The 56,052-nt window shown below is 62.2% G+C and carries 50 protein-coding genes and 2 pseudogenes (1 of these 52 cut by a window edge); 20 read left to right on the top strand and 32 right to left on the bottom strand.

What is annotated here, in order from left to right:
- Window positions 1–77: 77 nt before the first annotated feature.
- The 4 genes from Thiofri_RS24410 to putP all read right to left on the bottom strand — a co-directional run bounded on the left by Thiofri_RS24410 (window position 78) and on the right by putP (window position 5,798).
- Entirely contained in the window at window positions 78–326 is a 249-nt protein-coding gene (locus Thiofri_RS24410; protein WP_009149360.1) for a zinc-finger domain-containing protein, read from the bottom strand.
- Window positions 327–417: 91 nt separating this feature from the next.
- A complete protein-coding gene (locus Thiofri_RS24405) occupies window positions 418–1,338 on the bottom strand; it encodes a branched-chain amino acid transaminase (protein ID WP_009149358.1) in 921 nt (306 codons plus the stop codon).
- A gap of 19 nt (window positions 1,339–1,357) precedes the next feature.
- Window positions 1,358–4,264 carry a bifunctional [glutamate--ammonia ligase]-adenylyl-L-tyrosine phosphorylase/[glutamate--ammonia-ligase] adenylyltransferase gene (gene glnE, locus Thiofri_RS24400; RefSeq protein ID WP_009149357.1) on the bottom strand — a complete coding sequence of 969 codons (2,907 nt, stop codon included), beginning with the start codon at window positions 4,262–4,264 and terminating at the stop codon, window positions 1,358–1,360.
- A gap of 16 nt (window positions 4,265–4,280) precedes the next feature.
- Window positions 4,281–5,798, bottom strand: a complete 1,518-nt coding sequence (putP, locus tag Thiofri_RS24395) for a sodium/proline symporter PutP (protein ID WP_223296742.1) — start codon at window positions 5,796–5,798, stop codon at window positions 4,281–4,283.
- Between the two features lie 336 nt (window positions 5,799–6,134).
- Between putP and Thiofri_RS24390 the strand changes: the two genes are divergently transcribed.
- Together Thiofri_RS24390 and Thiofri_RS24385 are read left to right on the top strand one after the other, a co-directional pair.
- Entirely contained in the window at window positions 6,135–9,728 is a 3,594-nt protein-coding gene (locus tag Thiofri_RS24390) for a hypothetical protein (protein ID WP_009149353.1), read from the top strand.
- Window positions 9,729–9,822: 94 nt separating this feature from the next.
- Window positions 9,823–10,224 carry a hypothetical protein gene (locus tag Thiofri_RS24385; RefSeq protein ID WP_009149352.1) on the top strand — a complete coding sequence of 134 codons (402 nt, stop codon included), beginning with the start codon at window positions 9,823–9,825 and terminating at the stop codon, window positions 10,222–10,224.
- A gap of 45 nt (window positions 10,225–10,269) precedes the next feature.
- Here Thiofri_RS24385 and Thiofri_RS24380 read toward each other — a convergent pair whose 3' ends face one another.
- The 5 genes from Thiofri_RS24380 to Thiofri_RS24360 form a co-directional block, all read right to left on the bottom strand.
- Entirely contained in the window at window positions 10,270–10,800 is a 531-nt protein-coding gene (locus Thiofri_RS24380; RefSeq protein WP_009149350.1) for a phosphatase PAP2 family protein, read from the bottom strand.
- Window positions 10,772–11,989: a glycosyltransferase family 4 protein gene (locus tag Thiofri_RS24375; RefSeq protein WP_009149349.1), complete on the bottom strand. Its 1,218-nt coding sequence runs from the start codon at window positions 11,987–11,989 to the stop codon at window positions 10,772–10,774. The genes Thiofri_RS24380 and Thiofri_RS24375 overlap by 29 nt, the downstream gene beginning before the upstream one ends.
- Complete coding sequence (locus Thiofri_RS24370; RefSeq protein WP_009149348.1) at window positions 11,989–12,756, bottom strand: lysophospholipid acyltransferase family protein; 768 nt, start codon at window positions 12,754–12,756, stop codon at window positions 11,989–11,991. Before Thiofri_RS24370 ends, Thiofri_RS24375 begins: the two co-directional genes overlap by 1 nt.
- 30 nt (window positions 12,757–12,786) lie before the next feature.
- Complete coding sequence (locus Thiofri_RS24365; protein WP_009149346.1) at window positions 12,787–13,566, bottom strand: GNAT family N-acetyltransferase; 780 nt, start codon at window positions 13,564–13,566, stop codon at window positions 12,787–12,789.
- A 129-nt stretch (window positions 13,567–13,695) separates the two neighbouring features.
- A complete protein-coding gene (locus Thiofri_RS24360; protein ID WP_009149345.1) occupies window positions 13,696–14,367 on the bottom strand; it encodes a histidinol-phosphatase in 672 nt (223 codons plus the stop codon).
- A gap of 130 nt (window positions 14,368–14,497) precedes the next feature.
- Here Thiofri_RS24360 and Thiofri_RS24355 point away from each other — a divergent pair.
- The 5 genes and pseudogenes from Thiofri_RS24355 to Thiofri_RS24335 form a co-directional block, all read left to right on the top strand.
- Window positions 14,498–15,010 (top strand): annotated as a pseudogene (locus tag Thiofri_RS24355) (RNA pyrophosphohydrolase); the annotation flags it as partial.
- 235 nt (window positions 15,011–15,245) lie between these two features.
- Window positions 15,246–17,477: a phosphoenolpyruvate--protein phosphotransferase gene (ptsP, locus tag Thiofri_RS24350; RefSeq protein ID WP_009149342.1), complete on the top strand. Its 2,232-nt coding sequence runs from the start codon at window positions 15,246–15,248 to the stop codon at window positions 17,475–17,477.
- A 122-nt stretch (window positions 17,478–17,599) separates the two neighbouring features.
- Window positions 17,600–18,712 (top strand): AI-2E family transporter, encoded by a 1,113-nt coding sequence (locus Thiofri_RS24345; RefSeq protein ID WP_143741898.1) that lies wholly within the window; start codon window positions 17,600–17,602, stop codon window positions 18,710–18,712.
- Window positions 18,713–18,764: 52 nt separating this feature from the next.
- The gene (locus tag Thiofri_RS24340) at window positions 18,765–20,141 is read left to right on the top strand and encodes a cytochrome c (RefSeq protein ID WP_009149338.1); all 1,377 of its coding nucleotides are present in this window, start codon (window positions 18,765–18,767) and stop codon (window positions 20,139–20,141) included.
- A 47-nt stretch (window positions 20,142–20,188) separates the two neighbouring features.
- Window positions 20,189–20,479 (top strand): hypothetical protein, encoded by a 291-nt coding sequence (locus tag Thiofri_RS24335; protein WP_009149337.1) that lies wholly within the window; start codon window positions 20,189–20,191, stop codon window positions 20,477–20,479.
- Here the strand turns inward: Thiofri_RS24335 and cls are convergent.
- From cls to Thiofri_RS24310, 5 genes are read right to left on the bottom strand one after another with little or no spacing between them, the layout of a single operon-like run.
- A complete protein-coding gene (gene cls, locus Thiofri_RS24330; RefSeq protein ID WP_009149335.1) occupies window positions 20,476–21,963 on the bottom strand; it encodes a cardiolipin synthase in 1,488 nt (495 codons plus the stop codon). The genes Thiofri_RS24335 and cls overlap by 4 nt on opposite strands.
- A 15-nt stretch (window positions 21,964–21,978) precedes the next feature.
- Complete coding sequence (locus Thiofri_RS24325) at window positions 21,979–23,424, bottom strand: FAD-binding oxidoreductase (RefSeq protein ID WP_009149333.1); 1,446 nt, start codon at window positions 23,422–23,424, stop codon at window positions 21,979–21,981.
- Complete coding sequence (locus Thiofri_RS24320; protein ID WP_009149331.1) at window positions 23,390–24,055, bottom strand: BON domain-containing protein; 666 nt, start codon at window positions 24,053–24,055, stop codon at window positions 23,390–23,392. Before Thiofri_RS24320 ends, Thiofri_RS24325 begins: the two co-directional genes overlap by 35 nt.
- On the bottom strand, window positions 24,039–24,458 hold the full coding sequence (locus Thiofri_RS24315) for a YraN family protein (RefSeq protein ID WP_009149330.1): 420 nt from the start codon (window positions 24,456–24,458) through the stop codon (window positions 24,039–24,041). Before Thiofri_RS24315 ends, Thiofri_RS24320 begins: the two co-directional genes overlap by 17 nt.
- On the bottom strand, window positions 24,455–26,344 hold the full coding sequence (locus Thiofri_RS24310; RefSeq protein ID WP_009149328.1) for a penicillin-binding protein activator: 1,890 nt from the start codon (window positions 26,342–26,344) through the stop codon (window positions 24,455–24,457). Before Thiofri_RS24310 ends, Thiofri_RS24315 begins: the two co-directional genes overlap by 4 nt.
- Here Thiofri_RS24310 and rsmI point away from each other — a divergent pair.
- The 6 genes from rsmI to Thiofri_RS24280 all read left to right on the top strand — a co-directional run bounded on the left by rsmI (window position 26,343) and on the right by Thiofri_RS24280 (window position 31,546).
- On the top strand, window positions 26,343–27,236 hold the full coding sequence (gene rsmI / locus Thiofri_RS24305) for a 16S rRNA (cytidine(1402)-2'-O)-methyltransferase (RefSeq protein ID WP_040855947.1): 894 nt from the start codon (window positions 26,343–26,345) through the stop codon (window positions 27,234–27,236). The genes Thiofri_RS24310 and rsmI overlap by 2 nt on opposite strands.
- 44 nt (window positions 27,237–27,280) lie before the next feature.
- Window positions 27,281–28,279 (top strand): DUF3298 domain-containing protein, encoded by a 999-nt coding sequence (locus Thiofri_RS24300; RefSeq protein ID WP_051023874.1) that lies wholly within the window; start codon window positions 27,281–27,283, stop codon window positions 28,277–28,279.
- A gap of 55 nt (window positions 28,280–28,334) precedes the next feature.
- Window positions 28,335–28,805, top strand: a complete 471-nt coding sequence (locus Thiofri_RS24295) for a phosphate-starvation-inducible PsiE family protein (protein ID WP_009149322.1) — start codon at window positions 28,335–28,337, stop codon at window positions 28,803–28,805.
- A gap of 177 nt (window positions 28,806–28,982) precedes the next feature.
- On the top strand, window positions 28,983–30,362 hold the full coding sequence (locus Thiofri_RS24290) for a ribulose-bisphosphate carboxylase (protein ID WP_009149320.1): 1,380 nt from the start codon (window positions 28,983–28,985) through the stop codon (window positions 30,360–30,362).
- A 630-nt stretch (window positions 30,363–30,992) separates the two neighbouring features.
- Window positions 30,993–31,241 (top strand): type II toxin-antitoxin system ParD family antitoxin, encoded by a 249-nt coding sequence (locus Thiofri_RS24285; RefSeq protein WP_009149318.1) that lies wholly within the window; start codon window positions 30,993–30,995, stop codon window positions 31,239–31,241.
- Entirely contained in the window at window positions 31,238–31,546 is a 309-nt protein-coding gene (locus Thiofri_RS24280; protein WP_009149316.1) for a type II toxin-antitoxin system RelE/ParE family toxin, read from the top strand. The genes Thiofri_RS24285 and Thiofri_RS24280 overlap by 4 nt, the downstream gene beginning before the upstream one ends.
- 285 nt (window positions 31,547–31,831) lie before the next feature.
- On the opposite strand, the gene Thiofri_RS24275 is transcribed toward Thiofri_RS24280, so the two are convergent.
- The 8 genes from Thiofri_RS24275 to Thiofri_RS24240 form a co-directional block, all read right to left on the bottom strand.
- Window positions 31,832–32,248 carry a CBS domain-containing protein gene (locus Thiofri_RS24275; RefSeq protein ID WP_009149315.1) on the bottom strand — a complete coding sequence of 139 codons (417 nt, stop codon included), beginning with the start codon at window positions 32,246–32,248 and terminating at the stop codon, window positions 31,832–31,834.
- A 167-nt stretch (window positions 32,249–32,415) separates the two neighbouring features.
- Window positions 32,416–32,652 carry a hypothetical protein gene (locus Thiofri_RS24270; protein WP_009149313.1) on the bottom strand — a complete coding sequence of 79 codons (237 nt, stop codon included), beginning with the start codon at window positions 32,650–32,652 and terminating at the stop codon, window positions 32,416–32,418.
- Between the two features lie 21 nt (window positions 32,653–32,673).
- On the bottom strand, window positions 32,674–33,894 hold the full coding sequence (gene nqrF, locus Thiofri_RS24265) for an NADH:ubiquinone reductase (Na(+)-transporting) subunit F (RefSeq protein WP_009149310.1): 1,221 nt from the start codon (window positions 33,892–33,894) through the stop codon (window positions 32,674–32,676).
- Between the two features lie 9 nt (window positions 33,895–33,903).
- Window positions 33,904–34,515 carry an NADH:ubiquinone reductase (Na(+)-transporting) subunit E gene (gene nqrE, locus Thiofri_RS24260; RefSeq protein WP_009149308.1) on the bottom strand — a complete coding sequence of 204 codons (612 nt, stop codon included), beginning with the start codon at window positions 34,513–34,515 and terminating at the stop codon, window positions 33,904–33,906.
- 3 nt (window positions 34,516–34,518) lie between these two features.
- Window positions 34,519–35,181 carry an NADH:ubiquinone reductase (Na(+)-transporting) subunit D gene (locus Thiofri_RS24255; protein WP_009149306.1) on the bottom strand — a complete coding sequence of 221 codons (663 nt, stop codon included), beginning with the start codon at window positions 35,179–35,181 and terminating at the stop codon, window positions 34,519–34,521.
- 4 nt (window positions 35,182–35,185) lie between these two features.
- Window positions 35,186–36,052 (bottom strand): Na(+)-translocating NADH-quinone reductase subunit C, encoded by an 867-nt coding sequence (locus tag Thiofri_RS24250; RefSeq protein ID WP_009149303.1) that lies wholly within the window; start codon window positions 36,050–36,052, stop codon window positions 35,186–35,188.
- Complete coding sequence (locus Thiofri_RS24245) at window positions 36,042–37,274, bottom strand: NADH:ubiquinone reductase (Na(+)-transporting) subunit B (protein WP_009149301.1); 1,233 nt, start codon at window positions 37,272–37,274, stop codon at window positions 36,042–36,044. The genes Thiofri_RS24250 and Thiofri_RS24245 overlap by 11 nt, the downstream gene beginning before the upstream one ends.
- The gene (locus Thiofri_RS24240) at window positions 37,271–38,650 is read right to left on the bottom strand and encodes a Na(+)-translocating NADH-quinone reductase subunit A (RefSeq protein WP_009149300.1); all 1,380 of its coding nucleotides are present in this window, start codon (window positions 38,648–38,650) and stop codon (window positions 37,271–37,273) included. Before Thiofri_RS24240 ends, Thiofri_RS24245 begins: the two co-directional genes overlap by 4 nt.
- Before the next feature lie 333 nt (window positions 38,651–38,983).
- On the opposite strand from Thiofri_RS24240, the gene Thiofri_RS24235 reads away from it, so the two are divergent.
- A complete protein-coding gene (locus Thiofri_RS24235; protein ID WP_009149295.1) occupies window positions 38,984–40,369 on the top strand; it encodes a DUF3422 family protein in 1,386 nt (461 codons plus the stop codon).
- Between the two features lie 95 nt (window positions 40,370–40,464).
- On the top strand, window positions 40,465–41,910 hold the full coding sequence (locus tag Thiofri_RS24230) for a TrkH family potassium uptake protein (protein WP_009149293.1): 1,446 nt from the start codon (window positions 40,465–40,467) through the stop codon (window positions 41,908–41,910).
- A gap of 19 nt (window positions 41,911–41,929) precedes the next feature.
- On the opposite strand, the gene Thiofri_RS24225 is transcribed toward Thiofri_RS24230, so the two are convergent.
- Genes Thiofri_RS24225 through Thiofri_RS24205 form a run of 5 tightly spaced genes read right to left on the bottom strand, consistent with a single transcriptional unit; the run spans window position 41,930 to window position 47,533 of the window.
- Window positions 41,930–42,709, bottom strand: coding sequence for a hypothetical protein (locus Thiofri_RS24225; RefSeq protein ID WP_009149292.1), 780 nt, complete (start codon window positions 42,707–42,709; stop codon window positions 41,930–41,932).
- A gap of 44 nt (window positions 42,710–42,753) precedes the next feature.
- Window positions 42,754–44,667 (bottom strand): VWA domain-containing protein, encoded by a 1,914-nt coding sequence (locus Thiofri_RS24220; protein WP_009149290.1) that lies wholly within the window; start codon window positions 44,665–44,667, stop codon window positions 42,754–42,756.
- A gap of 31 nt (window positions 44,668–44,698) precedes the next feature.
- A complete protein-coding gene (locus Thiofri_RS24215; RefSeq protein WP_009149288.1) occupies window positions 44,699–45,382 on the bottom strand; it encodes a sensor histidine kinase in 684 nt (227 codons plus the stop codon).
- Window positions 45,383–45,395: 13 nt separating this feature from the next.
- Window positions 45,396–47,006 carry a tetratricopeptide repeat protein gene (locus Thiofri_RS24210; protein ID WP_009149286.1) on the bottom strand — a complete coding sequence of 537 codons (1,611 nt, stop codon included), beginning with the start codon at window positions 47,004–47,006 and terminating at the stop codon, window positions 45,396–45,398.
- Complete coding sequence (locus tag Thiofri_RS24205) at window positions 47,003–47,533, bottom strand: acetate and sugar kinases/Hsc70/actin family protein (protein ID WP_009149284.1); 531 nt, start codon at window positions 47,531–47,533, stop codon at window positions 47,003–47,005. Before Thiofri_RS24205 ends, Thiofri_RS24210 begins: the two co-directional genes overlap by 4 nt.
- Before the next feature lie 261 nt (window positions 47,534–47,794).
- Between Thiofri_RS24205 and Thiofri_RS24200 the strand changes: the two genes are divergently transcribed.
- Window positions 47,795–47,992, top strand: a complete 198-nt coding sequence (locus Thiofri_RS24200) for a CsbD family protein (protein ID WP_009149281.1) — start codon at window positions 47,795–47,797, stop codon at window positions 47,990–47,992.
- A 197-nt stretch (window positions 47,993–48,189) separates the two neighbouring features.
- Window positions 48,190–48,777 (top strand): chemotaxis protein CheB, encoded by a 588-nt coding sequence (locus Thiofri_RS24195; protein WP_009149279.1) that lies wholly within the window; start codon window positions 48,190–48,192, stop codon window positions 48,775–48,777.
- 157 nt (window positions 48,778–48,934) lie between these two features.
- Here Thiofri_RS24195 and Thiofri_RS24190 read toward each other — a convergent pair whose 3' ends face one another.
- Window positions 48,935–49,684 (bottom strand): MBL fold metallo-hydrolase, encoded by a 750-nt coding sequence (locus Thiofri_RS24190; protein ID WP_009149278.1) that lies wholly within the window; start codon window positions 49,682–49,684, stop codon window positions 48,935–48,937.
- 21 nt (window positions 49,685–49,705) lie between these two features.
- On the opposite strand from Thiofri_RS24190, the gene Thiofri_RS24925 reads away from it, so the two are divergent.
- Window positions 49,706–50,074, top strand: coding sequence for a CsbD family protein (locus Thiofri_RS24925; RefSeq protein WP_390166155.1), 369 nt, complete (start codon window positions 49,706–49,708; stop codon window positions 50,072–50,074).
- Window positions 50,075–50,207: 133 nt separating this feature from the next.
- On the top strand, window positions 50,208–50,585 hold the full coding sequence (locus Thiofri_RS24180) for an EF-hand domain-containing protein (protein ID WP_009149274.1): 378 nt from the start codon (window positions 50,208–50,210) through the stop codon (window positions 50,583–50,585).
- Window positions 50,586–50,712: 127 nt separating this feature from the next.
- On the opposite strand, the gene Thiofri_RS24175 is transcribed toward Thiofri_RS24180, so the two are convergent.
- A complete protein-coding gene (locus Thiofri_RS24175) occupies window positions 50,713–50,871 on the bottom strand; it encodes a hypothetical protein (RefSeq protein ID WP_323705755.1) in 159 nt (52 codons plus the stop codon).
- Between the two features lie 38 nt (window positions 50,872–50,909).
- Between Thiofri_RS24175 and Thiofri_RS24170 the strand changes: the two genes are divergently transcribed.
- Entirely contained in the window at window positions 50,910–52,355 is a 1,446-nt protein-coding gene (locus Thiofri_RS24170) for a mechanosensitive ion channel family protein (RefSeq protein ID WP_323705754.1), read from the top strand.
- Between the two features lie 151 nt (window positions 52,356–52,506).
- Here the strand turns inward: Thiofri_RS24170 and Thiofri_RS24165 are convergent, their stop codons facing one another.
- The 3 genes and pseudogenes from Thiofri_RS24165 to Thiofri_RS24975 form a co-directional block, all read right to left on the bottom strand.
- Window positions 52,507–53,631, bottom strand: a complete 1,125-nt coding sequence (locus Thiofri_RS24165) for an ABC transporter permease (RefSeq protein WP_009149270.1) — start codon at window positions 53,629–53,631, stop codon at window positions 52,507–52,509.
- Window positions 53,632–53,633: 2 nt separating this feature from the next.
- Window positions 53,634–54,488, bottom strand: a complete 855-nt coding sequence (locus tag Thiofri_RS24980; protein ID WP_453888770.1) for an ABC transporter permease — start codon at window positions 54,486–54,488, stop codon at window positions 53,634–53,636.
- Window positions 54,489–54,595: 107 nt separating this feature from the next.
- Window positions 54,596–56,052 (bottom strand): annotated as a pseudogene (locus tag Thiofri_RS24975) (ATP-binding cassette domain-containing protein); its annotated part runs 262 nt beyond the window's last position; the annotation flags it as partial.

Below are 56,052 nucleotides of genomic sequence, written 5' to 3'. Positions count from 1 at the left end.
AAGGCGGAACTCCGAGCGCAGGGTTTCGCACGGGCTGAAAGGCAAATGGACGCCCGGACGGGATGGGCGGTCTGGGCTCAGTGCGCTTTGCTGACCTCGCCCTCGAGTTCATAGACAGCGCCGCAATAGGGGCAGGTGGCACGGCGATCAGGTGTCTCGTCGATTGGTAGGTAGACGCGCGGATGCATGTTCCAGAGTTCGTCGCCGGGTCGCGGGCAGCTCAGTGGCAGGTCAGCAGCCTGGACCTTGATGGGCTCTGGAGCCGTCACCGGTTTGGTGGGTGGCGGGGGGTTGTCTGGGCCAATTGGCAGTGCTGGGTGTTCCATAGTTGGTCTTCTTATGCTGCGCTTGGGTGGTTTGCGGTTTTGATGGGGAATTCATTTGCCGCCATGTCTCAACGGGTCTCGGTATTTTCGGTTAAACCAGGCTCAGCCAGTCGCTGCGGCTGGGGTCGCCGCCCTGAACCACTTCGAAATACTTGCTTTGCAGCTTCTCGGTGATGGGGCCGCGACCGCCGTTGCCGATTACGCGACCGTCCACCTCGCGGATGGGGGTGACCTCGGCGGCGGTGCCGGTGAAGAAGGCCTCGTCGGCGATGTAGACCTCGTCTCGGGTGATGCGCTTTTCCTCCACCTCTAGGCCCATTTCCTCGGCGAGTGTGATCACCGTCTTGCGAGTGATGCCGTCGAGCGCGGAGGTCAGGTCCGGGGTGTAGAGGCGTCCGTCGCGCACGAGGAAGATATTCTCCCCGCTGCCCTCCATCACGCAGCCCTGGGCATCGAGCAAAATGGCCTCGTCATAGCCGTCGCGCAGTGCCTCTTGCAGGGCCATCATGGAGTTCATGTAATTGCCGTTGGCTTTGGCGCGGCACATGGTCACATTGACATGATGACGGGTAAAAGAAGACACCCGCACGCGAATGCCATTCTTGATGTTGTCCTCGCCCAAGTAAGAGCCCCAGTGCCAGGCGGCGACGATGACGTGCACCTGTAGATTATCGGCGCGTAGCCCCATGCCCTCGGAGCCGTAAAAGGCCATCGGGCGGATGTAGGCCGAGGCGAGCTTGTTCTCCTGCACCGCGAGGCGCTGGGCCTCGTTTAAGGTGTCGCGGTCGTAGGGGATCTTCATGCCCAGGATATGCGCGGAATTGAACAGCCGCTCGGTATGTTCGGGCAGACGGAAGATGGCCGCACCGCGGTCGGTCTGGTAGGCACGCACGCCTTCAAAGACGCCCATGCCATAGTGCAGCGTGTGGGTCAGCACGTGGGTTTGGGCGTCGCGCCAAGGGACGAGTTCGCCGTTGTACCAAATCACGCCGTCGCGGTCGGCCATGCTCATGTTTCGATGTCTCCAGGTTTCATTTCGCGCCCCCATCTGAGTTAGCGGCGGTCTCGTCCATCAGGCTGCGCCAGAGTTGCTCGACGCGCCCGCGCTCGGTGATGAGTTGGTCGTTGGCCACTCGCCCGGGCGCGTCTCTTAATGCATTGCGATGATAGGCGGCGCGCAGGGACTTGTAGGCTTCCGTCAGCACTTCGGCTGCGTCGCCGGGTAACAGGTTGAGCCGCTTGAGGGTTTCCAGCAGGCGGATGTTATCCGTCCAGTCGGTCAGCTCGGGGTATTGTGCCGCCCAGCGCAGCACGGCGTATTGAACCATAAACTCGATGTCGGCAATACCGCCGCGACCCTGCTTGAGGTCGAATTGCTGTGCATTGCTCTTGTCGAGATTGGCGCGCATTTTCGCGCGCATCTCGCGCACCTCGGCGCGCACCTTGTCGGGGTTGCGTTTAAGGCGCAGGATTTCGCGCCGAACCTCGGCGAAGCGCTCGGCTAGTTGCGGGTCGCCGGCTACCGGGCGGGCGCGCACCAGGGCTTGGTGCTCCCAGGTCCAGGCCTCCTCGCGCTGGTAGTTGGCGAAGGCGTCGAGCGAGCGCGCGATCATGCCTTTCTGGCCGTCCGGGCGCAGGCGCATGTCGATCTCATAGAGCACGCCCGAGTAGGTCGGCGTGGTCATGATATGGATCAGCCGTTGGCCCAGGCGAATATAAAACTGCGCGGCGGTGACCGGGCGCTCGCCCTCGGTGGCCTCTGTGGCGCCCTCGCCATCGTAGAGAAAGACGAGATCCAGGTCGGAGTGGTAGCCAAGCTCGATGCCGCCAAGTTTGCCGTAGCCCAGCACCAGAAAGCCGTTCTGTTGTGCGTCGCGCCCGGCAGGGACGCCATGGCGCTGGCGCAGACCATCCCAGGCCAGACACAGGCTGCGCGTGACTGCGGCCTCGGCGATTTCGCTCAGGTAGTCGCTCACCACCATCAGCGGGATGGCGCCGGTAATGTCGGCGGCGGCGACTCTGAGCTGATTGCCTTGGGCGAACTGGCGCAGACGCTCCATGGGTTGTTCGAGATCGTCGCTTGCAAGCGGGCCGAGCAGGGAGTCGAGCTCAGCATCGAGATCGGCGCGATGCAGGGGGGCGAACAGGCGGCGGGCGTCGAGCAGTTCATCGAGCAGCAGCGGAGCGCGCGCGGTGCGCTCGCTAAACCAGGGGCTCATGGCGCACAGGCGCACCAGCAGGTTCAGGCCATCGGGCCGTTCGACCAGCAACGACAGGTAAGCGGTGCGCCCAAGGATGGCATCAAGCACATGGAGCACCCGCTCGAGGGTCAGATCTGGGGACGCCTCGGCGTCGGTGGCGCTGGCTTGGCAGCTGGCGATCTGCTCAAGCAGGCATGGCATCAGGGATTTCAGCCGCTGCAGCGCGATCTGTCCGAGACCTTTGCGCTGCACGCTGTGGCGGAATTGCTCCAGGCGTTGCCAGGCGCGTTCGGGCTGGTGAAAGCCGGCTTGGCGCAGTTGTGCGGTGGCGGTGGTCTCCTCTGGCGGGTCAGTCCACAGCCGGCTCAGGTCGGTTTCGGCGTTCGGTGCTGCGCTGGCAGGATCAGCAAACACCTCGTCGAAGTGCTGTTGCACCAGCGTGCGGTGATGATTGAGTTGGGCGAGAAAGCTCGGCCAGTCGGCGAAGTCCAACGACTGCGCGAGACGCTCGCAGTCGGCAGCGCGCGTCGGCAGGCTGTGGGTCTGGCGGTCGGCCCAGGCTTGCAGACGATTTTCGGTCAGGCGCAGAAAGTGATAGGCGTCGGTCAGGTCCGCCACCACCTCGGATTCGAGCAGGCCCTTTTCTCTCAGGCATTGGAGCACCTGCAAAATGGGGCGCACTTGCAGTTCAGGCTCGCGTCCGCCGCGAATGAGCTGGAACGACTGGCCGATGAATTCAATCTCGCGAATGCCGCCGGGGCCGAGCTTGATGTTGTCGGCCATGCCTTTGCGGCGCACGTCCTGATCGATCAGGCTTTTGAGATGGCGTAGCGAGTCGATGGCGCCGAAATCCAGATAACGCCGGTAGACGAAGGGCCGCAGCATGTCCATCAGCTCGGCTCCGGCCTGCGTGGGCCCGGCAATGACCCGCGCCTTGATCATGGCGTAGCGCTCCCACTCGCGCGCATGGGACTCGTAATAGGTCTCGAGCGCGTCGAAGTGCATGGCCAGCGGCCCGGCATCGCCGAACGGGCGCAGGCGGGTGTCGACCCGAAACACGTAGCCCTCGGGCGTTTGCGCTTCGAGCAACTTGACCAGGCGCTGGCACAGGCGGGTGAAGAATTGTTCGTTGGTTAGCGACCGGGGGCCTTCTTGCACTTGGCCGCGGCTGGGGTAGGCAAAGATTAGATCGATATCCGAGGATAAGTTGAGCTCCCCGGCGCCGAGCTTGCCCATGGCCAGCACGATCAGCCGCTGCGGGGTGCCATCCTCGCCGATGGGCTTGCCAAGTTCGGCATGCAGCCAGGGCTCGAGCAGGGCCAGGGACTCGCGCACGCAGACATCGCCCAAGGCGCTCAAGTCCGCCAGGGTTTCGTCCAGGCTGGCCCAGTCGGCCAGATCGCGCCAGATGATGCGCAGCATCTGGGCGCGGCGGAACTGGCGCAGGGCGCTGGTCAGAGCGGCTTCATCGTCCACGCCGGCCAGGGCGTCGCGCAGTGCGGTGGCCATGGCCGTGGCCCCATAGACGCGCTTGAGATCGTCGCCAGCGAGAAGGGCCGCAAAAATCTGCGGATGGCGCGCGGCGCTCAGGGCGACATACTCGCTGCTGGCCCAGACCCGTTCTCGCGCGCGGCAGAACTCGGCATCTTCGGGCAACTGGATGCCGGCTTCGGCGGCCCAGGCGAGCCAGTCTTGCCAGTGATTCTCGTTTGGGGTTGTTGGTGCCGGGTGGTTCATCGCGACTCGGTCGACTCTAGCGGCCAGCCGCTGCGGGCGCATCGCTGGCGATGCGGAAGCGCTCGAAGCGCGCGAGAATGTCCGGTGCCGTTGGCGCGCTCAAACGGCTGCCAATGACAACCGCCAGGGTTGCGGCCAGGATGCCCGGGACGATCTCATAGAGTTCGAAAATCCCGCCCTCCAGTGCTTTCCACACCACCACGGTAACACCGCCGGCAATGATGCCAGCCAGCGCACCTGCCCGCGTCATGCCGCGCCAGTAGAGCGAAAGCACCAGCACAGGGCCGAAGGCGGCGCCAAATCCGGCCCAGGCGTAGGCGACTAGCCCGAGCACGCTATTGTCGGGCTCAAGCGCCAGCAGCAGCGCGACCAGCGCGAGCGCCACCACGGCGAGGCGCCCGACCAGCACGATCTCCTTGGTACTAGCCTGCCGGCGAAATAACTGGCGATACAGGTCCTCGGTCAGGGCTGAGGAGGACACGAGCAACTGCGAGTCCGCCGTGCTCATGATGGCTGCGAGAATGGCCGCCAGCAGCACACCGGCGATGATCGGGTGGAAGAGCGCCTCGACCAGCACCATGAAGATGGTCTCGGCATCGGCCAGTTCGCCGCCCAGATGGCTGTCGACCCAGACCAAGCCGGCCAGCCCGACCAGCACGGCACCGGCTAGGCTGAGTGCGGTCCAGGTCACGGCAATGCGCCGCGCAGCCGGCACCGCCTGCTGATCGCGAATGCCGGCGAAGCGCGCCAGAATATGCGGCTGACCGAAATACCCGAGCCCCCAGGCAGCCAGGGAAATGATGGCGATCAGCCCGAGCGGCTCGCCCTTGTCGTTGCTCCAGAGTGACATCAGTGCAGGATGATCGGCATGCAGCCGGGTCTGCATGGCCAGAAAGCCGTCGTCCGCTTGCATGGCGATGACCGGCACCAGCAGCAGTGCGGCCAGCATCAGCAGCCCTTGCACCAGATCGGTCCAGGATACCGCCAGGAAGCCACCGGTCAAGGTATAGGACATAATCACCAAGGCGCCGATGGCGGTGGCGAGACCGGCATCCAGCCCAAAGAGCGTTTCAAACAGCTTGCCGCCAGCCACTAAGCCGGAACTGGTATAAAACAGAAAAAACAGCAAAATAAAGAGTGCTGCGATCGCTTGCAGGGCATGATTCGGGTCGCCGAAGCGATTGGCCAGATACTCAGGAATTGTCAGGGCATCATCGGCCTCGGCGGTAAACTGGCGCAGCGCTCTTGCGACCACCAACCAGTTGAGCCAGGTGCCGAGCAGCAGTCCGCCCGCAAGCCACAGGGATTGCAGCCCGGAGGTGAAGGCAAAGCCCGGCAGCCCGAGCAGGAGCCAGCCGCTCATGTCCGAGGCTCCGGCGGAGAGCGCTGTCGGCCAGGGTCCAAGTTGGCGCCCGCCAAGAAAGTAATCGGCAGAGTCATGCGTCCGGCGCCAGGCCCAGAGGCCGATGCCGAGCATCAGCAGCAGGTAGAGAAAAAAGGTAACGGCGACGGCGAAAGAAATGGAATTCTGCATCAGAAAAGGATTGTGCTTGTTAAGCTTGATCGACAATCGGGCCGCGCACCAGTGCGGCTCGGGTAACCTGATATATCGAAACTCTTTGGAATTTCTTGTTGTTTTGGGCCAGGTGACGGCCACCGGGGACGCCGTGAATCCATCCATGGAGGCTTCCCGGCGGCGTCCTGCCGCCGAGACCCCCGTGTCCGTCACCCGACCCAAAACCGAAAACCATTTGCGGTTGGTATAGGAAGCATGCCCCGTTCGGCGCCGTTCTGGCAAGTCAGCCGATGATGTCAGGCGTGCCAGACTGATCACGATGCACAGCAGTTGGGCCGAGCGCCGGAGAACCCGATGACTGACAACAAGCCCATTGGAATGGGGCATGCCATCGCGAGCGCCAAGGACTTTCGCCAAGAGGTCCTGAACCCGGCAGAGGGTGTGTTTCTGTTCCATGCCCGCGCGATCGAGCGGCTGATCGAGGAGCAGCTTGGCGTCCATCAGCATGGGGTGTCGATTCCCGAGTTGCCCTATTACTTGATGCGACGCGAGGACTTTCTGTTCGGGCTAGAGACCGAAAACCCCGAGGCCCTGTCAGTCATTGAGGGGCTGAAACTGCCGCCCTACGTGGTGTTGCTGCCGTCGCCGCGCGCTCAGGGCGCAGATAGAGCGGCCTTTAGTCGGCTGCGCCACGAATACTGGGCACGCTCCTTCGAGGCCGAGGTTGCCCGCGCCTGGCAGATGGCGCGCGATCAAGCCGGCGCTGACCAGGAATTTGGCGCTGAGGCGCTGCGAGACCTGGTCGGCGAGCATGGCTTTGCTGAGCTGCGTGAGGTGCTTGACCACGACGGCTTGACGCTCCAGATTTGGGATGACGCCCTGATCTGTCGCAGCTTTGTCGCCCGGGTGGTGCGGCTGCGCTATTTCGCACCTGGGTCCCGTGCCTTTTGTTTTCCGGCGGTGCATGACTGGTCGCAGGTCGACGCTTGGCTGCTGGCCAGCGGTCTTGAACTGCCGCCGCCTTTTAGTGCTCCGGCGGGGGCAGTAATTCTGCCTCCGCTGTTGCAAAAAACCCGGCCCGGTCCCGGCGAGCTGCCGCCTGAGCCCTGGCCGCTTTTGCCCGGTGGCCTGACGCGCGGTGATCGCGACCCGGATTACCAGCCAGCCCAGCGGGCGGTGCATGCCCTGGCGGCGCATGCGCCACCGCCGGTGGTTGGGCGCGTCTTTGAGCAGGCGGTACCGGACTCCCTGGGTGCGGAGTTCGAGGCACGCTGTCTCAATGCGCTGACTGAAGCCTCACGGCTGAAGCGCAAACGGGATTTCATCGCCCGCCAGTGGGACAGCCTGAGCGCCCGCTTAAGCCGTTTGTTTGGGCGGGTGTTGTTCGCGCCCAGTTTCGAGCGGTTGCAGAATCGCCCGCGCCGTTCGCCCTCGCGCGTCTGGCTTGGCGCCGGGCTGGGGTTGTTCCGGCATGCCGTGGCAGCTGCCAATCGCAGTGAGATGCGGGGACGCTTCGCCACCGCGCTGGTGCATCTGGCCGATGCGCGTCGGCTGCTACTGCGGCTGATGCAGTTCTGCGGTGGGTCTGCTGGTGATCTGTGCCAGGGGCTGGCGGCGCGCGAGAGTGACTGCGAACAGAGCCTGGCTGCCGAACTGGCCGCCAGAGTCGGCCTGCGGCCGGCGGCGGCGGGGCAGCTTGGCACCCTGGTGGAGCGTCTGGCGGCGGAAGATCGCGGGGCCAGCGCATCGCCAGTCGCGCGCGCGGTGCTAAGCCAGCTGCAGAAAGTCCTGTGTGAAACCCGCGATGACTACTATCGGCTGCGCCTTTGGGGCTGGCTGGCGAGTCGTGGGCATATCCGCCTGCGCGAAATTCTGCCTTTTCAGGCGCCGCTGCACTGTCTGCGTTCGTTGCAAATCGCGCGCGCGCGCCTGGACGACCTCGACTGGCCGCTGCATGAACTCGAGCGCTTTGGTTGCCTGCTTGAGCAGATGCACGAGCGTTTCAGCCAGCGGTTGGAAGAGCAACTGATGCCGCGTTTGACGCAGGCGATGCGTGAGGCCGACTTTGTGCCGCGCAATCACCGCGAGCGCGTTGCCGCGAACAAGATGCGCGGCGAATTGCTGGATGTGATCAAGCAGCGCCGGCACCTGAAGTTTACCGATGTGCGCGATATTGTCGCGCGCAATGTGCTGCGCCTGCCGGACCCGACGCTCGAGGAGTTCTTTCGTGGTGATCGCCTGCACCGCTTCGACCGCACCGCCGCGCACGCCCTGCCCGGGGTCTATCGGCCGGGTGAGCTTTACATTAAAGGTTTGCAGCAGCTCTCCGCGCCCCTGTTCGGCACCCGCCCTGGGCGCGCCATTCTGCGGCATATCCTGGTGCCCTTCGGTGCCACCTACCTGGGGCTCAAGAGCGTCGATCTGCTGCTGCATATGTTGCCGGAGTATGATCGCAGCCTGCATTTCGCGACATTGCTCGCGGTCACCGCCGGTGGCACCCTAACCAATCTGGTGCTGTACACCGATATTGGTCGCCATGTGCTGCTGGCCACCTGGCACGGCAGCCGGACTCTGTTCGACCTGCTGCTGATCCAGGCTCCCCGGCGACTCTTGCATTGGCCACCCCTTGCCGGGCTGCTCGGCACTGGCCTGTTTCGCAGCCTGGCGCGCAATCTGATCCAGCCCATGCTGTTTGGCATCTTGCCACTGACGCCCATCATCGCGCTGGCGGTGCTGGTTGAGGAGGTCCCCATCAAGCCCGGTTTCTGGTTGCTTGGGCTGGCCTTTGCGCTTGGCACCTTGGCGCGCAACACTGCGTCCGGGCGGCGTTTTATCGACAATCTGGTGACTTATCTGGTTCAGATGCAAAGGCGCATCAACCAGACCCTGGTGTTGGGGCTGATCCAGCAACTGCTGTATGCCTTTAAGGAGGCCATGCGGCGTATCGCCCAGGGCCTGCACCGGGTGGAAGAAGGGCTGATGCATCATCTTCACGAGCCCATCGGCGGCTTCTTGGTCAAAGCGCTGGCCGCCCCCCTGTGGGTGCTTGCCGAGTCGCTGCTACAGTTTTACATCACGGTGCTGGTGGAGCCTCAGGTCAACCCGGTCAAGCACTTCCCTGTTGTCACTGTCGGTCACAAACTGATGCTGCCCTTCTTGCCTAGCACTACCGCCTTTATGTTGCAACTGACAGGCTCAGTCTTGCCGGGCGTGATCACCATTCCTCTGGTGACTCTGACCATCTTGCTGCTGCCTGGGCTCTTTGGTTTTATCGTCTGGGAGCTGAAAGAGAACTGGAAGCTCTATCAGGCGAATCATGGCGTTGCCCTGAGCGGAGCCGATGCACGCCAAATTGAACAGGCGCTCGAGCCTGCGGTGATCGGCAGTCATGGCGAGACCATGCGCGGGATTTTGTATCGGGGCTTTCACAGTGGCGCGCTGCCAAAAGCCTACGACCGCCTGCGCCAGGCGATTGAAAAGCAATTGCGCGATCAGGCGCTTTATCCGCGACGGGTGCGCGCCGGAGAGCGACGGCTGCGCAATATCGAGCAGGCCATCGGCGTTTTTGTGGAGCGTGAGTTGTCCTTCGCCATGCGCGAGCGCTGCCGCACGCCTGGCTGTGTGCTGAGCCGGGTCGAATCCCGGACGCCGGCACTTGCGACCAATCTCATTGAACTCAGGCTGGCTATCCACGTCCGCTCAAGTGGCCGACTGGCGCAGGTGCAACCGGCTGCTGAGGAGCCTGGTCCGGTGGAAATTGCCTTGGAAATCTCGCGCCAGCGCGGCGGTATCCTGATGCGCATGCACCTTGAGGGCGACACCGGACTGATCGGCCCGCGCTGCTGGGAGATGATCTTTGAGGATCTGCGCGTCTTTGCCGGACGCGCTGATGCACGTTTGCAGTTGGATCAGAAGGTGGAGGGGATGCCGCTCGGGTCAGATCCTTGAAGGGCGGCAGACTAGGCGGTCATGCGATGGTTTTATGCTGGTAGTATCCGTTAATAATTGCTCAGTCGAGAACAAACCCACGGAGGTCGAACGCATGCAAAATTGTAAAAGGCCGTTGTTTTTGTTGTTTATGCTTGCCTGTTTGGTGTTGAGTCTGCAAGCGCATGCCTATGACGGGCTGGATCTCTACGATTGCGTGATTTCCGATCAGGATCGATTCAACTCCAAAGGCGTGCGGCTGACCACTGTCAGGGCCATTTTGGCCCAGGACCGCGCGAATTATCACAGGTTCAAGCGCCGTGATGCGCTGGATTCGGCTGATCAGACATTTGTCAGCGCGTCGCAGCGGCAGCTGTGGCAAAGCGCGCGGGTGGATGTTGACCCTGCGCTTGAGGAGAAAATTCTGCGCGGCGATGCGGTCGCGATCAGCGTCTTTGTCTTTACCCCAGAATGGATCCAGGTGCGGGAGGGTTTGATCCCGCCGAATGTGAGTTGACCCCTTGAAAATGCGTGTTGGCTTGGGCTGCGCTCGCGGGGTTGCTCAGGCCAGCAGTTTCAGGCTCCCGTAGCCGATGCCGAGGCCGAGGCCGGAGGCGACAATGACATCGCTTGGGTAATGCAGGCCCAGCACCACGCGTGAGGCGGCGATGAGTAATGTCAAGGGCACCAGCAGCCAGGCCAGATGCGGATAGTAGAAGAGCGCGACAGTCGAGAAGGCGACCGCATGCATGGTATGGCCCGAGGGAAAGCTGTAGCGGTCCAGCGGTGCGACCACGGCGTGGATGCCGATGTTGGCATTGCAGGGTCGCTCCCGCCGAGTGCTGTGTTTGAGCGACTTGTACAGAGCCATGACAACGACGCTGGTAGCCAGCATGTGCAGGCCGGCGCGTGTCCCGTCCAGGCCGTCGAAGAGCACGAAAAAGGCGATCAGGCCGTACCAGAAGATCCCGTCACCAAGCCGGCTGATGATGGCGAAACCGCGCTGCATCAGCCGATACTGGCTGGAGCGCCGGTGCCAGTTCTGGCACCAGAAGGCATCGAACTTAGTTAGACGTTGCCACAAGGCACGCATCGGTTTTCTCCGCAGTTGCTTTTTGCTCCACCAGAGCAAGAATATCCTGCTCCAGATCCCTGATCACATGCTCCCAGTCCATGGCGGCTGCGCTCTGGCGGGCGGCCTGCCCAATGTCTCGCAGCCGCGCCGGGTTCCGCGCCAGGTCAACGGCCTCTTTAATAAATGCATCCCGGTCATCCACCGGTACCACGATACCATTCTCGCCCGAGCGTATATGTTGCCTGGCCGCAGCATAGTCAAAAGCGATGACCGGTAGTCCGCTGGCCATGGCCTCGGGCACTACATTGCCAAAGGTCTCGGTCAGACTTGGGAACAGAAACAAATCTGCCGAGGCATACTGGGTGGCTAGTGCCTGACCCACACGGGCGCCAGTAAAGACGTAGTCCGGATGCTGCCGGGCGAGGCGTTCCCGCTCGGGCCCGTCGCCCACTAGGATAAATTTGCAGTCGCTACCGGTCGCGGCTATGGTCGCAAAGGCGGCAAAGGCCAGGGCGATATTTTTCTCCGCCGCCAGGCGCCCGACATAGAGCACCGCGATGCTTTGCTGTTCGCATCCCCAGGCCCTGCGTTGCGCGTTGCAGCGTCGCGTGGGGGAAAATAAGTTGGTATCCACCCCGCGGCTGAACACCCGCAGATTCTCAAACCCGGCCTGAGCGAGTTCTACTTGCAGGGCTTTTGTGGGCACCAGGGTCGCGTTGGCTCGATTATGGAAGCGCCGCAGCGATTTGACAATGGGCCGCATCAGCAGCCCGAGCCCATAGTAGCGGCTGTATTGGTGAAACTGGGTATGAAACCCCGTGAGTGCCGGAATCCCGAGCTGGCGCGCGCAGCTGAGCGCCGCCCGCCCGAGCGGCCCCTGGGTGGCAATATAGACCGCCTGTGGGTTCCACTGCTTCCAGTGCGCGAGCAGTCGTCCGCCCACCGGCAGGCCGAAGCGCAGGCCACTGTAGCCGGGGATGGGCAGGCCAGGCACCAGAAACTGCGCAGTGCCGGAGTTGTTCTGGGACGGGGGCAGGGAGAGTCCGAGGCGCTCGCCCGACTGACGCGGGCGCACCAGGACGATGCGATGGCCGAGCCGCTCGAGCCCGGTGACGAGTTGGTGCATGGTGTTGGCTACGCCGTTGATCTCCGGCGGGTAAGTTTCGGTCACTACCACCAGTCGGCTGGGTTTGGCAGTCGCGACCATCAGCGGTTCACTCCGTGGCCAGCCCGGCCAATGTTGCTGGCCGTTTCGCGCTCTAACGCATTGAGGATTGCTGCGCGCGCCTGATCAGCCAACTGGCGACGCCCCTGACCCCGGGCGTCGATGCTTGGCAGGAAGGTGACGCGCACGGCGATGCCGGGGTGTTTTAGCACCTGCCATAGGTGACAAACCAGGGTATCGTCATCAATATAGGGAGCGATGGTATCTGGCTGCGGACCCGACCCATAGCGCAGCGCCACGGGCTGCAGTCGAATCGGCTCGGCTTCGCCACCACCGGTATCGGCCGCAGGCTGAGCCACGGCAAAGAGTCGGGGCAGAAACCGCCGGACTGCGGTCCCGTCGCTGGTGGTGCCCTCGGGAAAAATTACCACTGCGAAACCGGCTGCGATGCGCGCGCGTAAGGCGGCAATGGCGTCGGCAAAGCGATGTGCGCCACGCTCTATGAAGACTGTGCCGGAAACAGCGGCCATCCAGCCGATGACCGGCCAGCGGCGCACCTCGGCCTTGGACAGAAAGCCAACTGATCCCTGCGCGCCCAGGACCGGGATATCGAGCCAGGAGATGTGGTTGGCAACCACGAGTGCGCGTTCGCTCAGTTGACCGCAGAGGGTTATCTCAAGCGCCAGAATGCGACACAGCCGAGCGTGCCACCAGCGCACAAATTGAGGGTGCCAGGCCGGCGGTTGGCCCAGGAGGTGCAGACCTGTCGCGACCAGGCTGATCAGGGCGCCTGTCAGAAGATGTTCCATCGCGCGCAGTGCTCGCCAGATCATTGGCAGTCAGACGTGCCCGCGATGGCGGTTCGAGCGGTGGATGAAATGGCGCGAGTAGCTGGGATTCAGCTCGCACACATTGAGCAGCATGAGGACATCGGCCACCTGGAAGTCCGGGTCGCGACAGGGCTCGCCACAGGCCTTGGCGCCAGCCCGCACATAGGCCTTGAGCAGAGGTGGCAAAGGGGCATCGAGTTTGGGTTCGTCTTGCCCCTGCACGCGCAGCGGCAAGCGCGGGGTGACGCGCAGGTGCTTAGGTGCCATGGCTTGTCGGCGCAGGCGATTCATGATCCCGGCGGCTTGGGCGTCGCCCTCGCCAAGCGGAATACTGGCGCAGCCGAAGAGGTAGTCGATCTGATGCATTGCGATGTAACTTGCCACGCCAGACCAGAGGACTGCGATCGCCGAGCCCTGGCGATATTCGCGCGCCACGCAGGTGCGGCCGAGTTCGAGCAGGCGCCCGTCAAGCCATGCAATCGGGCCGAGCTCAAATTCTCCCTCGGAGTAGAAACGCCCGAGTTTGCGCGCACCCGGTTGATCGAGCAGTCGGGCGCAGGCGACCACCTGTCCGCTGCTGGTCTCGCGCACCAGCAGGTGTTGGCAGTGATGGTCGCACTCGTCGTAGTCGAGCTGCTCGGCGCTGGTTTTGAGTTTGGCACCAAGCTCCAAGCCAAAGATGCGGTAGCGCAGTGCCAGCGCCTCCCGCGCTGCGGCCTCGCCTTCGGCGAATTCAAACAGCAGGCGCTCGGCGCGCTCTGCTGGCAGGACTGATGCGGTGGCTCCCATGACAGACATACCCGCTGTGTCGGATGCGAAATGGTGGGCGAACCCGAAAATCTAACAGTCCTTTGTTGCAAAACCATGAGCTTGGTATGACAGGCGGATGACTGATGCGCGGGCGCGCAATTGCCTTGGTCAGTTTGGCGGCTGGTTGCCGCGCAGGGAAATGATCGGCCAGCCGTGTTCGCTGGCAATGGCGGCGAGTTGCGGGTCCGGGTCGACAGCGACCGGGTGTCCAACGGCGCTGAGCAGTGGCAGGTCGTTGATGGAGTCGCTGTAGAAGCGGCTGTTCGGCATGGTCAGCCCCTGTTCGCGCAGCCACTGGTGCAGGCGCTCCACCTTGCCCTGCTGAAAGGCGGGCGTTCCGGCGACCCGTCCGGTATAACGACCCTCGAGAAACTCCGGATCGGTCGCGATCAGATCGGCAATGCCCAGGCGCTCGGCGATTGGGGCCGTGACAAAACGGTTGGTGGCGGTGATGATCAACAGCCGATCACCTGCGCCACGGTGTTTTTCGATCAGCGCGCGAGCTTCTGGCAGGATAATGGGGTCGATTTTCTCGCGCACGAAAGCGTCCCGCCAGGCGTGCAGGTGGTCCAGTGAGTGCTGGCTCAAGGGTTGTAGCGAAAAGCCGAGAAAGGCGTCGATATCCAGGCAGCCGTTGCGATAATCAGCGTAAAAGGCGCTGTTTTGACGCTCGTAATCGGCCGCATCAACCACCCCCTGTTCGATGAGATGGCATCCCCAGAGATAATCTGAATCACCCTCGAGCAGGGTGTTGTCGAGGTCAAAAATCGTCAGCTGCAACGTGGTTCCCCTTCAGTCTGAGCAGAATCTTGGACGCCAGAGCGCGAGTATCGCCGATCTCGGCGCCGATTTGCCGCTGTCGCACGAATTATGGAAAAATGCCAGCGAGATTCTCAAGAGGTGGCCTGGCTTGATCGACCGCGACGGCTTCAGACCCAATGTTGGCATAATTCTGTGCAACGGCGAGCGCCGTCTGTTCTGGGGACGGCGTGTCGGGCAGAATGCGTGGCAGTTTCCGCAGGGCGGCATTCAGGCCAACGAGACGCCGCAGGAGGCCATGTTCCGCGAACTCGAGGAAGAGGTCGGCTTGGTTGCGCGGCAGGTGACCCTGCTTGGCGCCACCCGTGGCTGGCTCAGGTATCGCCTGCCCAAACGCTTTATCCGTCGGCATTGTTGCGGGCCGACCTGCATTGGACAAAAGCAGATATGGTTCTTGTTGCGGGTCGATTGTAACGAGGATGCCTTCTGCCTCGATCACTCCTCCAAGCCCGAGTTCGACGCCTGGCGCTGGGTGCGGTACTGGAGTCCGCTGCGCGAGGTAGTGTATTTCAAGCGTCGAGTCTATGAGCAAGCACTGATCGAGTTGCAGCCGTTGCTTTACCCGGAATTGCGCGGCGACCGTCAGTCCCGTTCGCCCAATGGGCTTACGCGCCATTCCCAAAAGGCTTCCCAGCCCGATTTGCACCCCAATTTGCACCCCAATTTGCATTCTGGCCCCCAGTCGGCGCAACCCTTACCGGTCGACTGGGCAGCAGTCGAACCCACCGGGCCAGAACAACCCCCCGCAGCTTGCAGGCGCCGGTAGGTGTCTCCCATGCGAGCCTTGCAACCCCATCGTCCATGTCCAGTCGCGGCCCGACCACGGCGGAGCCCCGGACATGCTTGAATCCCTGCGGCGCATCGTTCAGGAGGTCAATCGTGCCCTGTCGCTCGATGATGCGCTTCGCATTATCGTCAGCCGTGTCAAGGAGGCCATAGGTGCCGATGTCTGCTCGGTTTATCTGACCGACCAAAGCAACCGCGAGCACGTTCTTCTGGCCACCGACGGACTGCGCCCTGAGTCTGTTGGTCGGGTGCGGATTCCACTGAATCGCGGCCTGGTCGGCTGGGTGGCGGAAAAGGCCGACCTGGTCAGCCTGAGCGATGCCTCCACCCATTCGCGCTATTTGAGCATCACCGAGACCGGCGAGAACCGGTATCGCGGGTTCCTTGGTGTGCCCATTGTGCAAAGTCGCCGCGTGCTTGGCGTCCTGGTGCTGCGCCAGCTTGCGCCGCGTCGTTTTGGTGATGATGAAGTCACTTTTGTCATCACCCTGGCCGCGCAACTGGCCGGGGCCATTGAGCTTGGGCGCATGCATCAGCAGGATCTGATGCCAAGCCGGTTTCTCTCCGGCATGGCGGCCTCGCCCGGAATCGGCTTTGGTACCACCCTGGTGGTCTATCCTCCGGCCAATCTTGAGGCGGTACCAGATAAGCTGGTTGAGGACACCGAGGCCGAATCAACCGCCTTTCGCGCCGCGCTCAAGGATGTCGGCGCCGAAATTGACCGCATCGGCGACCGCTTCAGCCAGGAGGATCGCGCGCTTTTTGATGCCTGGCGTCTGATGCTGGAAAGTGATTCCCTGGTCGATGGCGCGCTCAAGCGCATTGGCGATGGGAGCTGGGCGCAGGCGGCTTTGCGCGATACCATTGCCGAGCACACTTCCGTGTTCGATCAGATGGAGGACCCTTATCTGCGCGAACGTGCCTCGGACGTGCGTGATCTTGGCCGGTGGATTCTGACCCGTCTGCAGAACCAAAGCGCGCCGGTGTTTGAGTACCCAGCGCAGACCATTTTGGTCGGCGATGAGATCAGCGTGATGCAGTTGAGCGCGGTGCCGAGCGAATCCCTGGCTGGCATTGTCAGCAGCGGTGGCTCGGCCTCGTCGCACATTGCGATTTTGGCCCGCGGCATGGGCCTGCCGGCGGCCATGGGTGTAAGCGACCTACCGGTCAGTCGCATGAACGGGCTGGAGACCATCGTTGATGGCTATCGCGGGCGCGTTTATATCGACCCCAGCGCCAGCATCCGCAACGAATACGAGCGACTGGCCGATGAGGAACAGGCCTTCACGGCCGAACTCGACGCTCTGCGCGGTTTGCCGTCAGAAACCACCGATGGTTACTCGCTGCCGCTTTACCTGAACACCGGTCTGGTGTCTGAACAACGCCCCGCTGGCAGTGACGAGGCTGCAGGTGTCGGCCTCTATCGTACCGAGCTGCCCTTTCTGGTGCGTGATCGCTTCCCTGGCGAGGGCGCGCAGTACAGCAACTACCGGCGTATTCTTGAGGTTTTCGCACCGCGTACCGTCACCATCCGCACCCTCGACATCGGCGGCGACAAGCCACTGTCTTATTTTCCCATCGAGGAATCCAACCCCTTCCTCGGTTGGCGCGGCATCCGGGTGGCGCTGGATCATCCGCAGATTTTCATGACTCAGGTGCGCGCCATGCTCTCGGCCTCGGTCGGGCTCGACAATCTGCAACTGCTGTTGCCGATGATCACCACCATCGACGAGCTTGAAGAAGCCCAGCACATGATTGCGCGCGCGCACGAGGAACTCATCGACGAGGGCCATGAGGTCTGCATGCCGCCAGTGGGCGCCATGATCGAAGTTCCGGCTGCGGTCTATCAGGCTGAGAACCTTGCCGGCCGGGTGGATTTTCTCTCGGTTGGCACCAACGACCTGACTCAGTATCTGCTCGCGGTGGATCGCAACAACCCGCGCGTCGCGGGCCTCTACGATGACCTGCACCCGGCTGTGCTCTGGGCCCTGACCACGGTTGTGGCCGGTGCCCGCGCGCATGGCAAGGAGGTGAGCGTGTGCGGTGAGCTGGCTGGTGACCCGCTCGGTGCCGCGCTGCTGCTTGGCGCCGGGGTGCATAGTCTGAGTATGAGTGCCGCCAGTCTGCTGCGCGTGAAAGGCGTCATTCGCAGCCTGAGCCGCGGGCGCGCGCGCGAACTGCTTAACGATTCGCTGCGCTGCGACACCGGCGCGGCGGTACGCAAACTCCTAACCGGCGCGCTTGAGGACATCGGCCTCGGCGGACTGGTGCGCCCGGGACGCTGATGCGCGGCCAGTCCCTGATTGGCCGTCTGAGCCTGTTGGCGCAAGCGCCTGCGCTACGTCTTGCTGCCGGCTAGGCCCAATGACAACAGGCAGGCGGTAGAGATTTCAGTATGGATCAAGACATGGACAAAACACCCGATTTCAGCCCAGCCGGGCGTTTTCTCATCATGGCCGGCGCCCTGGTGGTGCTGGTCGCTGGTCTGCGTGCGGCCTCCTACCTGGTCACGCCCTTCCTGCTATCAATCTTCATCGCCGTGCTGGCGGCGAGTCCGCTGCGCGTTCTGCGTCGACTGGGGCTGCCCCGCTGGGCTGCCATGCTGGTCATTGCCGGGGTGCTGACTGGGGTCGGCCTAGTCGTCGGCACCCTGTTCAGCGATTCGCTCAATACCTTCAACCAGCGTCTGCCGAGCTATCAGACGCGCCTGTTGAGCACCGCGAGCGATCTGCAAGACTGGGTGGAAAGCCATGGCTTGGAACTGCCAGATAATGCAATGAGTTCGCTGATCGATCCGCCGCGCGTCATGGGACTGATGCGGGCCATGGTGAGCGGCTTCAGCACCATTTTGGCCAACGCCCTGCTGGTGATGGTGACGGTGATCTTTATCCTGCTCGAAGCTGACGGGCTGCCCAACAAGGTGCGCTTGGCCCTGCGAACGCCCGAAGAATCCATCGATCAGGCACAACAGGTGATGCGGGCCATCAACCGCTACATGGCACTCAAAGCCAGCACCAGCTTGCTCACCGGCGTGCTGGTGTGGATTCTGCTGACCATCATCGGGGTGGATTTCGCGCCCATGTGGGGCACGATCGCGTTTCTGCTCAATTTCGTGCCCACCATTGGCTCTTTCATTGCCACCGTTCCGGCGGTGCTGCTGGCGCTGGTGCAGATCGATCTTGGTGCCGCGTTCATGACCTCAATCGGCTTTGCGGCCATCAATCTCACCATCGGCAACTTCGTGGAGCCCAAGATCATGGGCCGCGGTGTGGGGCTGTCCACCCTGGTGGTCTTCCTTTCTCTGGTATTCTGGGGCTATGTCCTGGGTGTTGGCGGCATGTTCTTGTCGGTCCCCCTAACCATGGCGCTGAAAATCGCCCTGAGTGCCAATCCGCAGACTCGCCCCATCGCTATTTTGCTTGGGCCCGAGAATCAGGCCGCAGCGGCAGGAGACGCCCATGGGTCAGCAGAGGATAGCCTGTGGGTCGAACCGGCACAGAGCCTGGATTCCGGGCGCTGAGTCTGCGAGCGCTGCGCTCCCTATGCTGTTTCAATTGTTTTAGGAGACGAACATGCGTGATCTGACTTTTCGCTTTGGCGCTCTGGCGCTGGCCTGCCTGCTGCCGATGACCCCGACGCTGGCCGATGCCGAAGGCGCCGCCCCGCCGGCTCCCGCTGCAAAGGCCACAGGCGCCAGCGGCCAGGTCAGCCAGTTGCCGTCCGCCAAGGCCTATGGCGATTTCTCCCAGGCGCGCATTGAATATGGCCGCTATCTGACCCTGGCCGGGGACTGTCTGGGCTGCCATGTGCGCCCGGGCGGCAAGGCGTTTGAGGGTGGTCTGGCGCTCGACACGCCCTTTGGCACCATTTACTCGCCCAACATCACCCCGCACAAGGGCTGGGGCATTGGCTCTTTTTCCGATGAAGACTTCCTGCGCGCGCTGCAGCACGGTATCCGTCCGGATGGTAAGCCCTATTATCCGGCTTTGCCCTACCCCTCTTTCACCAAGGTCAAGGACGATGACCTGCTCGCCATCAAAGATTATCTGTTCTCACTCGAGCCCTCGGACTATCGCCCGCCCGAGACCCAACTGCGCTGGCCTTTTGACAAGCGCGACCTGCTGTTGGGTTGGCAGGAGCTCTATCTGAGCGATAAGCGCTTCGAGCCTGACCTGAAGAAAAGCGACGAATGGAATCGCGGTGCCTACCTGGTCGAAGGGCTGGGTCACTGCGGTTCCTGCCATACGCCGCGCAATCTTGCTGGCGCCACTAAGGCGCGGGAGGCCCTGACCGGCGCCGTGATCGACGGTTGGTATGCGCCCAATCTGACTTCTGAGCTTGGCAGCGGGCTGGGCGACTGGAGCATTGATGATTTGGTCACTTATCTGCGTACCGGCGAGGCCACCCCGGCCAGCGATCCAGCAGGCACCTCGGATGGCACCAGCGCAAAGGATGGCCCGCAAACCGCAGCGCTTGGCCCCATGGCCGAGGTGGTGCATCTGAGCCTGTCACAATTGGCTGACTCGGACGTGCGCGCCATGGCGGTTTATCTTAAAGACCAGCCGCCGAAAGAGGCCCCGCGCGATACTCCGAAGGTGCCGCATCAGCTCAGCGAGCAGGACTACATCGAAGGCCGGCGCCTGTACCAGCATTACTGCTCCGGTTGCCACCAAAGCCATGGGCAGGGGCTTGCGCCTTACTTCCCTTCCCTGCGCGGCAACGAAGTGGTACTCCTGCCCGAGCCCAATGATGTTATCCAGACAGTGCTGCTCGGCGCCCCCTCCGACCCGACTCAGGCGTTTTCCCCGCATGTGGTGATGCCGTCCTTTGGCAGCTTGCTCAACGATCACCAGATTGCCATTCTGGCCAGCTACATTCGCGCCAACTGGGGCAACGATGCCGCGCCCGTCACGCCCAAGCAGGTCAGCCATCTGCGCCAGGGCGATTAGCCCGGCGGCTGCCGCGATTCACAAGAGGCAAGATAAGGAACTCGCCCATGACTGACAGCCAAGAGCAGGAAGGCGTGACCATCGCCTTTCTGGAGCGTTTTGAGAAGTTTCGCCTGCCGCGTGCGCTGGAAATCAAAGAGCGGGTTGATCAGGGGGCGACCCTGGAGACCTTCGATATGGATTTTCTTGCCCGGGTGTTTGAGGACGCGCAGCGCATCAAGCCCATGGTGGATCAACGCCCGGATTTGCAAGCACTCTACAGCCGCGCGGTGGATCTCTACCACCAGATCACCGAACAAGCCTTGGCGAACGAGGAACGCGCGAGCGGACCGGGTTAAAGCACCGGCCCCAGCATGGCGACTGTGTTGTTCCACAGTCGCCAGCGCCAGCTCCAGGAGCTAACCTGCTCGGGCGTGACGGGCACTGAGTCGGCCAGATAGTGCTGCTGGCGCTCGCGCAGACTGGCTGTCAGGGCCGGGTCATGGAGGAGAATGTTGTTTTCGTAGTTTAGCTCGAAGCTGCGCCTGTCCATGTTGGCCGAGCCGATCAGGCTGATGGCGCCATCCATGGTCAGCGACTTGGCATGCAGCAGCCCCTTGGGATACTCAAAGATGCGTACGCCGGCCGCCAGCAGCTCGGCATAGTAGCTGCGACTGGCGGCGGCGACGATGCGGCTGTCATTGCGCGCTGGAAAGACAATCGTGGTGCGCACGCCACGGCGCGCACTGGCGCAGAGCGCCGCTTGAATGGACTCATCGGGCACATAGTAGGGGGTGGTAATGGTCAGCTCATGGCGCGCGCTGTAAATCAGCGCCTCAAACACCTCCGGCATGGCGGACCAGCGCACCGTCGGGCCAGTGCCTATCACCTGTGCCGGCAGGTCACTGCGAGAGGCTGAGACTGATCCCGGCTCTGGCGCAGTTTGTGGCAGCGGACGCCGCAGCAGGGCGTCTATGTCATCGTCGACATGGGGCACCCAGTCGCTGGCGAACAGATACTGGTTCTGGCGCGCGATGGGGCCCTCGAAGCGCACCATCAGATCGACCCAGGGCGCGTATTTGGCCTTGATCAGAAATTCCGCATCGGCGCAGTTCTGGCTGCCGCAGTAGGTGATCCAGTCATCAATCACCACGATTTTGCGGTGATTGCGCAAATCGATGCGTCCGGTTAGCACCCGCAGCAGCGGGTTGCCGATGGGCAGCGCGCGTGCCAGGCGCACCCCTGAAGCCTGCATCTGCTGCCAGTGCTCGGAGCGGATCATGCGCCTCGAGCCGAGATCATCGGCCAGCGCACGGCAGACGACACCGCGCTGCGCCGCGCGCATCAGCGCCTCGGCCACGCGCTGGCCGTTATTGTCCGGCAGCCAGATGTAAAACAGCAGATGCACATGATCGCGCGCGGCATCGATGTCTGCCACCAGGGCATCGATGGTGGCTGAGGAGTCAGCGAGCAGGTGCGCCTGGTTGCCACTGATCGGAGCAAAGCCGCTAATGGACTCGCCTAAGCGGAATAGATGGCGGTGCTGTTCAGGAATGCTGTCTGATCCGCTGGTCCCGGCGTCAGGATTGGCCATCTGTTGCGGCGCTGGCAGGCGCGCGAGCGATTGGCGCAGGCGCTTCACCCGGCGCCGACCGATATTGGTCTCGCCCACCAGCAGGTAGGCGACAAAGCCCGCCACCGGCACGGCGAAGATCAAGACAACCCAGGTCATGCGCGCAGCGGGTTCACGATGCGGACGTAGCAGCGCGCGCATGGCGACGCCGACTTGGAACGCGAAGTGCGTTAACAGCATTAGGCTGGCAATCAGGCTGGATTCGCTCATGGTGATGGTTTCAGGTTACTCGGATTGGGATTGGGATTTGGGTTCGGATTCTGGCCCGGGCGCGGGCAGTCCCTTGCCAGGGTTGAGAATGCCAGCGGGGTCGAACTGACGCTTAATGGCATGCATCAGCCGCAAGGCAGCCGGATCGAGTTCGCGGTCGACGAAGTCACGTTTCTCTAGCCCCACGCCATGCTCGCCGGACAGGGTGCCGCCGAAGTGCACCACCAGGTCAAAAACCGCGTTCAGGCACTCCTGGGCGCGGCGCAGTTCGTCGCTGTCATCGGGGTCGACCAGCAAGTTGACATGGATGTTGCCATTGCCGGCGTGGCCAAAGTTGACGATGCGAATGCCGGTGCGGCGCGAGAGCTGATCAAGTCCATCAATGAAGCTTGCCATGTGAGAGACGGGCACCACCACGTCTTCGTTGATTTTTTTCGGCGCCACATGGCGCAACGCCGGCGATAGTGCCTTGCGCGTTTTCCACAGGGCCGCCACATCAGCCGGATCGGCGGCGGTGCGCAGTTCCAGCAGGCCCGGCACGCGCGCGGCGGCGCTGACAGCGGCTGCGGAAATCTCAACACAACCAGCAGGTCCGTCGACCTCGATCATCAGCATGGCGCCGGTCTCGGGAGCGAGGCCAAGATCAGAGAACTCGCGCACCATCTCGATGGCTGCGGCATCCATGAACTCGAGCGCGCAGGGCGTGACCGGTTGCGCCATGATGGCGGCGACAGCGGTGGCGGCGGCATGGATGTCTTTGTAGGTTGCGGCCAGGGTGCGGCGGGCCTCGGGCAGAGGGCTGAGCTTGAGGGTGGCACCGACAATCAACCCCAGAGTGCCCTCTGAGCCGATCAGCAGCCGGGTCAGGTCATAACCGACCACGCCCTTGGTGGTATTCACACCGGTGCGAATCAGCTCGCCGGTGCCAGTCACCGCCGTCAGGCCCAGGGTGTTTTCGCGTGGGGTGCCGTATTTGACGGCGCGGGGCCCGGCGGAGTTATACGCCAGATTGCCGCCGATGGTGCAGACCGCCGCGCTGGTTGGGTCCGGCGGCCAGAAAAAGCCATGTTTTTCCAGCGCCTGCTGCAACGCCTGATTGGTCAGTCCGGGCTCGACGCGGGCAAGCCGATTGGCGCCGTCGATCTGGAGCAGGCGGTTCATGCGCTCGAAGGCAATGACCAGCCCGCCGCGTTCGGGCACTGTCGCACCCGTGGTGCCGGTTCCTAAGCCGCGCCCGGTGACCGGTAAGTGCGCGTCCGCGCAGAGTTGCACCAGTTGCCGCACCTGCTCGGCAGCGCGCACAAAGACCACGGCCCCCGGCTGCCCTTGTCGGCGGCTGTTGTCATATCCATAGGCCCAGCAGTCTGCTGGATCGGTGAGCAGCGCATCGGCGCCGACGATATCCGCCAGCGCGCGCGCGAGCCGATCAGGAAGCCTGAGGGGGTGCTGTGGCGGCTGCATTGATGACGTTAAAAATACGCACCACGCGCACGACGCCCGGAATGCGCCTTACCTTCTCTACCGCAGCATCGGCTTCCTCCGGGGTGACCAGGCCCATCAGGTAGATCACGCCGTTTTCGGCCACCACTTTGACCCGCAGCGGGTCGAAGTCCGGGATCTGAATGTCGGCCAGCGCCAGCTTGGCGCGCGAGCCGAGATAGGTATCCTGACTCTTGCGCGTCAGGCTGATGTTCGGGCCGATTTCGACCTCGTTGTAAACCTTGGTGACATTGGGCAGACGGGCGATGATCTCGGCATATCGTCGCGACACATCGGCAGTCTCGGCCTGGCCGGTCAGCAGTGCTTCGTAGTTGTAGCTGGTGACCGAAATACTGCTGTGCTCGCTGATATCCGGGTTTTGGTGATAGTAATGAATGGCCTGCAATTCGATGCCCTCGTCACCCAGCACTGTTTGCGCGGATCGACGTTCATGCAGTACCGCGCCACCTAAGGCGACACCGCCGACTACTATGGGCGCGCAGCTGGTCAGCAGCGGCAGGGTCGCGACCAGCGCCAGCGGGATTGCCAGGGACCAGCGGTGCAAGCGCCAGGTCGGGATTGCGGCAGCGGTGGTTTTATTGCTCGGATGCATCAAAAGCTCCCTTGATCCACTGAAATTGTTCCTCGCCGTTGATCGCCACCACATCGAAGCGGCAGGCGCTGTCAGTCGGGTGGCGGCTCAGATAATGGCGCGCGGCCATGATCAGTCGGCGCTGCTTGCGTGCATCGACGCTCGCGCCAGCGCCGCCGAAGCGCTGTGAGCGCCGAAAGCGCACCTCGATGAACGCCAGTACCTGGCCCTCGCGCATGATGAGATCGATCTCCCCGAAGCGGCAGCGGTGGTTGGAAGCAATCCACTCGAGCCCGCGTGCCTCAAGATAGCGCCTGGCCTCGGCCTCGTAGCTCTGGCCGCGCGCCACTGCCGTCGTGCACTGGGCAGGGGCGCGCCTGCCATCTGTGCCCATGGCGGCGCGAGGCTCGCGCACTGCGGTCATTGGCCGGCTAGCAAGGGCGTGGCGGGCGTCGCACTGGCGTTCTTGCGCTCAGATGGGCGCGCCGGCTCGATGCGGTCGACAGCAACCGGGCCGCTGGCCTCGAAGCGCGCCAATGCCAGGGTGCGCAGCACGCGACCGGTGCCATCGATGCTGAGCCCGCCGCTGACGCCAGGCAAGAAGTGCCCCGGGTGCTGGCGCATGGCGCCGCTGCGCGGGGCCAGACGGTAGCTGTCAACGCCCATGGCGGACAGGCGGGTGAGTGTTGCGCTGGAGGCTCCGGCGCCTTGTGATAGCTGCGGCATTGACCCGCCCGGACCGCTGGCATTGATCAGCCAAGGCATATCGACAAAATAGAGCCCGGTCAGGGCCAGGGAATCCGTGGCGCTGCCGCTGTAAACATGCGAGGTGGCGAGCACCGGAAGCTTGCGCGAATTAGCAAGCTTCAGCGGATTCCACAATTCTTGTGCGTTGGCGCTGGTAGAAACCAGGAAAATCAAATCGCCTTTGGCGGGCGCGAGCAGGGTTTCGACTGCCGTGCCCATACTCGCTGGAGTGGTTCCATAAACAGTCTCGCCCACAAGCTTACCGCCAAGGGCCCCCCAGTGCTCGCGGAAGGCGCCGGCCATGCGATTCCCCCAGGGGCCCTGCGGATACAGCAGCAGGGCCGAGCGTAAACCGGATGCCCAGGCATGATTCGCTGCGCTGATGGCTTCGTCCTCGGGTGCCAGGGCAAATTGATCCAGCGTTTCGGGAAGGGCGCGACCCTCGCTGTCACGATTCAGCGCCAGCGTGGGAACGGGTAACTGGCGACGGCGACTGACCGAATTGACGCCCGATTTTTGCAGCGGACCAATGATGAGATCGGCACCGCTTGACACGGCGCGTTCGTAGGCGGCTTCCACCCCATTGGCGCTGTCGGCTGTTTTGATGCTTGGGCGACTACCACCGGCGTTGAGGGTGTCGGCATGGCGCACGCCCCGATCAACAGCCATGCCGGCGCCGGCGAAGTGACCGCTCCGGGGTAGCAGCACCCAGGCATCGGTGCCAGGTGCATAGTCGCCGGCCAGGGCGGCATAGTAGGCGCGTGGCAGTTGTTCGCCGACTGGCAGGCTGCCGTGGCGCGAGCGCCATGTGCGATAACGACCGAGCAGGGAGGCATCGGCCCGGTCGGTATTGGAGAACAGCTCCGCGAGACCAGCCCAGGCGCGCAGGCGTCCGCTGCCCTTTTGGCTGAGCTCGCGCAAGCGCGATGGTTCCAGCACCGAGAGTGTCAGCAGCAGTGAGACCTGGTTGTCGAGACGTTGCTGTTGCGAGCCGCTGAGCAGGCGGTCGATTTCATCAAGCTTCTCGGCGGCCTGGACGGGATCGCCGCTCTGGCGGTAAGCTGCCGCCATCAGGCCGAGGCGCTCGATGCGATACTCCGGTGGCAGGCCGAAGGCACTGAGTCGGTTAAGCTCAGAGAGCGTGCGCTCTGGTAGGGCGGTTTGTAGGGCAGCGCGTGCGGCAATCAGGTGCTCCTGGTTGCGCAGCCCGGCATTGAGGCGGCCGCTGTCGATGGCACCCAGAGTGCGCAGCGCGCGCTGGGATTGACCAGCCAGGTAAAAGGACTCGGCCGCGCGCAGCTCGAGTGCCTGGCGTGCTGGTGCCGGGGATTGTTTGGCCAACGCCAGATAGGCCTCGGCCGCGCCGAGCGCATCGCCTGCGGCCGCCGTTGAGGTAATCTCCGCCAGTGCCGGCGCAGACACGCCAGTCAGGAGTTGCCGGTCATCCCCGCCCGGCGCCGTGGCGCAGCCGGCAAGCAGGATCACAAGGGCGCCGATGGCGAGTCCTGACAGGCCAGCGCCTGGGTTGCAAACGGAACGGGGAACGAACAGGATTGGGTTCATGGTGTCTCCGCCAAATCAGTTGGATGCGGCCCTCGGGTCCGGCGTACTATACGTGGTGGCCACGCCCATCGGCAATCTTGAGGATTTAACCGCGCGTGCCGCCGCGATCCTGGCCGGGGTGGATTTGATTGCCTGTGAGGACACCCGCCACAGCCGCCGCCTGCTCGACCACCTGGGCATCCGCAAGCCGTTGTGCGCCTACCATGACCATAACGAGGCACGCACCCATCCGCGCCTGCTCAGCCGGCTCCAGGCTGGCGACAGCATCGCACTCATCAGCGATGCCGGCACCCCACTCATCAACGATACGGGCTTCACTCTGGTGCGCGAGGCCCGCGCCCAAGGCATTAGGGTGATCCCGGTCCCCGGACCCAGCGCCCTGATCTGTGCGCTGTCGGCGGCTGGTTTGCCGAGCGACCGTTTTCTGTTTCTCGGCTTCCCGCCCCGCAGCAGCGCCGCGCGGCGGGCTTTTTTCGACCAGGTCGCCAAGGAACCGGGCACCCTGCTTCTCTACGAGAGCGGCAAACGCATGATGGCGACCCTGGAAGACAGCGCTGCCGTGCTCGGCGAGACAAGACAGGCCGTCATCGCACGCGAATTGACTAAGCGCTTCGAGACCTTTTTGACCGGCACCCTCGGTGACCTGCACGCGCGCCTCAGCGCGGACACTGACCAGCAACTCGGAGAGTTTGTGCTTTTGGTCACGGGGGCCAGTGGCGATGAGGGCGCCGAGCAGGAGCGCGAAGAAGCACGCATTCTCGCAATTCTGTGTGCCGAGTTGCCGACTCGCCAGGCAGCCGCCCTGACCGCGCGCATTACCGGCGGACAACGCAACCGGCTTTATCGCGCGGCCTTGACGTGCCAACAGGCCGAGGCGCAAACCAGCAACTAACCTGACTGTTGGGGTTGATTATGTTCAAAGACGTTACGATTGCCATGAAATCCACGCGGAGTCCCATTCTGCCTCTGGCGCTCTGTTCTCTGCTCGCGCTGCCTGCTTCCGCGCAGGCTGCGAGCTTTGATTGCGGCAAGGCAAGCAGCCAGGTTGAGCACCTGATCTGCACCGACGCCGAGCTTGGGTCGCTTGATGAGACCCTGGGCGAGCTTTACCGGCGGGCGCTGGGCGATGCAGGCGGTGCTGCCGAGGCGCTGCGCGCCCATCAGCGCGATTGGTTGGCCGAGCGCAATGGCTGCGACACCACAGAGTGCCTGGCAGATGCCTATCGCGAGCGGGTCGCGGCACTGCGCATTCGCGTCGATGGTCCGCTGGGACCGATCAAGGAGCGGGAACTGCCAGGCGGCGAGGTGGAGATCCTCCAGCAGGGGCCCTTGGTTGAGCTGAAGGCCAAGTATCCGCGATTGGAGGGTGAGGATGTTGCCACCACAAAGGCGAACCGCCAGATCGCAACCTGGGTGCGCCAGCAATTGCAGGATTTCCGCCAGGACTACCTGTCCTTTCTCGACGGCAACCAGGGCGACCACCTCGGCCCGCCCTGGGCCATTGAAATCGACGCGGCACACAGCTATGCCGGGGAGCGCTTCTGGACCCTGGATTTCACCACCTACAGCTACACCGGCGGCGCTCACGGCGCCTTCATCCATCAGGCGCAGGTGTTCAGTCGCGATCAGGGCGAGCCCATTTCGCCGGCAGGGCTCTTTCGTCCGGGCAGTGCCTGGCTGGCGCGGCTAGCCGAGCTGAGCTATGCGCGTTTGTCCCAGCGTGAGCCCTTTGACTCCGACGCCGACCATGACTGGCTGCGCACCGGAACCGCCCCCGAGCCCGACAATTACCAGGTATTGCTGCCGCTGGCCGATGGTCTCATGGTGATCTTTGGTCAGTATCAGATCGGACCCTATGCCATCGGGATTTTCGATGTGCTGCTTGGCTATGATGAGCTGGCAGGGGTGCTGAACCCAAAATGGTTCGGCGATTAATACGGGCCGGCGGGGCCAATGGCGTTTGGGATGGACGTTTGAACAGGAGAGGATGATGGCAACGAAACAACAGGGCCATGAAGAATTGCCGATCGAATCATCAGATCCCGTGCTGCGGGTGCTGCACTGGATTATGCGCGGTGCGGCCTATGTGCTGGCCATTGCCATGGTCGGGGTGATTATCGAGGGCGTGATCAGTGTCATTTATCAACTCTATCAGGCCCTGACCTCGGCGCCTTTTTTCATGGTGCCGGATATCGTCAAGACCTTCAGTGGTTTCTTGGCGGTGCTGATCGCCTTCGAGATCTTCGCCAATATCACGCTCTATATTCGCTCCGATGTGTTTCCGGTGAAGCTGGTCATCGCCACCGCGCTCATGGCCATCGCGCGGAAGATCATTGTGCTCGATATGAGTCAGTACAGCGCGCTCGATCTGATCGGGATGGCGGCGGTGGTCATTGCTCTGGGCGCGACCTACTGGCTGGTCTCGCGCATCGACCAAGGGCCTGGGATCAAGGCCGGGTAATCTGATTGTTCGGGTTAACGCGGGATCAGGCGATAATTGTCATTTGTCAAGGGTTCGGTGCTGGGTTAGGGTATGGCCCTTTTTTGACCATGGTCTTTTGGATAACCGCCTGATGTGAGAGCAACTTTTCACAAAGACCAGAAGATGACCACGATAACCTACTGAGGAACTATCCGAATGGCACTTGACCAATCCAAACGCTACGCCGATCTCAGCCTGAACGAAGACGAGCTGATCGCCGGCGGCAATCATATCCTGTGCGCCTACAAAATGAAGCCGATGGCCGGCCATGGCTATCTCGAGGCCGCTGCGCACTTTGCCGCTGAGTCCTCCACCGGCACCAATGTGGAAGTCTGCACCACCGACGACTTTACCAAGCACGTCGATGCGCTGGTCTATCACATCGACGAGGCCACCGAGGAGATGCGCATCGCCTACCCGCTCGAGTTGTTCGATCGCAACATGATCGACGGGCGCATGATGATGGTGTCCTTTCTGACGCTCACCATCGGCAACAATCAGGGCATGGGCGACATTGAACATGCCAAGATGTACGACTTCCACGTCCCGCCGCGCGCGTTGCAGCTTTTCGACGGCCCGGCGACCGACATCAGCAATCTGTGGCGCATTCTCGGCCGTCCGGTCAAGGATGGCGGCTACATTGCCGGCACCATCATCAAGCCCAAGCTTGGCCTGCGCCCGGAACCCTTTGCCGAGGCGGCCTATTCCTTCTGGCTTGGCGGCGACTTCATCAAGAACGACGAACCCCAGGGCAACCAGGTGTTCTGCCCGACTAAAAAGGTCATTCCACTGGTGGCCGATGCCATGAAGCGCGCCCAGGACGAGACCGGTCAGGCCAAGTTGTTCTCGATGAACGTGACCGCCGATGACCATTACGAGATGTGCGCGCGCGCGGATTTCGTGCTCGAGACTTTCGGCTCCGATGCCGATAAGGTGGCACTGCTGGTCGATGGCTATGTCGGCGGGCCGGGCATGGTCACCACCATTCGCCGCCAGTACCCGGATCAGTACCTGCATTACCACCGTGCCGGCCATGGTGCCATCACCTCGCCGAGTTCCAAGCGCGGCTACACAGCCTTTGTACTGGCCAAAATGGCGCGCCTGCAAGGTGCTTCAGGTATTCACGTCGGTACCATGGGCTACGGCAAGATGGAGGGTGACGCCAAGGACAAGATTATCGCCTACATGATCGAGCGCGATAGCTGTCAGGGGCCGGCCTACCATCAGGAATGGCTGGGAATGAAGCCGACCACGCCGATCATCTCCGGTGGGATGAACGCGCTGCGCCTGGTGGGCTTCTTCGAGAACCTGGGCCACGCCAACCTGATCAACACCGCCGGTGGCGGTTCTTACGGCCATGTCGATGGCCCGGCGGCCGGTGCGCGTTCCCTGCTGCAAGCCTTCGAGTGCTGGAAAGCCGGCGCCAATCCGCTCGACTGGGCGAAGGATCACAAAGAATTCGCCCGCGCCTTCGAGTCCTTCCCGCACGATGCCGATGCCATCTTCCCCAGCTGGCGCGAGAAGTTGGGCGTTTGATGCGCTAACCTCGGCTTGTCCACCCGCGCCTGGCTTCCCTTCCTCCGCGAAGGGAAGCGGGCTCTTGCAGGCTATCCGGAATTGACTGTGGGGAAACCGTTACGGGGAGTCCAGTCGGACGTGGAACGCTCGGTCGAACTCGCCTGCCCCGAGCTTGCGCAACAATGTTGGAAATTTGCGCGCCGTTCCGCGCACCCTGAACTCATTGGATGAGCTTGCGGTGGAGGGACTGACTCCCCCGTCTGTCCGTGGCGAGCCCAACACCCCCACTCTCGGACAACTTGCCGCCATATCGAAGGTTCAACCGCAGCACCTGCGCCGGGTCAGGACGAGCTCCTAAAGCGACTGCTCGGGTTGGACCAGCAGGGGGCAGACCGAACGCTGTCGACATCAACCGGTATTTGCACCTTGCGCTTGCCCGCTTTCAACCCGAAGCGGTCATTCAGCCCTATGGTAACGCCTATCCTTCGTTTCCCTGCTACCCCGCACGTTTCTCAGCGGTAGTCACCGAGTGCGGATAGCACATGCCAGGTTGGCTCGCTGGTTTCTGGTACGTCACTTGAATCGAGAATGATGAAGCGATATTGTCTATATTCATACTGGCTGAAATCGAATAGTTAGATCTACATTATGGCAACCACCAGTCTGAGCCTAGGTAGGCACGTAGAGGCATTTATTAGGCGTGAGGTCGCAAGTGGCCGCTACGGGTCCCCGAGTGAAGTAGTCCGTGATGCACTGCTGCACTTGGAAGAGCGCAACAGCAAGCTTGCGGGCCTGCGCGCACATCTTGTCGAGGGCGAAGCGCAGGCCCTGCGCGGCGAGTTTGTTGCCGACTATTCAATTGATGCGTTGCTAGCCGAATCTGATCGGGAGGCATGAACAGCTCATTTCGGATCACACCACGGGCGGCTAGCGACTTACGGGACATCGCCGGGTATACCTTGATGACCTGGGGCCGAAAACAACGCGATGATTACCTGCGAGAACTGGACAAGCGCTTTAATTGGCTGGCTGAGAATCCCACACGCGGCAAGCCTCGCGAGGACATCAGGGAAGGGTATCGCAGCTATTCGCAGGGCTCGCATGTGATCTTCTACCTCGTTCGAGATACCTGTATAGACATCATTGGCGTTCTACATCAGCGTATGGATGTATTAAGCTACTTCGACGAGTCGGATCAATAGTTTTGTTACCGATATTTTGGTCATTTTCAATAGGCAATGGGTGCCGCGATACGCTAAACGCTTTTTTTTTTGGACGACAGCACTAAGTGCAAATTGATCAACTCCTAACAGCCGAAGCGGCCACGCGCTGCTGACATCGCCAGAACCGCATGCCTTAACCAACAGTAGATTCCGAATACCCCTTTTTCATGCCGAGACCTCCGGGGTATTGCGTCCAGCGACTAGACCCCGGATTACCCGGGGCTGGCAGGGCAATCGCGTGCGGTCGGGAGCAGCGAGCGAAGGCTAGGCGCGACTGGCGTCGAGTTCCCAGCCTGATTCAAGTTGGCGCAGCACGTCGCGGCGGCTGACGATGCCGATCAGGCGGCCGTTTTCCAGCACTGGCAGGCGGCGCAGGTGGCTGGTGGCGAAGCGCTCGGCAATCTCGACGGCGGGGGTGTCGGCAGAGACGTTGATGACTGCCGGTGTCATGAAGCTCTCCACCTTGCCGCCGCTCTCGCGGTAATAGCTCGCATCCAGCGCGACCTTCAGGCAATCGCGCTCGGTCAGCATGCCGACCAGATTGCCGAGTTGGTCGAGCACGGGTGCGCCTGAGATGCGCTTGTCGATTAGTACGCGCACGGCCTCCAGAATATCCATGTCGGGACGAAAGGTCACCAGGCGCTGCGACATGATCTGCTTGGCGGTCTTGGTTTCGGGCATCTTCCTGTCCTCCTCGGGTCGGGCCAAGGCTTGCCGGAATTCGGCCTGAGCCTGGGTCCGGGCCTGAGCCTTAGGGTTGTCGTCGCTGTTGTTCGAGTCGGAAAGCGGTCTTTTGGGTCTGATCTGGCGGCCTGATTCCCCGATCTGATTCCCTGATCTGACCTGGGTCAGCCAGCGTCGACGGCTGCCGAGTTGCGGTTGTCAGACCCGCCCTCGGCAGCGCTCTCGCGCTGGCAGCGTCGTCCTTGGGCGCGGCAGGCGCCACCGCAGTCGGAGCTGATGCCGGGCAGATGCGCGAGACCGCCGCAACTGCCGGCGATACCCCGACCTCCGCGCAGCACGCCGATCGCCATGCCGAGAAAAGCGAGCAGGAAAATCAGCAGTGCGAACCCAAGCTCGAGCATGGCTTTGCGAGTCCCGCTTTCTCAGCCACCGAAATTGTCGAGCAGGATGTTGTCGTCCTCGACGCCCAGATTTTTCAGCATGCCGATCACGGCGGCGGTCATCATCGGTGGGCCGCACATGTAGTATTCGCAGTCCTCGGGCGCCGGGTGCTCGCTGAGGTACTCATCGAAAAGCACCTTGTGGATAAAGCCGGTTGATCCCTGCCAGTTGTCCTCGGGTTGGGGGTCGGATAGGGCGATGTGCCAGCTGAAATTCTCATGCGCGGCAGCCAGACCGTCGAAGTCTTGTTGATAGAAAATCTCACGCTTGCTGCGCGCGCCATACCAGAAGCTGATCTTGCGCTGTGAATCCAACCGTTTGAGCTGATCAAAAATGTGGCTGCGCATCGGCGCCATGCCGGCCCCGCCACCGACGAAAATCATCTCCGCCTGAGTGTCCTTGGCAAAGAACTCGCCGAAGGGGCCTGAGACGGTCACGCGGTCACCCGGTTTCAAGCCAAAGATGTAGCTCGACATGATGCCCGGTGGCGCGTTTGGCTTGTTCGGCGGTGGGGTGGCGATGCGCACATTGAGCATGACGATGCCCTGCTCGCCGGGGTAATTGGCCATGGAGTAGGCGCGCATGGTCGGTTCTTTGGTTTCGGCCACATAGCGCCACAGATCGAATCTGTCCCAGTCGGCGCGGAAAAGGTCGGGGATGTCGAAATCGCGGAAGGGCAACCGGTAGGGTGGGCATTCAATCTGGATATAGCCGCCGGCGCGAAAGTCCATCTGTTCGCCTTCGGGCAGCTCCAGCACCAGTTCTGTGATGAAGGTCGAGACACTGCGGTTGGAGCGCACGCGGCAGTTCCATTTCTTGACGCCGAACACCTCGCGCGGCAGCTCGATGCGCAGATTCTGCTTCACGCCAAGCTGGCAGCACAGGCGATAGCCCTCGCTCGCCTCGCGTTTGCTGATCAGGCTGGCTTCGGTCGGGAGCAGTTGGCCGCCGCCCTCGAGCACCCTTACCCGACACTGGCCGCAGGTGCCGCCGCCACCGCAGGCCGAGGAGACGAACAGTCCGGCCTCGGCCAGGGTGCCGAGCAGCTTGCCACCGGGGCGGGTGCGCAGTTCGCGTTCGGCGTTGATGTCGATGACCACATCGCCGTTTGGTACCAGATGCCTGCGCGCGCTCAGAATGACGGCAACCAGCAGCAGGATGACAGCGGTGAAAACGAAAATACCGAGAGCGATATCAAGCATGACGCGCGCTCAGAGCTGAATGCCGGAGAAGGACATGAAGGCCATGGCCATGAGTCCGGTGGTGATGAAGGTAATGCCTAGCCCCTGCAGGCCAGCAGGCACATCGCTGTATTTCAGTTTTTCCCGGATTCCAGCCAGCAGCACAATGGCCAGCGCCCAACCGACGCCACTGCCGAAGCCATAGACCAGGCTTTCGCCGAAGTCATAGCCGCGTTCCACCATAAAGAGCGAGCCGCCAAGAATGGCGCAGTTGACAGTGATCAGTGGCAGAAAAATGCCCAGGGTGGCGTGCAGCGCGGGAAAGTAGCGATCCAGAATCATTTCCAGGATTTGCACCATGGCGGCGATGACGCCGATGTAGGTGATCAGGCCAAGAAAACTCAGATCCACCTCGGCCAAACCCAACCAGGCCAGCGCGCCGTCGCGCAACAGGTATTCGTTGATCAGGTAATTGGCCGGCACCGTGATGGTTTGCACGACGACCACCGCGATGCCAAGCCCCAGCGCGATGGAAATGCGCTTGGAGACCGCCAAGAAAGTGCACATGCCGAGAAAAAACGACAGCGCCAGGTTCTCGATGAAGACCGCCTTGAAGAGCAGGGAGAGGTAATGCTCGAGCATGGCTTACAACACCTCCGTGCGATGGACGATGTGAATCTGGTAATCAGCCTTTTCCGACTGCTCTGGCTTCCAGGTGCGCAGGCCCCAGATCATCAGGCCGATGATGAAAAAGGCGCCGGGGGCGAGCAGCATCAGGCCGTTGGGTTCGTACCAGCCGCCGGCGCTGGTTAGCGGCAGGATTTGCAGGCCGAGCAGGCTGCCGGAGCCGAACAGCTCGCGGATAGCACCGACCGAAATCAGAATGACGCTGTAGCCGATACTGTGACCGACAGCGTCCAGCACACTGGGCCAGGGTGGGTTCTTGGAGGCAAAAGCCTCGGCGCGCCCAAGCACAATGCAGTTGGTGATAATTAGCCCGACAAAGACCGACAGCTGCTTGGACAGCTCATAAGCAAAGGCCTTGAGCACCTGATCGACCAGAATCACCAGGGAGGCGATGATGGTCATCATCACAATAATGCGAATGCTCGCCGGCAGGTGGCGGCGGATCAGGCTGACAATCAGGTTGGAGCCGACCAGCACGAAGGTCAGCGCCAGACTCATGGTGATGGCCGGCGCCAGCTTGGTGGTGACCGCCAGCGCCGAGCAGATGCCGAGAATCTGGAGGGTGATGGGGTTGTTATCGACAATGGGCGCGATTAGCAGTTTGCGCTGGGTGGCATCCATGGACTTAGCCCTCCGTTGGCTGGCCGGATCTGGCCAGGGTGTCGGTCAGGTCGCCGCTGCGTAGTCGCTCAAGAAAGGGCCCGAAGCCCTGCTGTCCGAGCCAAAATTGCATCAGGTTGGTGACGCCATTGGTCGTTAAGGTGGCGCCCGAGAGACCATCGACGCGTTGATCGGCATTGGGTGCGTTGGGATCCACTGGCCCCTTGGCGACCCGGATGACCGGTTCGCCCTTGGCATTGATCAGCGTCTTGCCTGCCCATTTGGCCTGCCACTGAGGGTTGGCCACCTCGCCGCCGAGTCCGGCGGTTTCGCGCTGCTCATAAAAGCTGAGTGCCCGCGCGCGCCGACCATCAGCTTGCACGGCGATCAGCCCATGCATGGTGGACCAGAGCCCATAGCCATAGACCGGCAGAATGATGGTCGCGAGCGTTCCGTCATCGGCACGCACCAGGAAAACCGGCATCTGGTGCGGGCGGCGCTGAATGCCGGCGATGTCCTGCTCGCCAAGCGCCAGACTTGCCAGGGGATCGCGGCCGGCGTCGCGGTAAGAGTAGCTCATGGGGTCGGGGTGATCGACATAGCTCCCGCTGTCGAGATCGACCAGACGCACCTCAATGGCCTTGAAGGCGCGCTCAACGTCCTGACCGGCGGCGTCCAGACCAGCCACGCGCAGAATTTCGCGTTTGAGCGCAAGGCTGGCATTACGCTCCTGTAGCGGTCGCAGGCCCACGGCAGCCGCCGAGACCACCACCGAGCAGGCCAGGCACAGCACCAGGGCTACGGCGACCGTCTTGAGCGGATCATCGTTCGGGCGGGCAAACAGCCTGGCCAGCGGATTCATTGCGGCAGGCTTGGCAGTCTCAGACGACATGGCGTTTTGCCCTCCGGCGCACATTGGCCTGCACTACGAACCAGTCAATCAGGGGTGCGAACAGGTTGCCGAACAGAATCGCCAGCATGATGCCCTCGGGATAGGCCGGATTCAGCACCCGGATCATGGCGGTCATCACGCCGATCAGAGCGCCATAGATCCATTTGCCGGTTTCGGTCATGGAGGCTGAGACTGGGTCGGTCGCCATATACACCAGCCCGAAGGCATAGCCACCGAGCACCAGGTGCCAGTACCAGGGCATCGCCATGGCCGGGTTGCTGTCGCTTGGAAACAGATTGAACATCAGCGTGGCGCCGATCAGTCCCAGCAGCACTCCGGCCATGATGCGCCAGGAGGCCACCCGGGTCAGGATCAGAAAGACTGCGCCGAACAGAATCATCAGGGTCGAGGTGCTGCCGATGGCGCCCTGGATGGTGCCGAAAAAGGCATCCCACCAACTGATGCCGGCGGTGGTGATGGCGGCGACGCCACCACTCGCGGCCAGCATCAGGGGGGTAGCACCACTGAAGCCATCGACCGCCGTCCAGACCGCATCGCCGGAGATCTGCGCCGGATAGGCGAAGAACAAAAACGCCCGCCCGACCAGGGCCGGATTGAGGAAATTCTTGCCGGTGCCACCGAAGACTTCCTTGCCGATGACAGTGCCGAAGGAGATGCCAAGCGCCACCTGCCACAGCGGAATGGTCGGCGGCAGGGTGAGCGCGAACAGAATGGAGCTGACGAAGAAGCCCTCGTTCACCTCATGGTTGCGCACCATGGCGAAGAGCACTTCCCAGAAGCCGCCGGCGGCCATGGTGACAATGTAAATGGGCAGGAAATAGGCCGCGCCATACCAGAAGTTGTCCCAGACACTCGCGGGATCATGGCCGCCGGCGCCGAGCCAGCCGATCAGCATGCCGCGCCAGCCCTCGACCTCGCTAACACCCATGGCTGCCATGGCGGTGTTTGCCTGCAAGCCGACGTTATACATGCCAAAGAGCACACAGGGCAGCACCGCGAGCCAGACGAAAATCATCACCCGTTTCAGATCAATGGAATCGCGTATGTGGGGCGCGTGGGCGGTGACGGTTGCGGGGGTGAACAAGAAAGTGTCCACCATCTCGTAGAGGGCGCCGAACTTCTCGAAGCGTCCGCCGCGCAGAAAATGCCGCTCGTGGCGGTCGAGGAAGCGTCGCCCTCTTTGAACGAGTCCCTTGCTCATTGATGCTCCCGCCAGATAGCGTTCAGGTTGCGCCTCAGCATGGGGCCAAAATCATGCTTGCCGACATCCACATAGCTGCACAGGGCGAGGTCCTCCTCGTCGAGCTCCAGCGCGCCAAGGGCCTGGGCGGTTTCTGTATCATCCACCACCAGGGCGCGCAGCAGCAGGGTTGGCAGAATGTCCAGCGGCATCACCCGTTCATAGGCGCCGATGGGCACCAGGGCACGCGGGCTGCCGTTTAAGTTGGTGTTGAAGGCCAGATTCTCAGGTGCGCCCAGACTGCCGGCATAGACCTTTTGCGCCGAATACTTGCTGAAACCCAGCCCCAGCCAGCCCAGCCACTCGCGCGTGCGATACTCCGGCAGCACACTAACCTGGTTGTGAAACCGCCCGAGATACGCGCTGTGGCCCACCGCCTGGCGCCCGTCGAGCGGGGAGCCGCTAATCACCCGCGCCTCGTGCTCGCCAGCCAGCGACCCGGCGACCAGCTCGTTGGTCGATGCGCCCATGCGGGTGCGCAGCAGCCTTGGGCGCGCGACCATGGAGCCGGCCAGGCTGATCACTCGCTCCGGGTCGATGCGCCCGGTCTTGAACAGTCGCCCGATACCAATGCAGTCTTGATAGCCGATGTGCCACACCGGTCGCTCTAGGCTGGCGCCGTGCAGAAAATGCATATGGGTGCCAACCAGGCCGGCCGGATGCGGCCCGGCAAACTCGATTTGTTGAATACGCGGCTCGACGGGCAGCTCCAGCGCCGTCTCAGGCGCCGTGCAGACATAGACTGGCCCGGCGGTGAGCTTGGAAAGCACTAGCAGGCCATCGGCAAAATCCGCCGCCGCCTCGGCGAGGAATAGCCGTGGATCAGGCGCTAGTGGCCGGGTATCCATGGCGGTGACGAAGACCGCCGCCGGCTCGCTGTCTGGCGGCGGCACCCGACCGAAAGGGCGCGTGCGCAGCGCGAGCCAAAAGCCGGATGCGAGCAGATTCTCGCGCACCTGCGCGGCATTCAAGCTGGCCAGCTCCGCGCGCGGGTAGTGATTAAAGGTCTCGCAGGCCTCGCCTTCGAGCCGAATCACGACGGATTCCAGCAGCCGGCGTGGGCCGCGATGGATGGCCTCGACCACCCCGGCACCGGGAGACGCGCACAGCACCTGCGAATAGGCCTTGCCACAGGAGAGCGGCTGGCCGAGCTTGACCCGGTCGCCCGGTTGCACCAGCACCTGCGGCATGCGCCGCGGGCGCAGTACGTCAAAGCCGCTGACCGCAACCCGGGAAATCGCAGCAGCCGGTTCAATCTGGCGCTGATCCGGAGCGCCAGCGAGCGGCAGGTTGAGTCCGCGCTTGATGCGAATCCGTTTAATGTCGCCGTTCGCCATGATGTCAGGGATACTCCGACTCGCGATGCTGCGCCTTTGCGTGAATCACATGAATTCTCTCCGGGCTGGCGGGAATCTTGAGTCTTAGTATCGCGGAATCGTGCCCCAGGTCGCAAATCATCGCGAACCCTTGAACAGGATTTTCGTCATTCGTCACGGCATTTTAGTGCGGTGCTCCGTGACTCAGGCTTCTTGCAACCCGGCGACTGATGGGGCATTCGGGCCTGGCGAAACCCGCATCGGCGCCGAACCGGGCCTGACAGCTGCGGCGGATTCACGCGATAATGCCGTCTTGCCTGTCTTTAAACCTAGCGCCTTGCTGAGTCTGATCCTATGTCCCTGCCCTTTCGCGGCCATCCGCTGCGCCATGCGCTGACCGATGAACTGCACGCGCGTACCTTCGAGCCGCTGCGCGCTCCTGCGCGGGTGGCGCATCTGGCGGTACTGTGCGGGGAGCGCGGTAGCGGACGCAACGACCAGCATCTCAAGCGCCTGTTGGCGCATTTCGGCGCGGCCGTGCCGCAGGAGCCTGGTCAATATCACTACGCCCGGCTTGGCGGCCTGCATCTGCGCTGGGAGCGGCATACGGAGTTCGTCACTTACAGCTTTGCCAGCGAGGAAGACGTCAGCCAGCCATTCGCGCGCAGTCCGCTCGATGATCTGCCGGCCGACTGGCTGCGGGAGATGCCGGGCGAGGTGATCAGCTCGGTGTTGCTGGTGCTCGAGCCACGCGATGCGCCGGAGCGCGATACCCAGGCGCTGACGGCGCTGTTTGGCGGCAACTCGGTGCTCGGCTCGCTGGTGGTCGGGGGTGCCGGGCTGGCCTACTCAGACATGCGCATCCATGACGATGACCATGGCCATCTTCTGTTGCGCGACATTGGCCTGTCGGAGGCCCAGGCCGGGCGCCTGGTCAAGCGCGTGCTGGAGATCAACGCCTATCGCACCATGGCACTGCTGGGTCTGCCACTGGCGCGGCGGGCCAACGCCCTGTTGAGCGATGCGGACCAGCGTCTGACCCAGGTCGCTAAGGCAATTGCCCGCTCCAGTGCCAGTCGTGATGCCGGCGGCGATGCCAGTTCCGATAGTGGCCGCCGCGCCGCTGACCTGAGGGTTGAGAAAATCCCGCAGGAGCGTGAGTTACTGGGCGAGCTGACCGCGCTTGCCACCGAGATCGAATCGGTCGCCGCCCAGACAACCTATCGCTTCGAGGCTTCCAGCGCTTACTATCGTATTGTCGAGCAGCGCCTGACGCAGTTGCGCCAGCAGCGCATCGAGGGCCTGCAGACCTTCAATGAATTCCTCGAGGCGCGCCTGGCCCCGGCGGTGGCGACTTGCGTGTCTACTGGTGAGCGTCAGCAGCGGCTGGCCGAACGCGCTGGACGGCTGATCGCCCTTTTGCGCGCGCGCGTAGAGCTGAGCCTGCAAGAGCAGAATCGCGGTCTGCTCGACTCCATGGACAGGCGCGCGCATCTCCAGTTGCGGTTGCAGGAGACAGTCGAAGGCTTGTCCGTGATCGCCATCAGCTACTATGGCGCCGGACTGGTCGGCTATCTGCTCAAGGGTCTGGAGGCCTCCGGTTATCCCGTCAACCCGACCCTGGGTCTTGCTGTTGCTGTGCCGGTCATCGCTGGTCTGACCTGGTTCCTGCTGCATCGCACCAAGCGGCATTTGCGCCGCGAGGCCAAGCCGGATTCGCCGGTGGAGCCCGGCGGGTGAGACTGACTAACGAGAATGACCGGCTAAGATTGACCGGCCAGGACTGGCCGACACCCGCGACCGGGCAAGCAGCCTAAACGAACACGGAGCCGCGGATGCACTGGCGCGCTATTTTCCGGCTGTTCGGCATTTTGCTCATGCTCTACAGCCTGAGTTTTCTGCCCTCCCTTGGCGTCTCCCTGTTTTACGGTGACGGCCAGTGGGAGGTGTTCGGCCTGTCGGTGCTGGTGAGCACCCTGGTCGGCGGGGTGCTCTGGCTGCCCAATATGCGTGCCAAGAGCAGCCTGACGGTGCGTGAGGGCTTCTTGATTGTCACCCTGTTCTGGGTGGTGTTGGGCCTGGTGGGGGCGCTGCCCTTTCTTCTTGGCCTGGAGCTTAGCTTGACCGATGCCGTGTTCGAGTCCATCTCCGGGTTTACCACCACGGGCGCGACCGTGATCATCGGGCTTGATGAACTGCCCAAGTCGATTCTCTACCATCGCCAGCAAATTCAATGGCTCGGCGGCATGGGCATCATCGTGCTGGCTGTCGCCATTCTGCCGCTGATGGGGGTCGGCGGTATGCAGCTCTATCGCGCCGAGGCATCGGGCGTGGCCAAGTACGAAAAGCCCACCCCGCGCATGGCCGAGACCGCGCGCGCCCTATGGCTGCTCTATTTCGGGCTGACACTGACCTGCGCGCTGTTTTATTGGTTTGCCGGCATGACCGGCTTCGACGCCATTGGTCATGCCTTTAGCACTGTGGCCACCGGCGGTTTCTCCACCCATGACGCCAGCTTTAGCTACTTCAACAGTCTGACCATTGAGACCATCGCGACCGTGTTTATGCTCATCGGTGGGGTCAACTTTGTCGTCCACTTCATTGCATGGCGCAAACATGATCTGAAAATTTATATCACTGATCCGGAGGTGCGCACCTACGGTCTGATTTTCCTCGGGGGTGCCTCCGTGGTGGCGCTGAGTCTGTGGTGGGCGGGTGTCTATGGCGATGGTTGGGAGGCATGGCGCTATGCGGCTTTCCAGTCGGCCTCGGTCCTGACTGGCACTGGCTACAGCACCGCGACCTTTGCCGCCTGGCCGCTGCATGTGCCCATGAGTTTGGTGATTCTGGCCTTTGTCGGCGGCTGCGGAGGTTCCACCGCCGGCGGTCTTAAGGTGCTGCGGGTGATGCTGCTGGCCAAGCTCGGGGTGCGCCAGTTGTTCCAGCTTGCGCACCCACAGGCCATGGCAACGATCAAAATCGGCAAACGTCCAGTGCGCGATGATGTGCTTTTTTCAGTCTGGGGCTTCTATGTGCTCTATATCGTCACGGCGCTGTTGCTGACCCTCGCCATGATGGCCACGGGGCTGGAGCTGGAAACGGCCTTCGGCGCTGTGGTCGCCACCATTAATCTGCTCGGCCCCGGACTGGGCGAGGTTGCCACGAGCTTTACCACCATGGACCCGGTGGTGAAATGGCTGGGGGTGTTCGGCATGCTCGCCGGGCGGCTGGAGATCTTTACCCTGCTGATTTTGTTCTTGCCGGCTTACTGGCGGCATTGATGGCGGTCTTGGCAGTCGCTCAGCTGTCCTTGGGTTTGTCGTCATCACTCTGCACGGAGTCAAACAGGTCGGCGAGTTCCTCGGTTTCGTCCTCGTCGTTGTTGGAGAAAATCAGAGGCTCCTCTTCGTCGCCCTCGGTCTCGTCCCGCGCTGCGTCGATGTCGTCAAAATTCTGTTCTGCCTCCGGTGGCTCAGAGGACAGAATATCGTTGATCTGGTCTTCGAGGCTTTCCTCTTCTTCGGGCTCCTCGGTCGGGCGCTCTCCAGTGTCTTCAGGGGGTGGCTCCTCGGCGTGCTGGAACTTGTTGAAGGTGGCGTCGTACTCCTCGAGCAGGCGCTCGATAATTTCCTTGTTGTGCTCGAGTTGCTGGCTGAGTTCAGTGTTCTCGGCCTGCAAATCGCCCGCAACGGCGCTGTCCTCGTTGGCGCTCTCTTGCAGCTCCGCCCAGGGGGTGAGCACCTTGCGCAATTCATCGGGGATGTCAGCAAGGGATTTGCCGTCTTTGTTGAGGTAGATGTTGAGCATGGCGTCATAAAAGGCCTGCTCCCGCGAGAGAAACTGATTCACCGTGGTGGTGAGTTGGCGGCCCTTGAGCTGCGCATTGGCCTGAAACAGCTTGGTCAGACTTTCCCGGCGTGACGGTATTTCGCTCTCTACCGACTGGTGCAACTCGGCGGTCTGAGTCTCCTGGGTTCTGGCGGCACTGCGCTGGCGCCGGCGCACAATAAACAGAATGACCGCCGAGGCCAGAGCAAACTCGGCGGACATGATCAAGCTGGCAAGCTCGAGCGTCGTCATTCCTTGGCATCCTCGTTTTTGTTGGCGGGTGGGTGTGTGCCGGCTCAGTCGGCTAGTTCCGTGCCCTTTTTATTCTTGGCGGCCTTTTTGGATGCCTTGGCTTCCTTGGTCTTTTTGGTGGCGGGCTTATCGGAAGGTGTGCGCGTGATGAACAGCACCAAGGTCATGAGTAGCGCGAAGGCTGCCGTTCCGCCGCCGACCACGGCCGCGAGCAGGGTCCAGGAAATGCTTGCTTCGCCTGTCGCGGCCGGTGGCTCCTGTTCTTGTCCGTCGTCGAAATCGAAAACGAAAGTTTCTTCCGGCGGCTCGAGCAGAAGGGGCTCGCCAGCGACGGTTTCAGCCTTCAGGCGCGCGCTGGCGCGGTAAGTGCCAGCCCGGGTGATTGGGATGTCGTAGGTTGCGGAGCCGTTGGTCAGGGCGTTGAACTCCAGCACCGCCTCCGAGCCTTCGGGACCTTTGAGACGCAGATAGCCAAACAGGCTGCCGGGACGAATGAGGTTGGACTCGAACTTCAGGCGGATATCAAGGCGCGCCTCGCCAGTTTGGCCCTCCGCAGGCATTTGGGGTTCGTATTCGAGTGTCAGCGGTGTGCCTGTAACGCGCAGGCCGCGGGTGAGTTGTCGCTGAAAGGTTGCGCTTTCCAGCAGGACTCGCAGTTCGTAGGTGCCGGGCTCGAGGGTGCCGGCCTCGACTTCCATCCGGTAGGTCAGGGATGCTGGATCAAGCGGCAGAATCAGCGATAGCGCAGGGATGGCTGCGGCGGATTCGGGGGCGGGCGCGGTCAGATCGGTCGTGCTCATGGGCGCGGACTCGACCGGCGGTTCGCCATCCTCGGGGCTGAGATCAAAGACTGCTTTGGCGGTGGCAAGCTCAAGAAAGTCCTGGATTTTAATCGGGGCGCCTTTTTCCGTTGGCCAGACGTCGAGGAGAAAGCTCGCCTGGTTGGGGATGGCGTTTGGTAGTGGCTCCATGGCCAGGTTGAGGTCGGTCAATACCGCGACCCGGTTGTCCGGGTCCAGGCTGCCCTGCAACTCCCAGTCGCCCGTTGACGGACTGGTGATAGTGACCAGATCGTAATCCCGCGCGTTGTTCCAGGTGACCTGGGTCTTGCCGTCCAGTGGAATACGCCCGGCGGTGATGGTCTTGCCAGCAGGGGTGATCAAGGAGACCGGTGAGTCTGGGGCATGAAAGGCCAGCAGAGTAAACTCGCGCACAGCCGAGTCGATGGTGAATCGGTTGCCTTCGATTGGGACAGTAGTGGGTGGGGCGGACTGTTCGAGCATGCGCAGGAAGGCGCGCTGCAGGGCTGCCGCATTGTTGGCAACCTCGAGCCAGCCTCCGGTTTGTACGGTGAGCGCCTCGACCAATGCCGCGTCGACTTGGTCGGACAGGGCCACCACATGGGTTTTCACCTTGAGACTTTGCAGCCGGGGGATGATGGTTTCCAGGATGCGCCGGCGCGAGGCGGCATCGCTGTCTTCACCAGAGGCATCTTGGGCGGCGTCGGGTACATCAACCAGGCCATCGGTGAGCAGAATTAGATGGCGCTGTTCATCGGCTGCGGGCGGCTCGGACCAGCCCGCGAGCGCGGCATCAATGGCCGCTTCGATATCGGTGAAATTGCCGTTGGAGTGAATGCGACGCAGGCGCTCGCGGGTTTGCGCCCTCCAGGCATCATCAACCGCGCCAGGGGCAACCAAGGGCTCGGGGCGATCAGCGAACAACCACACGCCGGACTGGTTGCCACTCGGCAGCAGCTCGCTCACCAGTCGCAGCGCGGGCACGCGCAGATTTTGCGGGTCGTTTTCGCGCATGCTGCCAGAGACATCAATCAGCATCCGCAAATCGCTGCTGGCTTGAGTCAGTAGAGGGCTTGCCAGCAGCGCGAGGCTGGCAACAACTTGAGCAGCGGTGAGCAGAGCAGAGGCAAGACCTCTGGAGCGAAACTGTCGAGGCATGGCGGGATCTGTGCGCGGTGTTTGACCTGCTTTATGGTAACCAGAGCTCAAAACAACCGCCAGGCAGGCTACAGCCATTTTTGACTTCGATATGGCCTTTGCGTTCGCCAGAGCGATGCAGGGCGCTGATTTTTTCAGCAAACAGCAGGCCGAGTCTGGTGCGACCCGACGCGCGCGGGTTGACCGCGTGGAGCTGGTCGTTGGTATCGCTACGGTGGAGCAGTTCAGGCGGGAAGCCCCGGCCGTCGTCCTCGATGCGGATGACCAGAAACCCGGAGTCTTCACGCGCGGAGACTTGAATGCGCTCCTTGGCATAACGCCGCGCATTGCCAATGGTGCTGTCGATGACGCTGCGAACCATCTCGAGGTCAAAGAAACCGTTGAGCATTGGGTCGCAGTCATAGCTGAGTTCGACGCCAAGCGCAAGGCAAACAGTGCGATTGTTCGCCATGCACTCGATGAACATCTCTTCGATGTTGTGTTCGTCGATATCGACCGTCAAGGCACCATCGCCAAGTTTATACAGAGACAGCAATTGCACCAGATTATGATTGACACGCTGGACTTCATGTTGAAGCAGACTGGGCTGACGCGAATCGGCAAAGCTGTTTTCGTCGTTGCCAATCATCTCGGCCAGGGTGGTCGATATTAGACTCAAGGAATTCTTGATGTCGTGAATCGACGACGCCAGCATGTCGGAAAAATCCATCGCCATGATCAGGTCTCTCTTACTTTGACATCAGCCGTTGCAGGTGCGCAGAGATGTCGGCCAGTCGCCAGTCATCGGGGGCCGCGGCGCGCACATGCTCGACGTAGCTTCGCACCAAGCGAATATCCTCGGCCTGCGCGCCCTGTTGTTCCATTTTCATGATAATCGCTTTGGCGACATTGAGGTTCACAGTTTTATTGCCAGGCATTTCATCGGCGGCCCTGCGCAGCAGTTTGATCGCGGCGTCATACTCGCCCTGTTTGATCAGGCGCACACCAGCGTTGTTGACCTTGATGATATCCTGTTGGACTTTGTGAATTTTCTTGTCGCCCTCATCGCCCATGCCGGCGCTCTTGCACACCTGCTTGACCTGAGCAATGAAGGCGTCGTCATCGTGATTATTGGCGATAGAGCTTTGCAGCATGGCTTCTGCTTTGTCCTTCTGACCGATTTTCGCATAGGCTTTCACCATTTCCAGCCCGAGCTCTGATGCCTCGGCGCCGCTGGCATCTCCCATGGCCTTTTCGGCGATGGCTAGGGCGGCTGCGGCCTCCTTGAGGTTGCCCTGGTTGGCCTTGATCATGGCGTCCGCCGTAGCTTGATAGAACTCGGCATCCTCGTGACCGGAGAAATTGCGTTCGATCTCGTTGACCACCTTGGTGGCCTCGGTATGCCGGCCATTGGCCGTGAGCGATTTGGCCAATCCGCTGTGGATTAACGGGTGATTGTACCTTGAGTACTTGGCCAGGTTCACGGCGCGGCTGAAGGCCTTTTCCGCCGTCTGGGTGTTACCGCTATTTAAAGCGACGTTGCCGAGTTGAATCTGGCGTTTCAGCCCGCGCGGCGAGATCTGCACGGCCTGTTCCAGCAGCTTTTCGGCCTCCTCGACGCGGCCCTGTGCCATCAGGGTCTGCACAAGAAGGTCGTAGGCCTGCATCATGAAGCGATCATCGCTAATGATGGCGCGCAGGGTGGATTCGGCCTGGGTGTAGTCTTTCTTTAAGAACTGCACCTTGCCAGCGCCGAGTCGCGCCCAGCGGATATCCCGGTCGTTGAGAATTTCTTGATAGACCTTCTGTGCCTGGTCAAGCTGATTACTGCTAATCAGGGCCTGGGCCTTGACCTTGAGCAATTCCAGGCGGTTCCTGGGCTCATTGACCAGCAAGGTATTGATTTCGCGCAGGGCTTTCGCGTAATCCTTGGCGACTAGCGCCTCATTCACACCTGATAGCTGCGCCTTTTGTTGGATCAGCTTTTCGAGCCGGGTTTTCAGCAGTTCGGAGGTAAATGGCTTGGTTAGATAGCTGTCTGGCACATACTCCACTGCGGCCAGGACCATCTCGCGGGTGTTTTCTGCGGTCAGCATTAAATAAATGGTATCGACGCCGATGAGTCCCTGCTCGCGAGCTTCTTCAAGAACCTGCTGCCCGTCCTTGCCTTCGCCGAGGTTGTAATCGCACAGAATGATGTCGGGGCGGCGCTTGCGCATCAGCGCCAGCGCCTCGTTGCCCGTGGCGGCTAGGTCGAAGTCAGTCACCGCCAGAGAACGCAGAATGCCGCGCAGCACCGAGCGCATGTCAGCGAAATCGTCGACGACCAGAAATTTTTTTTGACCGAGAGTTGGTGTCATTCTGATTCACGCTCAATGAGCTTGCCAGGGATTCCTTCAGGGTTTCCGGGTAGGGTATCGTATTGCGCCGGCCGGATAATACTCTTAATAGAGTAGACCCTAAGCCACCGCAGCGCGAGCCGGGATCTCGAGCCGACATCTCGAGCCGGAATCTGGCGGCTCCTTGCCTCGTCCTGCGTGATCGGTTGCGGCTCTCGACAGCCTTGGCCATGAGTCGGGCCATTCGGTCCGGGCAGGCTGACCAGTTCCGGTTTGAACTGGGCGCGGATGCGGTAGTCGTCGTGCTCGGCACCCGCCTCGCCAAACTCCTCCAGCGCCACATGGCCGATCAGCGCCTCCTTGCCATCGCGGTAGAGGATCGCGGTGGCGATGCCGTCGCGGCCGTTGCCGAAATCCACGCCCACCGGATCTTCTTTATCGCCTGGACACTTGGTGACGTAGGTGTTTGAGGTGCCGAAATCGATGGCCAGGACTGGCTGGGCCTCTGCCGATGGCCGGGTAGTGCTAAGAATGCTGTTTTCGGACACGGCCTTTCTCCAAGACGCGGCCATTCTGGATCACCGGCTGGTGCTCGATCAGGACGGTGTCGCCGTGTCGGAATTTTTTGCGGGTTCCGTTCCGTGGCGTACAGAGCGGCACGAAAAACTGGCGCGGATTTTATTGTGCTGGAAGTTCTTATGTGCGTTACCGAACCGACAGCCATCCATCGCAAGCGTATTGTTCTTCTCAGCGCTGGGAATCCCATTCCGCGCTCCAGTGATGGCTCAATTCATTGACAGGACAGACAGATGAACAAACAACAGGTCAAGGGCCGCTACGAAGAAGCCAAAGGCAAAGTGAAGGAAGTCGCCGGTCATGTCACAGGCAACGAAGATCTGGAACTCGAGGGAAGGCTCCAAAAAAACGCCGGCAAGGTCCAGGCTGGCATTGGTGATGCCAAGGAGGAGATCGAGGATGTCGCGGAGGAGATCAAGAAAGATATCTAGGAACGACGACGCATTGCCTTGCATCGCAACAGCTCCTGGCGAACCCATCGAGGAATGCTGGTTGCCAAGGGGTTGGACTTCTCCGGACGGCACTCAAGGGTGCCAGCGGGGGATATCGAAACTGGGCAGGGACGCCCTCAGGCTCAGGCACCGACCGAAACGCAAGAACAAGTATGACGCGAAACAGAGGGCTGCCGATGAACGCCAAGCCGACTGCGACCGATTTCCCGATCGTTTGTGTGGGCGGCTCGGCCGGTGGCCTCGATGCCTATCTCCGGTTACTCGAGCATTTACCACCTCACATGGGGGTGGCGATTGTGATCGTGAATCACCTGCGAACCGTCGCGACTCATCTCCACGAGATTCTTCCCGCCTACACCAAGATGCCGGTGGAACTGATCACGGAACGCTTGCTTATCCGGCCTAACCAGGTGTTTATCATCCCGGCGCAACGGGATTTGCATGTGCTCGACGGGGTTTTCCGTCTCCAGCCGATCTCGAAACCGCGCGGATGGCCCGATGTGATCACGGTCTTTCTGCGTTCCCTCACCGAGCACTGGAATGGCCAACTCATCGCGGTCATCGTCTCCGGCTTGGATGGCGATGGCGCTGAGGCGCTGTGCGAGATCAAAGCGGTCGGGGGGATCACCATCGCGCAAGCGCCCGACACCGCTGGGGAGTCAGCGATGCCGGAGAGCGCTATCGCGAGTGGGTGTATCGATTTAATCCTGTCGCCTGAAGACATCGCGCGGGAAATCATCCGTATTGCCAAGGCATCCGCATAGTCAAAACACCGATTTGCGGGCTAAACGATGCGGATGAGAGTACTCGATTACACTCGTCGGGGCCTTTTCGCCTTTGCGGTTTTAAGTGCCGAATTTAGGATGATGACCCAGAGATCGCGTGATCGACGAGGATCCGCGCGCTTCCTCAAGGCGTGCCTCAACCCTGTCGACTGTCACTCATCTGCTTGCAATACCGCTGGAGATCCTCCGGTACGTCGGCGGGACAGACGCCGCATTCCCGGTTTCCTGGCACCGCATAGTCAATGAAGGTCGGATAGGACAGATCCAGCTCACCCATGAGCGCGACGAAGTCCGCGAGCGAGCGCTCACCACCGAGGCGCGGGTTGCGGGCCTTCTCCTGTGCGATGCTCGACACCCGCCGCCCCTCGTAATCATGGGCCGGATACACCAGTGTTTCATCGGGCTGTGAAAACAGTGTTTCGCGCACGCTTCGATACAGCGCGGGCGCGTCGCCATTCTGGAAGTCGGTGCGACCACAGCCGTCGATCAGGAGCGCATCGCCGGTCAAGACGCGGTCGCCGACGCGATAGGCGTGATGGCCGTCGGTGTGTCCGGGGGTGAAGAGCGGGTCGATCCGGAGGCTGCCAACCGCCAGCGGTGTGCCTTCCTGCACCGGCTCGTCGGTACAGGGCAGCGCGTCGATGGCGGGATGTGCGATCCGGCTCCCGGACTCGCGCTTGAGGGTGCTTGCCGCCGTGATGTGATCGGCGTGGATGTGGGTGTCGAGCGTGTAGACCAGCTTCAGCCCAAGCTCGGCGATGGCCGCGAGATCGCGCGACCAGGTGGGCAGCACCGGATCGATCAGGATCGCCTGACCGGTCTCCTCGCAGCCGAGCAGATAGGTATAGGTGCTGGAAATCGGCTCGAACAATTGTTTGAACAGCATGTCATTCTCCGGTGGGCGTCGTTGAAAGATCACTCCATTGAGAGCTTGACCGAAGTGTCCAGGGGATGTCAGTTCGGTAGCGCACAAAAAAAGCTTTTGTCTATGTGTGCTGCCGAACCGACGGCGAGCCCTCGCGCGCGTATTTTTTCCTTCAGCGCAGGAAATCCCATTCCGCGCTGGGGTGATCACTCAATTCATTCACAGGATAGACAGATGAACAAGCAACAGGTCAAAGGTCGCTACGAAGAAGCCAAAGGCAAAGCGAAGGATGTCGCCGGTCATGCCGTCGGCAACGAAAAGCTGGAAGTGGAGGGAAAGATCCAAAAGAAGGCAGGCAAAGCCCAGGCAGGTATTGGTGATGCCAAGGCAAAGATCAAGAAAGGCAGCTAAGACGACTGTCGTTGTGGTGAGGCGGCGTGTCCAGAAAGACTGGGACGGCACAGTTGCAACGAACGACTCACAAAGACCTTCATTACAATTGAGCGCACCGCGCCAATCCTGACCAGCCCTAGGAGATAGAACGATGAGACACCAAAACCGAACCTTATCTATGAGCTTTGCCCTGACCCTTGCTGGCGTGGGGCTGTCCGGAGCCTTGCTGGCCCAGTCCCCGCCCGGCCCCATGACGTTCGCTAGCTGTGACAAGAACGGCGACGGGGCCATCACCGAGCAGGAGTTCACAACAGCCCATGAGGAGCGCATGGCGGAGCGTTCCGCGCAGGGCATGCCTATGCGGAATGCCGCCAATCCGCCGACCTTTGCGGACTTCGATCAAAACGCTGATGGCGAGTTGACCCCCGAGGAGTTTGAGGCCGGACAACAGGCTCAGAGGCAGAGCCGTCCGGGGATGGGAATGGGAACCGGGATGGGGTCAGAGGCTGCATCAGGCGCGGGCAAGTAAGTCGATTAAGGCCGTGCCATCAGGGGCAGGTCATGCCCTTTTGGAATGGCCCTCGGTCGACTGATTTTCTCAACCATCTCTGCAAATACATGGAGAGAGTGACAACCAGGCAGGGACGCCAATCGGGTCAGGTGTCTACTGAGCCAAGATCAAAAACACCATCAAAGGGGCGCACCTGATGCAGTTGGTCCAGGACAAGCTGATCGAGCAGCGGCACTTCATCGCCAAACATGGCAGGGATCTGCTGGAGATCCGCAACTGGATGTGGCGGCGATGACGTCGCCATGGCCCTGCTGCGCGATGAGGTTATGCCTGCGGGCGGCATTGCTCGGAGCCATGTTTTGCTGGGGCATCGCTTCGGTCATGGCGCAGGAGTCGGTCGGCACGGGAAACGAGCCGCACAAACCCATCAGCTCCGCAACAGAAGAGCTTTCGCTCGCACCCGCGAAGGTGGATGTCAAACCCGTCGCGCAAGATGAAGAGATCCGCAAGCGACTCCAAACCGTGCTGGATGCTACCGACTGGTTCACCGACCCGCAGGTCCGGGTCCAGGAAGGTGTCGTCTTTCTCAGCGGTCAGGTGGAGTCCGATGAGCTGAGAACCTGGGCTGGGGATCTTTCGCGCAATACGCAGGACGTCGTCGCCGTCGCCAACCGGATTGAGGTGCCCCAACCGTCGGCTTGGGATTTCCGCCAGACATCGAGCGGTATCTCCGCGCTCTGGCGCGACTTCATCCGCGCGATGCCGTTCTTTCTTTTCGGACTGCTCATCCTGGTACTGTCGGTGGTGACCGCGCTGTTGGCGACACGAGGCGTCCGCGCATTACTCCGCCAAAGGGTTCGGACGAAACTCCTGCAGACGGTGATTGCGCGTGCGGCAGGCGGGTTCGTTGTCCTCTGTGGCGTCTATCTCATTCTCAGGGTCTCAGGCCTGACGCAACTGGCCTTGACGCTGGTCGGAGGCACCGGTCTGATCGGCCTGGTCCTGGGTATCGCCTTCCGCGATATCACCGAGAACTTTCTGTCCAGCATCTTCCTGAGCATTCAGCGGCCATTCGAGACCGGCGACCTGGTCGAGATCGCCGGCGTGACCGGTTATGTGCAGCAGTTGAACATGCGCACCACCATCTTGATGACCCTCGACGGCAACCTCGCGCAGATCCCCAATGCGACCGTTTACAAGAGCATTCTCAGCAACTTCACGACCAACGCCAACCGGCGCGAGGACTTTGTCGTCGGCATCGGCTACGACGATGCGATCAACGAGGCCCAGGAGATTGCGCGCAAGGTGCTGGCCGACCACCCAGCCGTGCTGAACGACCCGGAGCCCTCGGTCCTGGCGGACAGCCTCGGCAGCGCAACGGTGAATCTGCGTGTCTACTTTTGGCTCAACGGGCGCGAGCACAGCTGGCTGAAGGTGCGCTCTTCGGTCATCCGACTGGTGAAGCTCGCCTTTCAGAATCACGGCATCGAGATGCCGGACGAGGCCCGAGAAGTCGTCTTCCCTCAAGGCGTTCCCGTGAGCATGCTCGCCGAGAAACCAGCAGCGAACGCGCAAAGTGCGGTACCGGCAAAGCCGTTCCCCGCCGCATCGAGGCACCAAGACCTCGAAGTCGTGTCGACGAAGGCGGAAGCAGGTTTGTACAGCGAGTCGAGCGTCATCGAGGAGCAGGCACGGGAGGCAAGACCCTTGAAGGAAGGCGAGAATCTCTTGCCTGCGGCGTCCGCCACTGCTGCCTTCGAGGAACACACGAAAGAAACAAGGCCATAGCGCAGGGGGCTGCCGAGTCTTGCGGTAGTCACGCGACCATGCCAAAGGGCTGTTGAAGCACCTGCGCTAACGTCGATTCCAGTTCGTCTTCTTCCGCCGCATCATCGTCGATGATGTTGCCGGTGATGCGGATCTTACGCGCCCCTCCACATCATGCCATCTGACTAATGGTCCTGCGAAAGCGATTGAGCGCAATGGTGAAGAGCACCGCGCCGATCAGGCCTAGTGTGAGGAACTGCGGCCAGACGACGGCAAGGCCGGCGCCGCGGAACAGGATGGCCTGGCTGGCTGCGACGAAGTGGGTAGTGGGGGCGGCGAGCATCAGGTTTTGCACCAGCTCCGGCATGCTCTCGCGCGGGGTCGAGTTACCCGAGAGCAATTGCAGCGGCAGCAGGACCAGCACCGCGAGCATGCCGAACTGCGGCATCGAGCGCGCCAGCGTGGCCATGAAGATGGCCATCGACGTCGTGGCGAAGAGATGCAGCCCGGCGGCGACCAGGAACAGCGCCAGCGAGCCCGCGATCGGCACCCGAAGGATGCCCTGCACGACGAACACCAGCGCAATGGTCGCGGCCAGCAGCACCACCAGGCCCATCGACCAAACCTTCGACAGCATGATCTCGGCGGGCGTCACCGGCATGGCCAGCAGGTGATCGATGGTGCCGTGCTCGCGCTCGCGGATGAGTGCCGCGCCGGTCAGGATGACCGACAGCATGGTGACGTTGTTGATGATCTCCATCAGGGCACCGAACCAGGACTGCTCCAGGTTGGGATTGAAGCGTGCGCGCAGGGCCAGCTCCACCGGCCATTCGGGGCTGGCGCGGTAACGCTGGACGAATTCGCTGACCTCGCCCAACACCATCTGCTGAACATAGCTGCTGCCGGTGAAGGCCTGGCTCATGCGCGTGGCATCGACGTTGAGCTGGATCGCTGGCGAGCGACCGGCCAGCACATCGCGCTGGAAGTCGGGTGGAATGTCCAGCACAAAGGTGTAGTCCCCGGCATCCATGCCGGCATCGATGCGGTTCAGCGGGATCATCGCAGGGGGATTGAAGCGCGGCGGGTAGAAGGCGGTGGCGATGCGGATCGAGAGCGGCGAGGCATCCTCATCGACAATCGCAATCGGCGCCTTGTGCAGGGTCTCCGGCATCGCTGTGGCCGCAACATAGATCGACACGGTGAAGGTGTAGGCAATCAGCACCAGCATCATCGGGTCGCGCGCCAGGCTCCACAGCTCCTTGATCCCCAGGCGGTAAATCGTCGCGGCATGCGACATGTTCAGGTCTCCTGCTTCTTCAACAGGAGGATCGACAGCCCCAGGATCACCGGCACGGCCAGTACCAGCGGCCAGAACGCGGGTTCGAGGCCGACGAAATCCAACCCCTTGTTGAAGACGCCGCGGCTGATGGTCAGAAAGTAGGTGGCCGGGTAGACCTGACCGATGAGATAGCCCACCCCTTCGAGCGAGGACACCGGGTTGAGCATCCCGGCGAACTGCACGGCTGGGATGATGGTCCCGATCATGGCCACGAACATCGCCGCGATCTGGCTGCGGGTAAAGGTAGATGCGAACAGGCCGAAGCCGGTCGAGAAGATCACGAAGAGCAGCGCCCCCGCCGTCAGTGCCAGCAGGCTGCCCTTGACCGGCACACCGAAGACCGTAACTGCCAACAGCGTCATCAGGGCGAAGTTCAGCATCGCCAGCACCACATAGGGCAACTGCTTGCCGAGCAGGAACTCGCTGCGGGTGACCGGGGTGACGTAGAGATTGATGATCGAGCCGAGTTCTTTCTCGCGCACCACCGACAGCGCGGTCAGCATCGCCGGGATCATCAGCAAGAGCATCGGGATGACCGCTGGCACCATCGCCGGCAGGCTCCTAACGTCTGGGTTGTAGCGAAAGCGCGTTGCGATCGTTGCCGGGCCGGCTGCTGCGTCCTGACCGAGCCGGTGCGTCGCCTGGTCTTGCAGCCAGCCCTGGTGCATGCCCAGCACATAGCCGCGCACGGTCTCGGCGCGCACCGGCATGGCGCCGTCCACCCAGGCGCCGATCTGCACCTGATGCCCGCGCGCCAGGTCGCGGGCGAAGCCCTGTGGGATCTCGATCGCCAGCGCGAGCTCGCCAGCGCGCATGCGCCGGTCCAGGTCCGCGTCATCTGTGATCGGCGCATGTTCGATAAAGTAGCGCGAGCCGCCAGGTTCAGCGCGTAGTTGCGGCTCAACCCGGTCTGGTCCCGGTCGAGCACCGCGTAGCTGAGGTCCTCCACATCTAGGCTGATCCCGTAGCCGAAGACAAACATCAGGATGGCCGTGCCCAGCAGCGCCATGGTGGCGCGCATTGGGTCGCGTTGCAGTTCGAGGGTCTCGCGCAGGCTGTAGCTCCACGCGCGGCCCAGACTGAAGGGGAACCCCTGCTTGGGCGGGGCGCTCGGCACGACGGGGGGCGGCGCCTGCGCCGTGTCCTCGGAAGGTGCCGCGCCGGACGCGCCGGCATCTTCCAGATAGCCGATAAAGGCCTGTTCGAGTGTGTCAGCGCCGCGTTGGTCCACCAGTTCAGCGGGGACACCGGTGACGAGCACGCGCCCGGCGTGCATCAGCGCGATGCGGTCGCAACGCCCGGCCTCGTTCATGAAGTGGGTGGAGATAAAGATGGTGACCTGATCGTTGCGGGCCAGATCGATCATCAATTGCCACAGGCTATCGCGCGCTATCGGGTCCACGCCCGAGGTCGGCTCGTCCAGGATCAGCAGTTCCGGTCGATGCACCATGGCAACCGCCAGCGACAGGCGCTGGCGGATACCCAGCGGCAGCCGGTCGGGCATTGCGTCCACCGACGCCTCCAGGCCGAAGCGGCGAATCATATCCGCCACCCGCGCCGGGATAGTGCCCGGCGGCAGTTGGAACAGACGCGCGTGCAGCACCAGATTCTGGCGCACCGTCAGCTCGGAGTAGAGCGAGAAGCTCTGCGACATATAGCCCACGCGCCGGCGAGTGGCGATGTCCTTGGGGTCGACCGGGGCGCCGAACAGGGACGCACTGCCCTCGCTGGCCGGCAGCAGGCCGGTCAGCATCTTCATGGTGGTGGACTTGCCGCAGCCGTTGGAGCCGATGAAGCCGAAGATCTCGCCCTGGCGGATGGCAAGATTGACATGATCGACCGCGGTGAAATCACCGAAGCGCTTGGTCAGATCCTTGGCCGCGATGGCGATCTCGGTCTGATCGCAAGCGACCAGCGGCGGGATGGTGACCGCCTGGTGGCCCTTTTGCAGGGCTTCCGGCAGCAGTGCGATGAAGGCGGCATCGAGCGAGTCGGTCCCGGTGCGCTCAAGCAGCTCGGCCGGCGTGCCAGTGGCCAGCACGCGGCCGGCGTTCATCGCCACCAGCCAGTCGAAGCCTTGTGCCTCGTCCATGTAGGCGGTGGCAACGATCACGCTCATGCCGGGCCGCCCGGTGCGGATGCGCGCGATCAGGTCCCAGAACTGGGCGCGGGCGAGCGGGTCCACGCCGGTGGTCGGCTCATCCAGGATCAACAGGTCCGGGTCGTGGATCAGCGCGCAACAGAGGGCGAGCTTCTGTTTCATGCCGCCGGAGAGCTTGCCGGCCGGGCGCGCCAGAAAGGGGGTCAGGCCGGTGTCGCGGGTGAGTTCGTCGATGCGGCGACGGCGCTCGGCGGCCTGGTGGCCGAACAGCCGGCCGA

Source organism: Thiorhodovibrio frisius (assembly GCF_033954835.1).
GTDB classification, from domain to species: Bacteria; Pseudomonadota; Gammaproteobacteria; order Chromatiales; family Chromatiaceae; genus Thiorhodovibrio; species Thiorhodovibrio frisius.
This window is presented reverse-complemented; position numbering and strand designations above follow the sequence as displayed.

Excerpts from the sequence above, each read along its gene's own strand:
- Thiofri_RS24345 (WP_143741898.1), top strand. The coding sequence starts at position 17,600 with ATGGACAAAACACCCGATTTCAGCCCAGCCGGGCGTTTTCTCATCATG.
- Thiofri_RS24405 (WP_009149358.1), bottom strand. The coding sequence starts at position 1,338 with ATGAGCATGGCCGACCGCGACGGCGTGATTTGGTACAACGGCGAACTC.
- Thiofri_RS24195 (WP_009149279.1), top strand. The coding sequence starts at position 48,190 with ATGAACGCCAAGCCGACTGCGACCGATTTCCCGATCGTTTGTGTGGGC.
- Thiofri_RS24255 (WP_009149306.1), bottom strand. The coding sequence starts at position 35,181 with ATGGATGCCACCCAGCGCAAACTGCTAATCGCGCCCATTGTCGATAAC.
- ptsP (WP_009149342.1), top strand. The coding sequence starts at position 15,246 with ATGCTTGAATCCCTGCGGCGCATCGTTCAGGAGGTCAATCGTGCCCTG.
- Thiofri_RS24180 (WP_009149274.1), top strand. The coding sequence starts at position 50,208 with ATGAGACACCAAAACCGAACCTTATCTATGAGCTTTGCCCTGACCCTT.
- Thiofri_RS24275 (WP_009149315.1), bottom strand. The coding sequence starts at position 32,248 with ATGCCCGAAACCAAGACCGCCAAGCAGATCATGTCGCAGCGCCTGGTG.
- Thiofri_RS24370 (WP_009149348.1), bottom strand. The coding sequence starts at position 12,756 with ATGGAACATCTTCTGACAGGCGCCCTGATCAGCCTGGTCGCGACAGGT.
- Thiofri_RS24295 (WP_009149322.1), top strand. The coding sequence starts at position 28,335 with ATGGCAACGAAACAACAGGGCCATGAAGAATTGCCGATCGAATCATCA.
- Thiofri_RS24340 (WP_009149338.1), top strand. The coding sequence starts at position 18,765 with ATGCGTGATCTGACTTTTCGCTTTGGCGCTCTGGCGCTGGCCTGCCTG.
- Thiofri_RS24175 (WP_323705755.1), bottom strand. The coding sequence starts at position 50,871 with ATGGCGACGTCATCGCCGCCACATCCAGTTGCGGATCTCCAGCAGATC.
- Thiofri_RS24390 (WP_009149353.1), top strand. The coding sequence starts at position 6,135 with ATGACTGACAACAAGCCCATTGGAATGGGGCATGCCATCGCGAGCGCC.
- Thiofri_RS24245 (WP_009149301.1), bottom strand. The coding sequence starts at position 37,274 with ATGAGCAAGGGACTCGTTCAAAGAGGGCGACGCTTCCTCGACCGCCAC.
- Thiofri_RS24335 (WP_009149337.1), top strand. The coding sequence starts at position 20,189 with ATGACTGACAGCCAAGAGCAGGAAGGCGTGACCATCGCCTTTCTGGAG.
- nqrF (WP_009149310.1), bottom strand. The coding sequence starts at position 33,894 with ATGCTTGATATCGCTCTCGGTATTTTCGTTTTCACCGCTGTCATCCTG.
- cls (WP_009149335.1), bottom strand. The coding sequence starts at position 21,963 with ATGAGCGAATCCAGCCTGATTGCCAGCCTAATGCTGTTAACGCACTTC.
- Thiofri_RS24270 (WP_009149313.1), bottom strand. The coding sequence starts at position 32,652 with ATGCTCGAGCTTGGGTTCGCACTGCTGATTTTCCTGCTCGCTTTTCTC.
- Thiofri_RS24240 (WP_009149300.1), bottom strand. The coding sequence starts at position 38,650 with ATGGCGAACGGCGACATTAAACGGATTCGCATCAAGCGCGGACTCAAC.
- Thiofri_RS24385 (WP_009149352.1), top strand. The coding sequence starts at position 9,823 with ATGCAAAATTGTAAAAGGCCGTTGTTTTTGTTGTTTATGCTTGCCTGT.
- Thiofri_RS24220 (WP_009149290.1), bottom strand. The coding sequence starts at position 44,667 with ATGCCTCGACAGTTTCGCTCCAGAGGTCTTGCCTCTGCTCTGCTCACC.
- putP (WP_223296742.1), bottom strand. The coding sequence starts at position 5,798 with ATGCAGAATTCCATTTCTTTCGCCGTCGCCGTTACCTTTTTTCTCTAC.
- Thiofri_RS24980 (WP_453888770.1), bottom strand. The coding sequence starts at position 54,488 with ATGCGCGCTGGCGAGCTCGCGCTGGCGATCGAGATCCCACAGGGCTTC.
- Thiofri_RS24225 (WP_009149292.1), bottom strand. The coding sequence starts at position 42,709 with ATGACGACGCTCGAGCTTGCCAGCTTGATCATGTCCGCCGAGTTTGCT.
- Thiofri_RS24165 (WP_009149270.1), bottom strand. The coding sequence starts at position 53,631 with ATGTCGCATGCCGCGACGATTTACCGCCTGGGGATCAAGGAGCTGTGG.
- Thiofri_RS24230 (WP_009149293.1), top strand. The coding sequence starts at position 40,465 with ATGCACTGGCGCGCTATTTTCCGGCTGTTCGGCATTTTGCTCATGCTC.
- Thiofri_RS24325 (WP_009149333.1), bottom strand. The coding sequence starts at position 23,424 with ATGCAGCCGCCACAGCACCCCCTCAGGCTTCCTGATCGGCTCGCGCGC.
- rsmI (WP_040855947.1), top strand. The coding sequence starts at position 26,343 with ATGGTGTCTCCGCCAAATCAGTTGGATGCGGCCCTCGGGTCCGGCGTA.
- Thiofri_RS24200 (WP_009149281.1), top strand. The coding sequence starts at position 47,795 with ATGAACAAACAACAGGTCAAGGGCCGCTACGAAGAAGCCAAAGGCAAA.
- Thiofri_RS24320 (WP_009149331.1), bottom strand. The coding sequence starts at position 24,055 with ATGCATCCGAGCAATAAAACCACCGCTGCCGCAATCCCGACCTGGCGC.
- Thiofri_RS24375 (WP_009149349.1), bottom strand. The coding sequence starts at position 11,989 with ATGGTCGCGACTGCCAAACCCAGCCGACTGGTGGTAGTGACCGAAACT.
- Thiofri_RS24290 (WP_009149320.1), top strand. The coding sequence starts at position 28,983 with ATGGCACTTGACCAATCCAAACGCTACGCCGATCTCAGCCTGAACGAA.
- Thiofri_RS24285 (WP_009149318.1), top strand. The coding sequence starts at position 30,993 with ATGGCAACCACCAGTCTGAGCCTAGGTAGGCACGTAGAGGCATTTATT.
- Thiofri_RS24315 (WP_009149330.1), bottom strand. The coding sequence starts at position 24,458 with ATGACCGCAGTGCGCGAGCCTCGCGCCGCCATGGGCACAGATGGCAGG.
- Thiofri_RS24190 (WP_009149278.1), bottom strand. The coding sequence starts at position 49,684 with ATGCTGTTCAAACAATTGTTCGAGCCGATTTCCAGCACCTATACCTAT.
- Thiofri_RS24250 (WP_009149303.1), bottom strand. The coding sequence starts at position 36,052 with ATGTCGTCTGAGACTGCCAAGCCTGCCGCAATGAATCCGCTGGCCAGG.
- Thiofri_RS24365 (WP_009149346.1), bottom strand. The coding sequence starts at position 13,566 with ATGGGAGCCACCGCATCAGTCCTGCCAGCAGAGCGCGCCGAGCGCCTG.
- Thiofri_RS24300 (WP_051023874.1), top strand. The coding sequence starts at position 27,281 with ATGAAATCCACGCGGAGTCCCATTCTGCCTCTGGCGCTCTGTTCTCTG.
- Thiofri_RS24310 (WP_009149328.1), bottom strand. The coding sequence starts at position 26,344 with ATGAACCCAATCCTGTTCGTTCCCCGTTCCGTTTGCAACCCAGGCGCT.
- Thiofri_RS24215 (WP_009149288.1), bottom strand. The coding sequence starts at position 45,382 with ATGGCGATGGATTTTTCCGACATGCTGGCGTCGTCGATTCACGACATC.
- Thiofri_RS24235 (WP_009149295.1), top strand. The coding sequence starts at position 38,984 with ATGTCCCTGCCCTTTCGCGGCCATCCGCTGCGCCATGCGCTGACCGAT.
- Thiofri_RS24410 (WP_009149360.1), bottom strand. The coding sequence starts at position 326 with ATGGAACACCCAGCACTGCCAATTGGCCCAGACAACCCCCCGCCACCC.
- Thiofri_RS24280 (WP_009149316.1), top strand. The coding sequence starts at position 31,238 with ATGAACAGCTCATTTCGGATCACACCACGGGCGGCTAGCGACTTACGG.
- Thiofri_RS24210 (WP_009149286.1), bottom strand. The coding sequence starts at position 47,006 with ATGACACCAACTCTCGGTCAAAAAAAATTTCTGGTCGTCGACGATTTC.
- nqrE (WP_009149308.1), bottom strand. The coding sequence starts at position 34,515 with ATGCTCGAGCATTACCTCTCCCTGCTCTTCAAGGCGGTCTTCATCGAG.
- glnE (WP_009149357.1), bottom strand. The coding sequence starts at position 4,264 with ATGAACCACCCGGCACCAACAACCCCAAACGAGAATCACTGGCAAGAC.
- Thiofri_RS24380 (WP_009149350.1), bottom strand. The coding sequence starts at position 10,800 with ATGCGTGCCTTGTGGCAACGTCTAACTAAGTTCGATGCCTTCTGGTGC.